The following is a 55,818-nucleotide window of genomic DNA, read 5'->3' as shown; positions in this document are numbered from 1 at the left end:
ATTCGTTCTGGAAAGCCGGCTTCGTGCTCAATAGCCACGCCGACCTACAGCGCCTGCGCCAGTCCAATGTCAGCAGCCTGTGGATCGACTCGGACAAGGGCCTGGACCTGCCGGCGAACCCGCAGCCCAGCGCGCCGGCCGCCCAGCCGCCGCTCAAGGGCGAAGCCCCGCTGCGGGTCGAGCGGGCCGAGGAAATCCAGCGTGCGCTGAAGATCTGCGCCCACTCCAAGAAGGCGGTGATGCAGATGTTCCAGGAGGTGCGCATGGGCCAGGCCATCGAGCTGGTCCAGGTGGACGAGCTGGTGCACAACATCTCCAGCTCGCTGCTGCGCCACCCCGACGTGCTGATCAGCCTGGCCCGGCTCAAGACCGCCGACGACTACACCTACATGCACTCGGTGGCGGTCTGCGCGCTGATGGTGGCGGTGGCCCGGCAACTGGAGCTGCCGGTGGAGCAGGTGCACCAGGCCGGAGTCGCCGGGCTGCTGCACGACATCGGCAAGCTGACCATCCCCGACAGCATCCTCAACAAACCGGAAAAACTCTCCGCCGACGAGTTCGAGCGGGTCAAGCTGCACCCTGCCGCCGGTGGTGCCATCCTGCGCCAGAACCCGCAGCTGGACGCGCTGGTGCTGGATGTGTGCCTGCACCATCACGAAAAGATCGACGGCAGCGGCTACCCGCACCATCTGGCGGGGGAGCAGATCAGTCTGTTCGCACAGATGGGCGCGGTCTGCGACGTGTATGACGCCGTGACCTCGACCCGCCCCTACAACCGTGGCTGGGACCCGGCCGAAGCCTTGCAGCGCATGTCCGGCTGGACCGGGCATTTCGGCCCGCGGGTGTTGCAGGCCCTGGTCAAGTGCGTGGGCATCTACCCGGTGGGTTCCCTGGTGCGCCTGAACAGCGGCAAGCTGGCTGTGGTCCTGGAGCAGAACAGCGAGTCGCTGCTGCTGCCCAAGGTCAAGGTGTTCTTTTCCACACGCTCGAAGATGCCCCTGCCGCAACGGGTCCTGGACCTTTCACGGCTGCAGGGCGAGGAACACATCGTCGCCCGGGAAGCGCAAGAGGCCTGGGACTTCAAGCAACTGCAACAGCTGTGGAGCGAAGTCCCGGCCTGAACCTCAGGTGCCCAGGGTCAGGCCGTTGGCCGGCAAGGGCAGCGCGGTCTTGTAGCGCACCTGCTTGAGGGCAAAGCTGGAACGGATATTGGCCACCCCGGGGACCTTGGTCAGGAAATCCATCATGAAGCGTTCCAGGGACTGGATGCTGGGCACCAGCACCCGGATCAGATAGTCCGGATCACCGGCCATCAGGTAGCACTCCATCACCTCCGGGCGGTCGGCGATGGCCTCCTCGAAGTGCTGCAGGGCCTCTTCCACCTGCTTCTCCAGGCTGACGTGGATGAACACATTGACGTGCAACCCCAACAGGTCGGCATCCAGCAGGGTCACCTGCTCGCGGATCAGCCCCAGCTCCTCCATGGCCTTGACCCGGTTGAAGCACGGGGTGGGAGAAAGATTCACCGAGCGGGCGAGGTCAGCGTTGGTGATGCGGGCATTCTCCTGAAGACTGTTGAGAATGCCGATATCGGTACGGTCCAGTTTGCGCATGAGACAAAACAACCTGTTTTTTATGTTTATGCAGATTTTTTATCTGCAAATACCGTCCAGCGCAATGAAACAGAGATAAATATTCTTCTACGCCCGGCCTATGATGTTTGTAGGACAAGATTTCTCTTACCCAGGGAATGACTGTCAGCTAGCGCGCCCAATTACAAGAAATCCACAAGATCGAGCGTAGAAAGCCATGACCCCAGCGTATGCACCGCTACGCCTGCACGTTCCCGAGCCCTCGGGGCGTCCCGGCTGCAAGACCGACTTCACCTACCTGCGTCTGAACGATGCCGGCCTGGCCCGCAAACCTCCTATCGATATCGAACCTGCCGACTGCGCCGACCTGGCCCGTGGCCTGATCCGCGTGCTCGACGATCAGGGCAACGCCCTGGGCGACTGGGCCGCGGACGTGCCTGTGGAGATCCTCCGCCAGGGCATGCGCGCCATGCTCAAGACGCGGATCTTCGACAACCGCATGGTGGTCGCCCAACGGCAGAAGAAGATGTCCTTCTATATGCAGAGCCTGGGCGAGGAAGCCATCGGCAGTGCCCAGGCCCTGGCGTTGAACATCGACGACATGTGCTTCCCCACCTACCGCCAGCAAAGCATCCTGATGGCCCGGGAAGTGCCGCTGGTGGAGATGATCTGCCAACTGCTGTCCAACGAGCGCGATCCGCTCAAGGGGCGCCAGCTGCCGATCATGTACTCGGTGAAGGAATCCGGGTTCTTTACTATCTCCGGCAACCTGGCGACCCAGTTCGTGCAGGGCGTGGGCTGGGGCATGGCCTCGGCGATCAAGGGCGATACCAAGATCGCCTCGGCCTGGATCGGCGACGGCGCCACCGCCGAGTCGGACTTCCACACCGCCCTGACCTTCGCCCACGTGTATCGCGCACCGGTGATCCTCAACGTGGTCAACAACCAGTGGGCGATCTCCACCTTCCAGGCCATCGCCGGCGGTGAAGCCACCACCTTCGCCGGACGCGGCGTGGGCTGCGGCATCGCCTCCCTGCGGGTCGACGGCAACGATTTCATCGCCGTCTACACCGCCTCGCGCTGGGCCGCCGAACGTGCCCGCCGCAACCTTGGCCCGACCCTGATCGAGTGGGTCACCTACCGCGCCGGCCCCCACTCCACCTCCGACGACCCGTCCAAGTACCGCCCGGCCGACGACTGGAGCCACTTCCCCCTGGGCGATCCGATTGCCCGCCTCAAGCAGCACCTGATCAAGATCGGCCAGTGGTCCGAAGAGGAACACGCCGCGGTCAGTGCCGAGCTGGAAGCCCAGGTCATCGCCGCCCAGAAGGAAGCCGAGCAGTACGGCACCCTCGCCGGCGGCCAGATCCCCAGCGCCGCGACCATGTTCGAGGATGTCTACAAGGACATGCCCGAGCACCTGAAACGCCAACGCCAGGAACTGGGGATCTGAAATGAACGATCACAACAACAATATCCAGCTGGACACCGCCATGACCACCACCACCATGACCATGATCCAGGCCCTGCGCTCGGCCATGGATGTGATGCTCGAGCGTGACGACAACGTCGTGGTGTTCGGCCAGGACGTGGGCTACTTCGGCGGCGTGTTCCGCTGCACCGAAGGCCTGCAGGCCAAGTACGGCACCTCGCGGGTGTTCGACGCGCCGATCTCGGAAAGCGGCATCGTCGGCGCGGCCATCGGCATGGGCGCCTACGGCCTGCGCCCGGTGGCGGAAATCCAGTTCGCCGACTACGTCTACCCGGCCTCGGACCAGATCATTTCCGAAGCCGCGCGCCTGCGCTATCGCTCCGCCGGCCAGTTCACCGCGCCCATGACCCTGCGCATGCCTTGCGGCGGCGGGATCTACGGCGGGCAGACCCATAGCCAGAGCATCGAGGCGATGTTCACCCAGGTCTGCGGCCTGCGCACCGTGATGCCGTCCAACCCCTACGACGCCAAGGGCCTGTTGATCGCCTCCATCGAGAACGATGACCCGGTGATCTTCCTCGAACCCAAGCGCCTGTATAACGGCCCCTTCGACGGCCACCACGATCGCCCGGTAACCCCCTGGTCGAAACACCCGGCGGCCCAGGTACCGGACGGCTACTACAAGGTCCCCCTGGACGTGGCGGCCATCGCCCGCCCGGGCAAGGACGTGACCATCCTCACCTACGGCACCACCGTCTATGTGTCGCAAGTGGCGGCCGAGGAAACCGGCATCGACGCCGAGGTCATCGACCTGCGCAGCCTGTGGCCCCTGGACCTGGACACCATCGTCAAGTCGGTGAAGAAGACCGGCCGTTGCGTGGTGGTGCATGAAGCCACCCGTACCTGCGGTTTCGGCGCCGAACTGGTGTCGCTGGTGCAGGAACACTGCTTCCACCACCTGGAAGCCCCGATCGAGCGCGTCACCGGTTGGGATACGCCGTATCCCCACGCGCAGGAGTGGGCATATTTCCCAGGGCCGTCCCGAGTGGGCGCGGCGCTGCAACGGGTCATGGAGGTCTGAATGGGCACGCACGTAATCAAGATGCCGGACATCGGCGAAGGCATCGCGGAAGTTGAACTGGCGCAGTGGCACGTCAAGGTCGGCGATCAGGTAGTGGAAGATCAGGTTCTGGCAGACGTGATGACCGACAAGGCGATGGTCGACATCCCCTCCCCGGTGCACGGCAAGGTCATTTCCCTGGGCGGCGAGCCCGGTGAAGTGATGGCGGTGGGCAGCATCCTCATCAGCATCGAGGTCGAAGGCGCGGGCAACCTCAAGGAATCCGCCCAGGCAGCCGCACCGGCGGCAAAAGAGCCGGCAGCTATTAATAAGCCCGTGGCCACCGCGCCAGTGGCCCAAGCCCCCAAAGCGGAAAAACCCGTCGCCAGTCCAGCAGCAGCCTGCCGCCCAGCGCCCCAGGCACCGGTGGCCCGGGAAGCCGACGAGCGTCCGCTGGCCTCGCCGGCGGTGCGCAAGCATGCCCTGGACCTGGGTATCCAGCTGCGCCTGGTGCAAGGCAGCGGCCCGGCCGGGCGCATCCTGCACGAAGACCTGGACGCCTACCTGGCCCAGGACAGCCAGCCGCTCAAGGGTTACTCGGCGCCAGGGGCCGGCTATGCCGAGCGCCATGATGAAGAGCAGATCCAGGTCATTGGCATGCGCCGCAAGATCGCCCAGCGCATGCAGGAGTCCAAGCATCGCGCCGCGCACTTCAGCTATGTCGAGGAAGTGGACGTCACCGCCCTGGAAGAGCTGCGCATCCACCTCAATGAAAAGCACGGCGCCACCCGCGGCAAGCTGACCCTGCTGCCGTTCCTGGTGCGGGCCATGGTCGTCGCCCTGCGCGACTTCCCGCAGATCAACGCCCGCTATGACGACGAAGCCCAGGTCATCACCCGCCACGGCGCGGTGCATGTCGGGGTCGCCACCCAGAGCGACGTCGGCCTGATGGTACCGGTGGTGCGCCACGCCGAAGCCCGCAGCCTGTGGGGCAACGCCGAGGAAATCGCGCGCCTGGCCCAGGCCGCTCGCAGCGGCAAGGCCGCCCGGGATGAACTCTCCGGTTCCACCATCACCCTCACCAGCCTCGGCGCGCTGGGCGGGATCGTCAGCACGCCGGTGCTGAACCTGCCGGAAGTGGCGATTGTCGGGGTCAACCGCATCGTCGAGCGGCCCATGGTGATCAAGGGCCAGATCGTGATTCGCAAGATGATGAACCTCTCCAGCTCCTTCGATCATCGGGTGGTCGACGGCATGGACGCTGCGCAATTCATCCAGGCCATTCGCGGCCTGCTCGAACAACCCGCCACGCTGTTTGTGGAGTAAGACATGCAACAGACTCTCAATACCCAACTGTTGATCATCGGCGGCGGCCCTGGCGGTTATGTGGCGGCCATCCGCGCCGGCCAGCTGGGCATCTCCACCATTCTGGTGGAGGGCCAGTCCCTGGGCGGCACCTGCCTGAACATCGGTTGCATCCCGTCCAAGGCGCTGATCCATGTCGCCGAGCAGTTCCACCAGACCCGCCACCACAGCCAGGGCTCGGCCCTGGGCATCGAAGTGGCGGCGCCAACCCTGAACATCGGCAAGAGCGTGGAATGGAAGGACGGCATCGTCGACCGCCTGACCACCGGGGTCGCCGCGCTGCTGAAGAAAAACAAGGTCCAGGTGATCCAGGGCTGGGCCAGGGTCATCGACGGCAAGACCGTGGAGATCGAAGGCGCCGATACCCGCATCCAGTGCGAGCACCTGCTGCTGGCCACCGGTTCGAAAAGCGTCAACCTGCCGATGCTGCCCATCGGCGGGCCGATCATTTCCTCCACCGAGGCCCTGGCACCCAAGACCCTGCCCAAGCGCCTGACCGTGGTCGGCGGCGGCTACATCGGCCTGGAACTGGGCATCGCCTACCGCAAGCTCGGGGTCGAGGTCAGCGTGGTGGAGGCCCAGGAACGCATCCTGCCCGCCTACGACGGCGAACTGACCCAGCCGGTGCTGGACTCGGTGAAGCAGTTGGGGATCAAGCTCTACCTCAAGCACAGCGTGCTGGGCTTCGATGCCGCCAGCAGCAGCCTGCAGGTACGCGAGCCCAATGGCGACACCCTGAACCTGGCCACCGACCAGGTGCTGGTGGCGGTGGGCCGCAAGCCCAACACCCAGGGCTGGAACCTGGAAAGCCTGAACCTGGACATGAACGGCGCGGCCATCAAGATCGACCACCGGTGCCAGACCAGCATGCGCAACGTCTGGGCCATCGGCGACCTGAGCGGTGAGCCGATGCTCGCGCACCGGGCCATGGCCCAGGGCGAGATGGTCGCCGAGCTGATCGCCGGCAAGCACCGGGAATTCAACCCGGCAGCGATCCCCGCGGTGTGCTTCACCGACCCGGAACTGGTGGTGGTGGGCAAGACCCCGGACGAGGCCCGCGCTGCCGGCCTGGATTGCATCGTCAGCAGCTTCCCGTTCGCGGCCAATGGCCGGGCCATGACCCTGGAATCGAAAAGCGGTTTCGTGCGGGTGGTGGCCCGAAGTGACAATCACCTGATTGTCGGCTGGCAGGCAGTGGGAGTCGGAGTCTCCGAGTTGTCCACGGCGTTCGGCCAATCCCTGGAAATGGGCGCGCGCCTGGAAGACATCGGCGGCACCATCCACGCCCACCCGACCCTGGGTGAAGCGGTCCAGGAAGCAGCGCTGCGGGCACTGGGCCACGCCCTGCATCTGTAACCATTCAAGGGGCACACAGGACAGTGCCCAGGTAGGAGCGAGCTTGCTCGCGAAAGAGCTGGCGGGGATAGCCAAGCGTTCGCGCCGGGGCCTTCGCGAGCAAGCTCGCTCCTACAGGGGTATGGGGCTGTTAGGGGGGAAGCTTCATAAGCAGGCTAAGTTTTTTTTGCGCCCCCTCCCATCGTCCGGGATGCGGCACGCCCCCGGAATGCAGTATTGTTGTGCCCATCCAAAAAAACGTCAGAAGCCTTGAGCCGTTCCGACGGTTGTTAAGCGATAGAGGGTGTCATGGGTAACGAAAGCATCAATTGGGACAAGCTGGGTTTTGACTACATCAAGACAGACAAGCGCTATCTGTCGCACTGGCGTAACGGCGAGTGGGACGCAGGCACCCTGACTGAAGACAATGTGCTGCACATCAGCGAGGGCTCCACCGCCCTGCACTATGGCCAGCAATGTTTCGAAGGCCTCAAGGCCTACCGCTGCAAGGACGGTTCGATCAACCTGTTCCGTCCGGACCAGAACGCCGCACGCATGCAGCGCAGCTGCGCCCGCCTGTTGATGCCGCAGGTCTCCACCGAACAGTTCATCGAAGCCTGCAAGGCCGTGGTCAAGGCCAACGAACGCTTCATCCCGCCCTACGGCACCGGCGGCGCGCTGTACCTGCGCCCGTTCGTGATCGGCGTCGGCGACAACATCGGCGTGCGCACCGCGCCGGAGTTCATCTTCTCGATCTTCGCCATCCCGGTCGGCGCCTACTTCAAGGGCGGCCTGACCCCGCACAACTTCCTGATCTCCAGCTACGACCGCGCGGCGCCTCAGGGCACCGGCGCGGCCAAGGTCGGTGGCAACTACGCCGCCAGCCTGATGCCCGGCGCCCAGGCCAAGAAGGCCAGCTTCGCCGACTGCATCTACCTCGACCCGCTGACCCACAGCAAGATCGAGGAAGTGGGTTCGGCCAACTTCTTCGGCATCACCCATGACGACAAATTCGTCACCCCCAACTCGCCATCGGTACTGCCGGGCATCACCCGCCTGTCGCTGATCGAGCTGGCCAAGACCCGCCTGGGCCTGGAAGTGGTCGAAGGCGACGTGTTCATCGACAAGCTGGCGGACTTCAAGGAAGCCGGTGCCTGCGGTACTGCCGCGGTGATCACGCCGATCGGCGGCATCGAGTACCAGAACAAGCTGCACGTGTTCTACAGCGAAAAAGAAGTCGGCCCGATCACCCAGAAGCTCTATAAAGAGCTGACCGGTGTGCAGACCGGCGACGTCGAAGCGCCAGCGGGCTGGATCGTCAAGGTCTGATTCCCCCCCTGCTTCAGCCGAGCCCGCCCCTGGTTGCCAGGGGCGGGCTTTTTCATGCCTGGAATCTGCCTCTTCGTTCCGGGCAGACCGGCGTCAGACTTTTCTTGCGGAGCTCTGGCAACGGTCTATATGATAAGCGTTATCATTCGCAACCTCCCGACCCCGGTAATTTTCCGCCATGCCTGCTCCCGCCCAAGCCAGCGATCTGACCCAGCTGTATCGCCAGCAACATCAGTGGCTGAAGAACTGGCTGCGCCTGCGACTGAATTGTTCCCACAGCGCTGCCGACCTGGCCCAGGACACCTTCCTGCGGCTACTGGCCAAGCCTGAGCCGGTGCAGATCCAGGCGCCCCGCAGCTTCCTGGCGAAGGTGGCGCAGAGCGTGCTGAGCAACCACTACCGGCGCCAGAAGCTGGAGCGGGCCTATCTGGAGGCCTTGCAGTACGTCCCCGCGCACGTGGTGCCGGACCTGGAAACCCAGGCCATCCTCCTGGAAACCCTGATGCAGTTGGACGCCGTGCTTGAACGCCAGGAACCTGCGGTGCGCCAGGCATTCCTCTGGTGGCAACTCGAGGGCCTGGGCCATGAGCAGATCGCCGAGCGCCTGCAAGTCTCGGTGACCACGGTCAAGCGCTACATCATCAAGGCCGGTGCCCAGTGCATCCTTCTCGACGACAGCCTGGGCTCGCTGTGAATCATCCGCTGAGCAGCAACGCAAATGCAGAACCCCAGTCCATCGACATCGCCATGGCCGAACAGGCCATGCAATGGCAACTGGACCTGCAGGAACCCCAGGTCAGTGCCGCCACCCTCGCCGCCTGGCACCGCTGGCGGCAGGCCCACCCTTTGCACGAAAAAGCCTGGCAGCGGGCCGAAACCCTAGCTCAACGCCTGCAGCAGGTGCGCAGCCAGGGCCACAGCGAGCTGGCCCGGGCCACCCTGGTGCCGAACCTCGGCCGCCGTCGTGCCCTCAAGCAACTGGGGCTGCTGCTGGTCACCGGCGCCGGTGCCTGGGCCGCGCGGGACACAGCCCTGGTACAGGACTGGAGTGCCGACTACAGCACCCGGGTCGGCCAACAGCGGCGTATCACCCTGGCGGACCAGACCCGGGTCCAGCTCAACACCGATACCGCCATTGCCCTGCGTTTCGACCGCCAGCAACGGCGCATCAAGCTGCTGCGTGGCGAACTGCTCCTGACCCTGGCACGCCAGGATTCGCTCCCGGCCCTCCAGGTGGAAACCGCCGAAGGCTGGATTGAAACCAGCACAGCACGCTTCAGTGTGCGCCAGCTGGCCGGGCGCACCGAACTGGCGGTGTACCAGGGCAACCTGACCCTGCGCCCCCGGGATGGCGGGCAGCCAGCACTGTCCCTGGGAGCCGGTGAACAGGCACGCTTCAACCGCCAGGGCTTGCTGCTGCGCCAGGCACAGAACGCCACGCAACCAGCCTGGAGCCAAGGCATGCTGGTGGCCCAGGGCCAAGCCCTGGCGCAGTTCCTGGAAGAACTGGGCCGCTACCGTCACGGGCACCTGGGCTGCGATCCAAGCCTCGCCCAGTTGAAGGTTTCCGGCACCTTCCCCCTGGCCGACACCGACCGCGTGCTGTTCGCCGTGGCCCGGACCCTGCAACTGGAGGTGCGCCAGTTCACTCGCTACTGGGTCACCCTCAAGCCCCGTACCGCCCTGAGCTGAAAATAATGTTGCAACAAGGTGGTCTGTTTTTCGTGCTGGCGAGACTTACCCCCCAGAACATTCATTTGCATGGGGAGCAACACATGTCATCTGCAGTAACGCAGCGCCGCCACCGAACCTTTTCACTCAAGCAGAATCTGGCCGGCGCCGTGGCCCAGGGCCTGGTCTGCCTTGGCGCAAGCACCGCGACCGTGCTGTTGCCCACCTGGGCGCTGGCAGCAGAACAGGCCCAGGTCGAGTTCGATATCGCCCCCGGCAACCTGGCCAGCGCCCTCACCCGCTTCGGCCAGAGCGCGCACATTTTGCTGTCCTACCCGGCGAGCCTGACCGAGGGCCGCAGCAGCCCCGGGCTGCGCGGCCGACATGATGTCGACAGCGGCCTGGCCCTGCTGCTCAGCGGCACCGGGCTGCAAGCGGTGCGCGGCGCCAACGGCGACTACTCCCTGCAACCCCGCGGCAACGGTGCCAGCCTGGAGTTGAGCCCGGTATCGATCTCCGGCAAGGCGCCGGGCTCCACCACCGAAGGCACCGGCGAATACACCACCTATTCCTCCAGCAGTTCCACACGCTTGAACCTGACGCCCCGGGAGACCCCGCAGTCGATCACCGTGATGACCCGCCAGCGCCTGGACGACCAGAACCTCAGCACCCTCACCGACACCCTGGAAGCCACCCCGGGGATCATCGTCACCCGCGACGGCCTGGGGGCGGAAACCGACAGCTACTGGTCCCGTGGCTTCGCCATCCAGAACTACGAGATCGACGGCGTCCCCACCAACACCCGCCTGGACAACTACTCCCAGAGCATGGCCATGTACGACCGGGTGGAAGTGGTGCGCGGCGCCACAGGCCTGATCAGTGGCATGGGCAACCCGTCGGCGACCATCAACCTGATCCGCAAGCGCCCTACCAGCGAGGCCCAGGCCAGTATCACCGGCCAGGCCGGCACCTGGGACCGCTATGGCGGCGGGGTCGACGTCTCCGGCCCGCTGACCGACAGCGGCAATGTGCGCGGGCGCCTGGTGGCCGACTACAAGACCGAAAGCGCCTGGGTCGACCGTTTCAAGCAACAGACCCAACTGCTGTACGGCATCAGTGAGTTCGACCTCAGCGAGGACACCCTGCTGACCCTGGGCTTGAGCTACCAGCGCACCGACGTCGACTCGCCGCTGCGCACCGGCCTGCCGACACGTTTCAGCAGCGGTGAGCGTACCAACTTCAAGCGTTCCACCAACACCTCCCCGGACTGGTCCTACAACGACCACCAGCAGACCAGTTACTTCGCCTCCATCGAACAGCAGTTGGGCAACGGCTGGAGCGGCAAGATGGAGTTCACCCACGCCGAGAATCAGTTCGACGAGCTGTTCAATTTCGCCATGGGCTCGGTCAACAAGGACGGCAGCGGCCTTACCCAACTGCCGGTGCGTTTCTCCGGTACCCCGCGCCAGGACAACCTCGACCTCTACCTCACCGGCCCCTTCAGCCTGTTCGGCCGCGAGCATGAGCTGATCGGCGGCATGACCCTGTCCCAGTACAAGGAGCGCACCCCGAGCTGGGGCGGCTGGCGCTATGACTACGCCGGCTCCCCTGCCGGCCCCATCGACAACCTGTTCGACTGGGACGGCCACTCGCCCAAGCCCAGCCAGAACGTGAGCGGCAAGGCGTCAATCGATGAAAACCAGTACGCCGCCTACCTGACCTCGCGCCTGAGCCTGACCGACGACTTGAGCCTGATCCTCGGTAGCCGGGTCATCAACTGGAGCAGCGACAGCTCCGACCGCCCCTACGGCGGCGACGAAACCAAGGTCAAGCGTGAAGAAAACGGCGTGTTCATTCCTTACGCCGGGGTGGTCTACGACCTCGACGACACCTGGTCGGTGTACGCCAGCTACACCAGCATCTTCAACCCCCAGGCGTCCTGGGTGCGCAGCGAAGACAACAAGCCCCTGGACCCGATGGAAGGCAAGGGCTACGAAGTCGGGATCAAGGGCAGCCACTTCGACGGCCGCCTGAACTCCAGCCTGGCGCTGTACAAGCTGCAACAGGACAACCTGGCGATCTGGCAGCACGACAACGTCTACAGCTCCGAGCAGGACACCACCTCCAAGGGCGTGGAACTGGAGTTCAACGGTGAGCTGGCCGAAGGCTGGCAAGCCTCCGCCGGCTACACCTACTCGGTCACCACTGACGCTGATGACCAGAGGATCACCACCGGTGTACCGCGCAACAGCTTCAAGACCTTCACCAGCTATCGCCTGCAAGGTCCGCTGGACAAGCTGACCGTGGGCGCAGGAGTCAACTGGCAGAGCAAGATCGGCGGCGACCTGCACACCTTCACCCAGGGCAGCTACGCGGTAACCAACCTGATGACCCGCTATGACATCAGCCGCAACCTCAGTGCCTCCCTCAACCTGAACAACCTGTTCGATCGCACCTACTACAGCAACGCGGGTTCCTACGGTAACTACGGTGCACCGCGCAACCTGATGACCAGCTTCAAGTACAGCTTCTGATGACCGCCGAACCGCGCCGGGGCTGAGCCCGACGCGGCCTGCGCAACCTGCCTTCGTCATGACGAAGGCAGGTTCGGTGCTAGAGGCCGATACCGAGCAGCGCCAGTACCCGTCGCGACCCATCCACCACCAGCAGCGCGGCCTGGGATGCCATCAAGGTGTAGAAAAAGCTCGCGATCAACACGCAGAGCTCGAACCAGACGAACATCGGCCAGTTGCTGGCGCGCAGCGGCCGCTCCTGCATGAGTTGCCTCACGCCGTTGCGTGGCAGGTGATAGACGATCTCGAACACCTTGGTCTCGCGAAAATTCTTGAACACTGCATACATCACGGCAAAGCCGGTGACAGCCGCCATCCACCAGAAACCGACCAGTTCCACCCCGCTCTGCCCCTGGGACTGGAGGCTGGCGCTCTGTTGAAAAAAATGCATGCCCACCGCTGAAACCAAAGGCATCACGACCCCGAAGTAGACCACCAGCCCCAGGCTGGCCATGGCCACACCGCTGGCAAAGACACTGATGCGGATCACCCAGGCGAGAAACCCGGGGGAAAACTTCGAATAGGCCCTCTGGGTCTCGATCACCAGCAAGGGGATCAGCATGGTCAGCACTCCAACCGCGATGTCCACGACCTTGAACCCGGTCTTGGGCAGCAGCAGCGCCGCCAGGAAGGTCACGCCGCGGCTGCCCACCCGCCACATCATCTTCGCGTCGTCAGTCACTCCCTTCGACCAGAATTCCTCGGTAATGCCCTTGCCGTCATCCACGCCGTCATCCATTGGCTGCCTGCCTCATTGTTCAAAGCCGCCCATTGTCAGGGAAGGCCCTGGGGCCTGCCCAGCGCTATCGCCGCGCGGCTGGCCGATCCGCTTGCCTGGCCGTGCTGCCACCTGGCTGGCCTGGCCGTCGCGCTGCTTGCCGTGGCGAGCCTGGTTGATCAGTGCCGGAATCAACGGCCCCTCAGGCAGGTGCTTCCAGAAGCGCGCCGGCAAATGCCCCTGCATCACCCGGGGGTTGAGCCGCGCCGGATTGAAGATATGGCTGTAGTAGGCCAGCCACAGCTCGCCCCCGGGGTCTTCACCGGCCTGGGCCAGTTGCCGCCAGGCGCTGGGGCAGCGCCTGTGGTGGTGCAGTTGCGTACCGTCGAAATACACCCCGTCCCGGGGCGTGGCGATCATCCAGCGGTGGCGCCCCATGCGCCCGATGAAATGCCGGCTGGCCTGGGCCAGGATGTCGTGGGCCGGCTCGTGCCAGGCCACGTATTCAGGCTGCTCGGCCAGCTGTGAGCGGCCCGCGGGCAAGCTGACGAAGCGCACGAAGGCATGCAGGTGATGGGCCTCGCGGTCGACTTGCTTGATTCGCCGCTGCAACTCGCTGCCCAGTTGATCGCCGCTGAGCATGGCCGTGCGGTCGCCATGGCTGACCCGCCACAGCACCTCGTACAACAGGCTCCAGCGCTGCTCGCCGCGATAGCAGGCGGCCCGTTCCAGCAGCTCCAGCAGGGCCAGGGGAATCCGCGCACGAAACGGACCGGGCTGCTCAGGGCAAGCCTCATCGCTGGCGAACAGATCGGCCTCCTGCGTCCCGGACCAACTGACCCGGCTCGGGTCGATGGAATGGCTGAGCAGCCAGCGCGCCTGCTGGCGCCAGGTGTCGAACAGGTCGTCACAGTCCAGGCTGATCATCCCCAAAGCCCCATCTGCTGCGGTTGCGGGCGTTCCCGCAGTTGCTGGTAGAGCAGCGCGCTGCTGGTCTCCGCCTGCTGCGGGTGATAGTCGCTGGTGATAAAGAACGGCCTGGCCTTGCTCAGCACACAGCGCATGCGCGCCAGGTCCTCGTAGCGGATACGCCGCTCGCGGCGCAGTTCCACCAGGCGCTGGGTAGTGCGCAGGCCGATCCCCGGAATGCGCGAGATCAGCGCCGGTTCGGCACGGTTCAGGTCCAGGGGAAACACGCTGCGGTTGTCCAGGGCCCAGGCCAGCTTGGGGTCCATGTCCAGGGCCAGGTGCCCCGGCCCCTGGAACAGTTCGTTGGCGCTGAAGCCATAGCCGCGCAGCAGGAAGTCGGCCTGGTACAGGCGGTGCTCGCGCATCAGCGGTGGCGCGGCCAGGGGTACGCTTTTCGGGCTGTTGGGAATCGGGCTGAAGGCCGAGTAATAGACCCGGCGCAGGCGGAAGTTGCCGTACAGCGCCTCGGCGCTGTGGAGGATGGTGCTGTCGTCGGTGTCATCGGCGCCGACGATCATCTGGGTGCTCTGCCCGGCCGGGGCGAAGCGCGGCGCCCGGGGCTCGTTGAGCACCGTCTGCTCGCCGGTATAGATGGTGCCCATGGCCTGCTTGATCGAACCCAGGTGCTTTTCCGGGGCCAGGGCCTTGAGGCCCTGGTCGGTGGGCAGCTCGACGTTGACGCTGAGGCGGTCGGCGTAGCGCCCGGCCTGCTCGATCAGCAACGGGTCGGCGTCGGGGATGGTCTTGAGGTGGATGTAGCCACGGAACTCGTGCTCTTCGCGCAGCAGCCTGGCCACCTGCACCAGTTGCTCCATGGTGTAGTCCGCCGAGCGGATGATCCCCGAGCTGAGGAACAGCCCGCTGACGCAATTGCGCCGGTAGAAATCCAGGGTCAGGCGCACGACTTCCTCGGGGCTGAAGCGTGCCCGGGGTACGTCGCTGGAACGGCGATTGACGCAGTACTGGCAGTCGTAGAGGCAGAAATTGGTCAGCAGCACCTTGAGCAGCGAGACGCAGCGCCCGTCCGGCGTATAGCTGTGGCAGATGCCCATGCCATTGCTCGAACCCAGCCCGCTCTTGCCTTCGGAACTGCGCTTGGGCGCGCCGCTGCTGGCGCAGGAAGCGTCGTACTTGGCGGCATCGGCGAGGATGCTCAGCTTGTCGATCAGTTGCATGGTCGGGCCCGGATACTGTTTTTATATACAGTACAGAGTAAAACCCCGGGACCACAAGAGAGCTGCCGGGGGCAAATTGAAAAAAAACGTCTCGCCACCCCGTCGGCAGCCTGGAGCTATTGGCGAAAATCCTTAAGATACCCCCCGCGCCCACGCCCCCTGGAAAGGACTCTGCCCCATGCATCGCCTCTACCGTTTCTGCCTGTTCGGCATGGCCTTGCTGTCGAGCATTGCCGCCAGCGCCGCGCCCACCGACCAGGAACTGATCGCTGCCCTGTACGCCAAAGTCCAGGCCCGGCAGGACTGGCAGGCCCAGGCCAGGCAATGCCCCGGCGACAACATGCCGGCCAGGGCCGCGATACGGGCCACGCAGGCCAACCGCTGCGAAACCCCGGAGCAGCTGGGGGCCTGCCTGCAGCGCTGCGAGACCGGCGACGGCAACGATTGCTACTGGCTGGCAACCACCCTGCAACAGGCCAAAGGGCCGGCCGAAGGCTATGAACCGCTGTACCAGCGCGCTTGCAGCCTGGGCCTGGTCTCCGGCTGCACCAACCGCGCCGCCGGCATGCTCACGGCCGACGCCGACAGCCAGGGCACCCGGCACTGTGCAGTGCAGACCTTCAACAAGGCCTGTGAGCTGGATGACCCCTGGGCCTGCACCATGTACGGCTTCCACCTGAGCCGGGGCATAGGCGTAGCGCCCGACGCCGATCTGGCGCTGAAGGTGCTGGATAAATCCTGCAAGCACGGCCCCGCCGACCCTGCCTGCAGCGGTGCCCGCCAGTTGCAGGAAGACATTCGCAACGCCCTTGAGGCGGCGAAACGCTGAATCGTCCCGGGAACGGTTTCGCTGGCAGGAGCCGACTTGCCAGCGCCCGGGCTTTCAAGAACTGCGCGGCGCCACCGGGCTTTCGCGATTGCGCTTGAAACGCTGGCGCAGCCACTCGTAGCCGCTGACCATGACAATCCCCGCCAGCACCAGCAACGCGCCGAAAATGAAGTTCGGCTCCAGCGGCTCATGCAGCAGCCAGACCCCGAAACCGATGCCGAACAGCGGGGTCATGAACGACAGCACGCCCAACCGCGAGGCCGGGTAGCGGCGCAGCAGGGTGAACCAGATCAGGAAGCTGGCGAACGACACCACCAACACCTGGAAGCCCAGGCTGGCGACCACCAACGGAGTGAAACGGATGCTGGTCTGATCGGTCAGCAGCGCCGCCAGCCCGAGCCAGACAAAGGCCCCCAGCAGTTGATACTGCAGGGTCCGGGTGGTGGGGCTGGAGGCTAGCCGCGAACAGCGCACCACCACGGTGGTCGCGCCCCAGGCGACCCCGCCCAGCACCCCGAGAAAATCCCCCAGCAGCACATGGCTGCCACCGCCGTGCCCGGCCGCGGCGGGGCCGCTAAAGGCCACGACTATGCCGCCAAAGGCCACGCTGATACCCAGCCACTGCGCGGGTTTCAACCGCTCGGCCGGCATCAGCCAGTGCAGCCCCAGGGCGGCGAAGATCGGCGCGGTATAGAGAAAGATCGCCATGTGCGACGCCGTGGTGTAGCGCAGCCCTTCACCCACCAGCAAAAACTCCAGGGCGAACAGCCCGCCCACCAGCAGGCCCGGGCGCCAATGGCCGTCGCCCAGCCCCAGGCGCTCGCCGCGCCAGCACATCAGCAGCCCCACCAGCAGCGCCGCGCCGCCGGAGCGCAGGGCAATCTGCAGCACCGGGGCGATGTCCGATGCAGTGGCCTTGAGCGCCACCTGCTGCAGGCCCCAGATCGCGCACAGGCCGACCATCAGGCTGCAGGCGGTGGCATCCAGGGGTTGGCGAGTGGCCATGGCAGATCCTTCATCGAGAAAAAGTGATGAAGGATTGTCCGCCTGACAGTTTTCCTAGATATAGTTTTAATCCGCCAGCCCATAGCACTTATCCGCCAACCGGTGCCCGCCGTGAACAAAGCCGCGCAACAGTTGCACCTGCCGCCTTTCAGCGAAGCCCTGCCGGCGCCGATCTTCTTTCGCGCGGCCAACCTGCCGGCCCACGCCACCTACCCGCGCCACCGCCATCCGTGGGGCGAGTTCGTCTATGCCTACAGCGGGGTGATGGAAATCGAGCTGGGCGACCACCATTACCTGGCGCCGCCGCAGTACGGCATCTGGCTGCCGCCGAATGTCGAGCACATGGGCTTCAACCGCCACGAAGCCTGCCACTGCTCGCTGTACCTGGCGCCCGAGCTGTGCACCGCCCTGCCCGCCCGGCACTGCGCCCTGAGCCTCAGCCCGCTGGTCCTGGCGCTCCTGGACGACTTGCGCCAGGCGCCACCGGGCCTGCCCCAGAGCGACGAGCAACAGCGCCTGCTGCAGGTGCTGGTGGACAAGCTGGGGCATGCCTCCTGCGCCGGCAGCTACCTGCCCTCTTCCGACGACCCGCTGTTGGGCCCGGTGCTGCGCACCCTCAAGGCCAACCCAGGCGACCCGCGCTCGCTGCCGCAACTGGCCCATGCCGCCAACACCAGCGAACGCACGCTGATGCGGCGCAGCCAGCGCGAGCTGGGCATGTCACTGGTGGAATGGCGCCAGCGCCTGAAGGTGGTGCAGGCCCTGGCCCTGCTGGAACAGGGACGGACCGTGGAAAGCATCGGCCTGGACCTGGGCTACAGCAGCGCCTCGGCCTTTATCAGCATGTTCCGGCGGATGATGGGCACCACCCCGGATGAATACCGCCGCCAAGCCATGGGCCGCGACTGAGGACCCGGTCAACTGCCAATCAGCTTCACACAAGGCTCAAGGTCGGATTTCAAACTGATGAAGGCCGCTTGCTCCACCGCCTGGTCACGAGCTTTTATGGCGTTGTCCAGATCGGTTTGGGCATTCTTCAATTCGTTGTCGGCTGCCAATTGCCTCTTTTGGAGATCACTCTCGGATTCCTCCTTCAGAGGCTGAATATTGGAAAGACTCTTCTTCTGTTCATAATGTCTCTGTGCAGCCAGGAGCTCTTCCTCTTGTCCGGCAATGTTGCTCCTCTTGAGTTCGCTGTCCTTGTTGTATTGCTCGGCATACCTTTTGAAATCGGCCTGGCTCGGCGCCATGGGCCTCTGGCCCCGTATCAGGCTGCGATAGCGGTCAAAAATATCGTTGATCCGCGAAATGCTGTCGGGCACGGCTGCCTGGGCCGCGCCCTTGATGTCATCCAACGCAGAACTAGCGGCCTGTACACGGGCCGCTTCAGTCAAGGGATCCAGCACGTCTGCAACACACCTGAGTGAGGTCAACGCCGTCTCATGAGTGTCGAGCGTGGTTACAGGGGCATAGAAACTGTCCAGAGCCAACGCCCCCAGAGCCAACCCCAGGCCGGTGTTTAGCAACCCTGTCTTGGAAGCAAGTTGGCCAACTGTTGCCGACGCACCGCCCACCAACGCCGTTTCCTGATAGGCCGTTCTCTGGCCGCTTTTCTGATCCGCGGCCTGCGAGACTTTGAGCTTCACCGCTACCAACTCTTGCTTGACCTCATCCAGCGTAATGGGATCTTGCCTGGCAGCTGTCGCTCTTGCCGAACGGATCATTTCACTGAACGTCTGGTCAGCGGAAATAGCCGAGCCGGGCCCCCAGGAGCCGCACTTTTTTTGCTGAAAACACGGAGAACTGCACCCGCCCATTGCAAGAATCAGCAGCCCACCCAGGATTTTGATAAGCATCGACGGCATAACGTGGAACTCCCTTTCAGCACTTAAAGCCCGGACGATTTCAGACATTGGCGCATCTCTGCCACCGACATGCCCGTATGACGCTGGTCCACCGCACGCTGGAGATTTTCCTGGCTCACAGCCTCCAACAAGGCACCGTAAGGAGGCTGTTCCTGCTTGAGCCGGGCGTCACTCAAGATAATGACCTCGACCTTCTCTTCGATGGCGGCGCGGATCCTGATATCAGCGGCGCCCCGGGGTCTGTTCCGGGTCTGCTCACAGCTGTCCTGTTTAAGGTCAGGCCTGGACAGAAAAGGCGGCAATAGGCCGGTTTCGATGGCCGTACAGCGTTGAGCCAGAGAGATCGGCCCAGGCAGTTGCTGTTTCAGCGCGCCGTAACGCAGCAGTTGATGAGCGGCAATAGAGGCTTCGCCAAACCTCGGACCGATATCCCCCACCACAGCTAGAACCTCTCGGCCGTTGAACTGCAGGGAGGCGACCTGCCCCAGGCGATTTCTTGCAACACGTGGCGCGACGATGAAAGGCACAATCGCTGCGTCCAGGGAGCGCGCCCTCTGCTGATCGTCCCGAAGCATCAATGACGTCAGAGAAATATAGGGCACCAGGGAAATGCCCTCTACGGTCGCCAGAGTGGGACCCTGGCGGGGAGCCCCCAGCCCTCCACCTACAATGTAACCCTCGATACCTCCGGACTTACAGGCTACGGGCTCGGCGCCATGGAGCCCGTCAACAGCAAAGGCAAAGACACAGAACTGCTTTGACGCGCGGCCAAAATGCAGCCTGTCAGCTTCGGCAAAGTGCTCTGAACAACGATTGCCGGCAGCTGTGCAGGACTCAGAGGCTCCATTGCCTTTCCAGAGCACCATGCCGTCGCCAAGATAGGAGAAACCGTGATTGCCTTGTGCGTAGGAAGCCTGTGCACCATCGGAGTTGACCTCCAGTGGGATTCGCATGGCGATACTGCCGTCCTTGAACTCAAGCAGTCGCAGATGCCCACCGGAATGGTTGACAGTACTCGGTGCAGGGCAGGAAGCAGTTGCAAAGGTTGGCGCAACAACAATCAGGCTGAACAGGCTCAGAATCCACCGAGACAACATACCGCCATCCTTGACCGCTTGGGTGCAGAGAGAAGTAAGGGCAGTGAAGCATAGGATCCGAGTAATAGCCTTAAGCCATAAAAGAAAATTTGCTGCCTGGAATCAGAGCCCTTTCTCAAGCTGGAACTGTCACAAAGGTCCCGAACACCAGGACCTCTGTCCCCTCCATGGGCCGCTGACAGGACTACTGCGTCTGCACCTGAAGCTGCGAGTTAACCCGCACCTGCACCTGAGCGTGCATCTGCTCCGCCCCGCCACCGCGACGCATGCCGCGTACCGGGCAGGCGTCCAGATAATCCAGGCCCACCGCCAGTTTCAGGTGGCGCTCGGGGCGGTCCAGGCGGTTGGTCACGTCGAAGCTGTACCAGCCGTCATCCAGCCAGGCTTCGGCCCAGGCATGGCTGGCCAGGTGGCTCTGGTCCTCGGTGCACAGGTAGCCGGACACGTAGCGCGCCGGTATGCCCAGGCTGCGGGCGCAGGCCAGGAACGCATGGGTGTGGTCCTGGCAGACGCCGGCACCGCCGGCAAAGGCTTGCGCGCCGGTGCTGCCGACCCCGGTGGCGCCAGGGCTGTAGGGCATGTGCTCGGCCAGGGCCTGCATCAGCTCGATCAGCGCGGCGCGATCGCGGCGCTCGCCACAATGCTGTCGGGCAAAGTCGCTCAGGGCCGGGTCGGCCTTGCTCAGGTGGCTGCTGCGCAGGAACGGCAGCGGCGACTGGCTGTCGCCCTCCACTTCGCGCAGCGGGTCGATCTGCACTTCGCCGAAAGCGCTGAGGACGATCGCGCCGTGGGGCTCGTCCAGGGTCATGACGTGGAGGATGTTGCCGTAGGGATCGCGCTGGGCACGCACCCGCCGCGGCAGCTCCAGGTGCCATTGGAGGATCTGCTGGCGCAAGCTGTTCTGGGGCGTCAGGCGCAGAAACTGGATGCTGGTGCAGACTTCATCGGTGTAGCTGTAGGTCGTGTCGTGACGAATGGACAGTTTCATACCACCTCCAGATAGGACTCGTGCACGGTTTGCCCCAGGTGGCGGATCTGAGCGATGCAGTCGGTCAGCCACTGGTGCAGCCCGGAGTCGAGAATCTCGTTGATCCCGGTGTAGCGCAGCCGCGCATTCAGCTCGGCGGCCAGGCGCTGTGCCGGGCGGCCGTTGTCCCCCGGCAGGGCGGCGAGGATCTGGTCCAGCTCCTCGACGCAGGCGTGCAGCGAGCGCGGCACATCGGCGCGCAGCAGCAGCATTTCGGACACCTGCTCGGCCCCCGGGGCGTTGCGGTAGATCTCGTTGAACGCCTCGAAGGAGGACAAGGCGCGAAGCAAGGCGCTCCACTGGTAGTAGCCGCGGGCCGAGTCGTCGCTGACCTCTTCGGACTCCTCGCCGAACATTTCATAGCGCGCATCCAGCAGGCGCAGGGTGTTGTCGGCGCGTTCGATAAAGGTCCCCAGGCGGATGAAGCGATAGGCATCGTTGCGCATGATGGTGCCGGCGGTAGCGCCGCGGAACAGGTGCGAACGCTCCTTGACCCACTCGCAGAACTGGCTGATGCCATAGCGCCCCAGGCCGTTGCGGGCGATGTTGCGCATCTCCAGCCAGGTGGCGTTGATGTTTTCCCACATGTCGGCGGTGATCCGCCCGCGCACCGCGTGGGCGTTGCTGCGTGCCGCGCGCAGGCAGCAGTAGATGCTGCCCGGGTTGCTCTCGTCGAGGGCGAAGAAATGCAGCATGCGCTCGCTGTTGAGTTCGCCGTGGCGCTGGTGGTAATCGTCCAGGGTGCCGGCGGCCAGCAGCGACATGGCCAGTTCGGCCTGGCCGTCGCCGCGCCCGGCCTGGGGCATCAGCGACAGCGAATAACTGACTTCGAGCATGCGTGCCAGGTTCTCGGCACGCTCCAGGTAGCGGGACATCCAGTACAGATCGGCTGCGGTTCTTGAAAGCATGGTTCAGTCCTCCACCACCCAGGTGTCTTTGGTCCCGCCGCCCTGGGACGAGTTGACCACCAGCGAGCCCTCGCGCAACGCGACCCGGGTCAGGCCGCCGGGCACCAGGCGGGTTTCCCGCCCCGAAAGCACGAACGGCCGCAGGTCGATATGCCGCGGCGCGATGCCGCTTTCGACAAAGGTCGGGCAGGTGGACAGCGACAGGGTCGGCTGGGCGATATAGGCCTCGGGCCGGGCCTTGATCCGCACGCGGAATTCCTCGATCTGCGCCGCCGTCGCCGCCGGCCCCACCAGCATGCCGTAGCCGCCGGAACCCTGGGTTTCCTTGACCACCAACTGCGCCAGGTTGGCCAGCACGTGGGACAGTTCGGCGGGCTTGCGGCACTGCCAGGTGGGCACGTTCTTGAGGATCGGCTCCTCGCTCAGGTAGAAGCGGATCATCTCGTCCACATAGGGGTAGATCGACTTGTCGTCAGCCACCCCGGTGCCCACGGCATTGGCCAGCACCACGTTGCCGCAGCGGTAGGCGGCGATCAGCCCGGGCACCCCGAGCATGGAATCGGGGTTGAACGACAGCGGGTCCAGGTAGGCGTCATCCAGGCGTCGGTAGATCACGTCCACCGCCTGGGCACCGGCGGTGGTGCGCATGTACACCCGGTCGTCACGCACGAACAGGTCGGCGCCTTCCACCAGTTCCACGCCCATCTCCCGGGCCAGGAACGCATGTTCGAAATAGGCACTGTTGAAGCGCCCCGGGGTCAGCACCACCACGGTCGGGTTGTCCAGGGGGCTGGAGCTTTTCAGGGTGTCCAGCAGCAGGTTCGGGTAATGGTCGATGGGCGCGATGCGCTGGGCGGCGAACAGTTCGGGGAACAGGCGCATCATCATCTTGCGGTCTTCGAGCATGTAGCTGACACCGCTGGGGGTGCGCAGGTTGTCTTCGAGCACGTAGTAGCTGCCGTCGCCGTCGCGCACCAGGTCGACCCCGGCGATATGGGCATAGATGCCGCGGTGCAGGTCCAGTCCCTGCATCGCCACCTGGTAGCCCTCGTTGGCCAGCACCTGTTCGGCGGGGATGATGCCTTCCTTGAGAATCCGCTGGCCGTGATAGAGGTCGGCGAGGAACAGGTTCAGCGCCTGCACCCGCTGGATGCAGCCGCGCTCCACGGTGCGCCATTCGCTGGCCTTGATGCTGCGGGGAATGATGTCGAAGGGAATCAGGCGCTCGGTGCCCTGCTCGTCGCCGTACAGGGTGAAGGTGATACCGGCGCGGTGGAACAGCAGGTCGGCTTCGCGCCGGCGCTGGTCCAACAGTTCCAGAGGAGTGTCCGCCAGCCAGCGGGCAAACCCCTGGTAGTGAGGCCGGCAGACGCCATCGGCAGCATACATTTCATCAAAGAAAGCGCGGGACATAGCCAACTCCTTGCCGTGACGTGAACGGCTTTTTATTTGAACCCTGTGTGTGCGTGACCCGGCTTCGAGCGTGAGGGGCCCAGCCCCCCTGAAAGAGTGATAGCAATCGCTATGCCGCAAATGCACGGTGCGCCGCCCCGGAGGTGGCCCGTGGCAAAAATGACCGCCTGGCGACAAATAGATTCAAAAAAGAGACATAAAGAAAGCTGGAGAACACCCAGCAGCAAAGCCCCAGCAGCGTAGCCGGCGCCGCTCGCGGCCCTGCGCGAACAGAATCGGTGCACAAAGCCCCCGCGCCGAATGTTTTGCCCCGTTATCGGGAGTTTTCCGGCCAATGCCGCCCCACAGCGCGGCCTTGAGGCGCCATCGCGGGGCCCTGAGCACTGACCATCAGCGCACCATCAAGGTTCAAAGACTTGGCGCCGCTGCCCCCGGCAACCTCAGGCGCCCGGCAGGCACGCCAGAATCACGGCCAGCGCCTGCTGCGGTGAGAGCTGCGCGGTGTCCAGGCGCAGCGGCGAGCTCGCCCAGGGCTGATAGTCATGCTCGAGCACCGATTGCCAGCTGGGCGGGCGCAGGCCCGGCACGTCCAACTGGCGGGTCTCGACCCGGCGCCGATGCTCCGCAAGATCGGAGCACACCACCTCGATCTCCAGCAGCCTCACCCCCTGTCTGCTGGCCAGGGCCTGCCAGGCCTGGCGGCTTTCCTGCACCGGATTGACGCAGTCGGCCAGTACCCGATTGCCCAGGGCCAGGTTGGCCTCCGCCAGTTGCAGGGCAATCTGGTAGCCGGCCTTGCCCACCTGCGCCAGGCCAGCGTCACGCAGGCCCTGTTCGATGCTGTCGATGCGCAGGTAGGTGGCCGCCAGGTGTGGCGCCAGGGTACGGGCGATGGTGGTCTTGCCGGTGCCCGGCAAGCCGCTGAAAACGATGAGCATGCAAGGCCCTGCCTACGTTGAAGGACGCACAGCTTTACCACTATTGCCACACGCGTCCAGCCCCGGGCTTGAGGACGGGCCGCCACTAGCCCTGATCCAGGGACGCCCGACCACCGCCCGGCAGCGCACTTGCCCAAGCCCCGGCAACCCAGGAAAATGGGCCGATTTTCTGCGCCCTCCCGTGATCTATATTGACTTCCAGCATTGACGGTAGGCTCTTGTATGGTGGCCGCTCAGCCTGCCACTCCTTCTCGACTCATCCTTGCGCCGTTATTCGTTCAGGAGCCCCAATGCCTCGCTTCATCCTGCCCATGCTGATGTGGCTGACATGCCTCCCGGCGATGGCCGACCCCGCGCGCGCCTTGCAACTGCTCAACTATGAATCTCCCCACCACCAGCAACTGCCATTGAGCGGCGACGATTGGCAATGGCTGCGCAACAAGCGTGAACTGGTTCTGGGCACCTCGCAGCAAAACCTGCCACCGCTGGAAATGGTCAACGAAGCCAAGGAATACGAAGGCATCACCGCCGACTATGCCGGCCTGCTGGGCGATGCCCTGGGCGTGAAGATCAGCGTTCGCGCCTATGACACCCGCGAGCAGGTGTTCAGTGCCCTGGCCAAGGGTGAGATCGACTTCATGGGCAGCGTCACTCAAGGCGAGGCCGAGCGACGTCAACTGTTGCGCAGCCAGACCTATCTGGCCACTCGCCCGACACTGGTCGCTCGCCTGGGGGATTCACCGTCGCTGAAAAACGGTTTGCAGGGGTACAGGCTGGCCATTTCCCTAGACACCATCAGCCTGCCCGTGGCCCAGGCCATGTACCCCAAGGCCCGGATCGAAAGCTATACCAGTGCCGATGCGGCCATGGCCGCGGTAGCCTTCGGCGATGCCGACATGCTGCTTGGCGACGCGGTGCTGGCGCAGTTTCTGATCTCGCGCAACTACAGCGACTACCTGCGGATCATCTACAGCGGCCCGGCCAGCACCAGCGGCTTTAGCTTCGCGATGGCCCCGGACAACCAACGCTTGCAGCACCTGCTCGACAACGCGCTGCAAGCAGTCCACAAGGAGCAAGGCACCAGCATCCGCAATCGCTGGGGCGACCGTCTGCTGCTGAGCATGGAGAAAACCAGCCTGACGGCCGAGGAACAGCGCTGGATCGAAAACAACCCGGTGGTGCGCATTGGCATTCACCGCTACCTGCCGCCGATGTCCTACTTCGACGCCGACAACAATTACCTGGGCATTACCGCCGACCTGCTGACCATGCTGGAGGCCAAGACCGGGCTGAGCTTCGACATCACTGCGCTGCCCAGCTTCAAGGACCTCAACGAGGCCGTGCGCAACGGCCGGGTGCAGATGGTTGCCGACCGGGCGCGCACCCCAGAGCGCGAAACCTACCTGCAATTCACCCGGCCCTACCTGGTCGGGCCCTACATGCTGGTCACCCGCGACGCCGCCGATGCGCCGAAAAGCCTCGAAGACATGGCCGGCAAGACCCTGTTGATCGGCAGCGGGCATGCCCTGGTATCGCAGCTGCACCAGCGCTATCCACAGATCCGCATCAAAGAGGTGCAGACCAACTTCGAAGCCCTGTCGCTACTGCGCGACCACAAGGCAGACGGCACGGTGCAGGCGGAAATCGCCGTCAGCTTCAACCTGCCGCGCATCAAGGAGGATCAGCTCAAGGTCAGGCCAGCCCTCGACCTGCCGTTGCTCAATGAATCCTTTGCCGTGCGCCGTGACCAGCTGGAGCTGTTCAGCATCATCGACAAGTCCTTGCGCAGCATCTCGCCCGACGCCATTACCGAGCTTAACAATCGCTGGCGCTCCAAGGCCGCCGTCGCCCCGCCCTCCTGGCGCGACTACCGCACCACCCTCTACCTGGCCGGGGCCGGTTCGATACTCCTGTTACTGATCTCCCTGGCCTGGGGCTACGCCATGCGACGCCAGGTCCGCCAGCGCGAACAGGCCGAACACGCCCTCAACGATCAGTTGCGCTTCATGGACGCACTGATCAACGGCACGCCCAACCCGATCTACGTGCGCGACCTGAAGCGGCGCCTGGTGATCTGCAACGACAGTTACCTGAAGAGCATGGGCAGCGATCGCCAGAGCATGCTGGGGACCGATCTGGAACAACTGACGGTGCCCGAAGCCGAGCAGTTCGCCAAGGACCTCCAAAGCATCTTCGACGGTGGCCCGCCCTTGCTGATCGACCGTACGGTGCATATCCGCGGCCAGGAGATGCGGATCTACCACTGGATGCTGCCCTATCGAAATGCCGAGGGCGAAATCCAGGGCATCATCGGCGGCTGGCTGGACATCAGCGAGCGCCAGCAACTGCTGCAAGAGCTGACCCAGGCCAAGGATGAGGCAGACAAGGCCAACCGGGCCAAGACCACCTTCCTGGCCACCATGAGCCATGAGATCCGCACGCCCATGAGCGCGGTGCTGGGCATGCTCGAACTGGCGCTCAAGCGTGCCGACCAGGGCCAGCTCGACCGGCCTTCGATCGAGGTGGCCTACGGTTCGGCGCAAACCCTGCTGGAACTGATCGGCGATATCCTCGACATTGCCCGGATCGAGAGCGGCCACCTGAGCCTGAGCCCTGCGCGAGCCAACCTGCGGGGGCTGGTGGAGCCGGTGTTCCGGGTCTTCGACGGCCTGGCCCGGCAAAAAGGCCTGCGCCTGGAGTTGGAGCTGGACAGCCACGCCGGTGACGATGTGCTGGTGGATCCACTGCGCTTCAAGCAGATCCTCTCCAACCTGATCAGCAATGCCATCAAGTTCACCCAGCAAGGCGGTGTACAGGTGCGCCTGGCGACCGGGCCCAGCGAACCGGAGTACCTGGCGTTGCTGCTGACGGTCAAGGACAGCGGCATCGGCATCGCCGCCGACGACCTGCAACAGTTGTTCAAGCCGTTCAGCCAGGTGCTCGGGCAGCATCAGGATGCCCGTTCCGGCACCGGCCTGGGGCTGGTGATCTGTCGCACCCTGTGCGAAATGATGGGGGGCACCCTGACCCTGCACAGCCAGCCCGGGCAGGGCACCGAGGTGCAGGTGCAACTGCGCCTGAGCCGCCTGCCCGCCCTGCCGCAGGCCCCCACCGTGCTCCCGCCGGCAGCGCCAGCGGTCGCCGCGCGGCAGGCGCTGCACATCCTGGTGGTGGATGACAGCCAGGCCAACCGGCAGTTGCTCTGCGAGCAGTTGAAGTACCTCGGCTACTCGTTGAGCCAGGCATGCAATGGCGCCGAGGCGTTCGAGATCTGGCACCAGGAGCCCTTCGACCTGGTCATCACCGACTGCAACATGCCGGTCATGAGTGGCTATCAACTGGCCCGGCATATTCGCGCGAGCGAACGCGAACAGCGGCGCACGCCCGTGCACATCCTCGGCTTTACCGCCAATGTCCAGCCCGAAGAGGAACAGCGCTGCCGCGATGCCGGAATGAACGGTTGCCTGTTCAAGCCCATCGCCCTGCCCGACCTCGACCTGCGCCTGCGCCACCTGGCCGCGCTGCCCCGCGTGCAATCGCAGGCCCCCCACGAGCGCTATGACATCCAGCAGCTCGACTACCTCACCGATGGCGACCCCAAGGTCATCCAGCGAGTACTGCGCAGCTTGCACCAGAGCAACCAGCAAGACCTCATGCACATCCGCGAACTGCTGGCCAGCGAGACCCACCAGGGGGTTACCGACCTGGCCCATCGGATTCGCGGCGCGGCACGAATCATCAAGGCGCAGGCGCTGATCCAGGAATGCGAATACCTGGAGCAAGCCTGCCTGCAGGGCGCCGCCAGCACCGAGATCAAGGCCGCACTGGCTCGCCTGGAGCAGGCCATGCTGGGGCTCGATCGCGACCTGCTCGATGCCCTGCAGCCCGAATGAAGCACGGCCCGGGCTTTCGAACTGGAGCTTGCAGGCTTCAGCCGCCGAGGCGTTGCAATTCAATGACGGCCGAGGACGACAGCGGCCGGGCCGGCTGGATCAGGGCCATGCCAAAGCGCTTGCTGATGTAGCGACCGCCGGTGCCGGTCAGGCTCAGGGCGCGGCTGTCCAGGTCCTGGATCAGCCATTTGCGCTCCAGCAAGGCCTGCAACAGCGCCGCCCCCAGGGCGCCCCCCAGGTGCGGACGGCGCATGCTCCAGTCCAGGCACGGGCAGGCAAAGCGTCGACGCAAGGCCTTGAGCCCGGCCACCTCGATCCCCAGGCTGCGGAAAAATTCTTCGCCGCTGTCGCTGACCCGGTAGGCCTCGCCCTCCCCGCCCTCCTCGGCCGCCTGCAGCCAGCCGGCCTCGAACATCCGGTCGTGCAACTGCACCCCCAGGGTGCCCGCCAGGTGGTCGTAGCAGGTACGGGCGAACTGCAGGCGGTCCGGGGTGCGCGGGGTGAAGCTGGGTGCGCGGCCCTGGCCGATCACCATCAGCGCCTCCAGGGCCTGGGCCACCAGCGGGTCGCCGAGGCAGTAGTAACGGTGCCGGCCCTGGACCTGCACCCGCAATAGCCCCGCCTCCTTGAGCTTGGCCAGATGGGCGCTGGCGGTAGAGGTGCTGACCTCGGCAATCGCCGCCAGCTCGGTGCTGGTGCGTGCGTGGCCGTCCATCAGCGCACAGAGCATGCGGGTGCGCGCCGGCTCGGCGATGGCCGCCGCCACTTGGGATACCCCTACGTCGTTCTGCACTACATTCATATTTCGCTCCCTGACGAATCGTGTCTTCGAAAGGGTCAGGATAGTAGCAGCCTGGATATCTGCAGAACAAAGAGATAAATCATGGACGCGATCAGCGCTGCTACTCACTCAGACCCGTACTTCTACTACACCCGCCTCCGCGCCCGGGGCGGCCTGACCTACGATTGCGCCCTCAGGCTATGGGTCGCCAGCAGCGCCGCGGCGGTGGCAGCGGTGCTCGACCACCCGGCCTGCCAGGTGCGCCCCAGTACCGAGCCGGTACCCCAGGCAATTGCCGGAAGGCCGGCCGGGCAGTTGTTCGGCCGCCTGATGCGGATGAACGATGGCCCGCGCCAGCGTTGCCCGCGTGCGGCCATCGAGCCGGCCTTGCAGGGTCTCTGTACCGCCGAGTTGGAGGCCCATCTGGCCCGGTGGCAACCGGCCCTTGTGGCTCCGGCCCGCGCCGCCGACCTGCAACGCTGGCAGTTCGTGCTGCCGGTGGCGCTGCTGGCCAGCCTGCTTGGCGTCCCCGCCGAACAGTGCGAAACACTCGCCCGGCGCACTGGGGAATTCGTCGCCTGCTTCTCGCCCCTGAGCGATCAGCCCCGATTGCAGGCCGCCGACCGGGCAGCACTGGAGCTGGACGCGCAAATGCAGGCCCTGGTGCAGGCCCCGCAACACAGCCCGCTGCTGCGGCAAATTCTCGACCGCAGTGGTGAGCTTGCTCCAGCGGACCTGCGGGCCAATCTGGCGGGCCTGCTGGCGCAGACCCATGACGCCTGCGCCGGCCTGGTCGGCAACAGCCTGGTCGCCCTGCTGGCTGCACCGGCCATGCAGCAACGCCTGCGCCAGGAACCGGGCCTGCTGGGCGACTGGCTGCTGGAGCGCCAGCGCCTGGACCCGCCGGTGCAGAACACCCGGCGCTTCGTCACCGCGCCCTGCACCGTGCACGGCGTGGAACTGCAAGCCGGCGAAATCATTCTGGTGCTGCTGGCCGCGGCCAACCAGGACCCGGCGCTAGCCGCCATTACCGGCAGCAACCCGGCGCATCAGGGCTTCAGCTTCGGCGCCGGAGCCCACCGCTGCCCTGGCCGGGAGCTGGCCCTGGGCATAGTCCAATGCCTGTTGCGCGCCCTGTTGCAGGGCCCCGGCCTGGATGCACTGGCCCTGGACTGGCAGTACCTGGCCTCGGTCAACGGGCGTATTCCGCTGTTCAGCGACCGCGGGGAGGCCGAACAATGATCGCGGTGATCTTCGAAGTACTGCCAGCTTCGGGCCAGCGCGACGCCTACCTGGAGCTGGCGGCCGGGCTGAAAAAGCAGCTGGGGGAGATCGACGGTTTCATCTCCATCGAACGTTTCCAGAGCCTGGCCCAGCCGGAAAAACTGCTGTCCCTGTCGTTCTGGCGTGACGAGCAGGCCGTGGCCCAGTGGCGCAACCTGGAATGCCACCGCCAGGCGCAGGCCCGGGGCCGCGGTGAGGTATTTGCCGACTACCGGCTGCGGGTGGCGACGGTGCTGCGCGACTATGGACTGCAAGAGCGTTGCCAGGCCCCTGCGGACAGCCGCCGGTTGCATGGCCGCTGAAACCGTCGGCCTTGGCCCGGCGCCCGGCTTGAGGTAAAACGTGCGCCCGCGGTGGCGGCACGCGCCACCACCTAGCCCGGAACAAGGAGCCTGCATGCTGTTTGTGGTGATGCTGGGGGGCAAGCACCCCAGAGCGAAAATTGAAGTCCATGATGTGCAGTTCGTGGTCGCCGACAGCCTCGAAGCGGCCTACCCGCAACTGCGCGAAGGCTGGTTCGGCAGCCCGGCGGGGCTGCACATCGACTCATGGATGCGGGTGGACGGTATCGAAGACTACAGGCTCGAACTCAGCGCCCTGGCCCCGGCGGCGGATGCGCCGCGCCTGTACTTCATCAACCTGGGCGGCTATGAAGCAGCGACCTTCGGCGAAGCCCACCGTTACCTGTTGGTGGTGGCCCGGGACAAGGCGCAGGCCAAGGCCAAAGGCAAGCAGCAGATGCTTGCCCACTGGCACAAATCCCACACCGATGCCCTGCTGGACGTCGACGACTGCCTGCCCATCGACCTGGCGGACGGCCGCTACGTGCACCTGGTGAAGGGCCCTCACCAGGGCATCGTGCAGCACAACGACTACATCATCCTGTAGCAGCCGGCTGGCCGGCGAAGGCGGTCTTGCGGGCCCTTTCGCTGGCAAGCCAGCTCCTACAGGGGCGGTGTGATCCTGTGGCAACCGGCTGGCAGGCCAGTGAAGCGCGCGCAGGCCGGCTATGCTGGCGTTTTTCTTCAGGGAGCAGAGCCATGCCGCTATGTTTGCGCAACGCACAGCAAGCCGACACCCAGTGCCTGAGCCAGATCGCCCGCCAGACCTTTGCCCTCGCCTGCCCGCCGGACACCCCGGCAACGGAGATCGAGGCCTTTATCCAGGAAAACCTGCTGCCCGAACATTTCAGCGCACTGCTGGAAGCCCCCGGCAAACAGTTGCGGGTGCTGCTCGATGACAACCGGGTCATCGGCTACAGCCTGGTCAACCTGCACCCGCAGGACCTCGGGGTGGCCGGTGCCGACGGCATCGCCGAGCTGACCCGTTGCTACCTGGATGCCGCCCACCATGGCAGTGGCGCCGCCCAGTTCCTGCTGGCACAGACCCTGGCACAACAGCCCGGCCCCCTGCGCCTGACCGTCAACGAACACAATGCCCGGGCGATCCGTTTCTACCAGCGCAACGGCTTTGTGAGGGTCGGCGAAACCCTGTTCCCCTGCGGCGCCGACCTGCACCGCGACTGGGTCATGCTGCGCCGTTGAAGCGGCCCCGCCATCAGCCCGCGCCAGGCGTCAGGTCAGCCAGTTCAAGGTCATCGATGGATACCACTTGCTCCAGCAGAAAGGCGCGCAGGCCGTCGATCTGTTCCCGGCGCGGGCTGTCCCGCAGCCACACCAGGTAATAGCCGTCCCCCGACGCCAGCGCACGGGGAAACGGCAGGCTGACCAGGCCCTGGCGGATGTCCTCGGCCACCAGGTACAGGTCGGCGATGGACAGCCCGTGGCCACGCATGGCCGCGCAGATCGCCTGGTCCAGGGTGTCGAAGACGTTGCCCCGGTCCAGCCGTACCTGCCCCAGCAGGCCCTGGGCCTGCAGCCAGCGCCGCCAGTCGCGGCGGTCCGCCGAAGGGTGGATCAGTGGTGCCTCCCTGAGCCGTTCCAGGGTCCAGGGCGGCGCATCCACAGCCTCCGGAGGGCCGATGGGAATCAGCCACTCATCGAACAGCTTGCAGGACTCGACCCCGGCGCCGAACTGCCCGTTGCCCAGCAGAATCGCGCAGTCATAAGGCTCGGCATGAAAATCCACATGATCGAAATCCATCCATACGCTGGCCAGTTGCACCGCCAGCGACGGCTGCTGGTGCTTGAGCTGGTCCAGGGCCCGCAGCAGCCAACGCATGGTCAGTGTCGAAGGGGCCTTGAGGCGTAATTGGCCACTGCCGCTGCGCAGCGGCAGACAGGCGTCCTCGATGATCCGGAACCCCGCCTTGAGCTCCCGGGCCAGGCGCTGCCCGACGTCAGTGAGTACCAACCTGGGGCCGTGGCGCTCGAACAGGCGGCAGCCGAACTGGCTTTCCAGGGTGCGGATATGCCGGCTGATGGCGCTTTGGGTCAGGGACAGCTCCTCTGCGGCCCGGGTGAAGGAGCTGGAACGGGCCGCCACTTCAAAGGCGCGCAAGGCATAGAGCGGCGGCAGGGACTCGACCATCGGCAAGCACTCAGCATGATTAAAAATCATAGTAGGTCACAGCTTTTTGCGTTTTTCAACGCAGGCTCAAGCCTTCAGGCTAGGGCCTTTGCCGATGATCGAGGAGTTGCCGGGTGGATGTGAACATGTCGTTATTGCTGGCCTATACCCTGAGCGTGCTGATGCTGGTGGCGACCCCGGGGCCGGTGGTGGCGCTGATCGTCAGCACCAGCATGAACGCCGGCCCGCGCCAGGCGCTGCTGACCGCCCTGGGCACCAACGCGGCGTCGTTGCTGCTGGCCCTGCTGGCGGTGCTGATGCTCTCCGGCGGGCTGGCCCTGGACCCACGGCTGATCCACTGGATCAGCGTGCTGGGCTGCTGCTTCATTGCCTGGCTGGCCGTGCAGGGGTTGCGCGAGGCGGCCACCCAACCCGCTGCGCAAGCACCGGCCAAGCCCCTGGCCGGGCGCGGCAGGGGCCTGGCCACCGGCTTTGTGGTGGGCATCGGCAACCCCAAGGACATCATCTTCTTTGTCTCGTTCTTCCCCCAGTTCATCCAGGTCGGCCGCACCTTCGAACACAGCGCCCTGCTGCTGACCCTGGTCTGGGTACTGATCGACCTGGCGGTGCTGGGGGCCTATATCCTGGTGGCGCGCCAGGGCTTCTCGCTGAAGTACAAGCGCCTGGTGACGGGGGTGTCGAGCTTGGTGCTGCTGGCAGTGGCCGTGGTGGGGCTGGCCTATTCGCTGCTGGAACTGTACCGCCCGGGCGCCACCTGAGGCGCCCGGCTTCAGACGCTGCGCAATTCCAGGGTCAGGTGCGACAGCCCGGGCAGCGCGGCCAGGCGCGCACGCACGGTCTCGGCACTGAGCGAGGCCCGGGCCACCACACTGACAATCGCCGCCCGGGCCCCGGGGCCCACCTGCCACACGTGCAGGTCGACGATACTGGCATCCCCCGGCCCTTCCACCGATGCGCGGATCTGTCCGGCCACCTGCTCATCGCTGGCATCGAGCAGCACCGCGGCGCTGGACTTGATCAGGGCATAGGACCAGCGGGCAATCACCAGCGCGCCGACAATGCCCATCGCCGGGTCGAGCCAGACCCAACCCAGGTAGCGCCCGGCCAGCAGCGCGGCAATGGCCAGCACCGACGTCAGGGCATCGGCCAAAACATGCACATAGGCCGAACGCAGGTTGTTGTCGCCCCCGGCCCGGTGCGACTGGTGATGCTCGTGATGCTCGTGATGCTCGTGATGCTCGTGATGCTCGTGATCATGAGAGTGGCCGTGGGAATGGCCATGATGGTCGTGCCCCCCGCCCAGCAGCCAGGCGCTGAGAATGTTCACCAGCAACCCCGCCACGGCGATCAGCGTGGCTTCGCCAAAGGCCACGCGAGTGGGCTGGAACAGCCGCACCAGGGATTCGCCGGCAATGCCCAGCGCCACCAGGCCGAGAATGATGGCCGAGGCAAAGCCCGCCAGGTCGCCGACCTTGCCGGTGCCGAAACTGAAACGCCGGTTGCCGGCATTGCGCCGGGCAAAACCTTAGGCCGCCGCCGCGATGCCCAGGGCCCCGGCGTGGGTGGCCATGTGCAGCCCATCAGCCAGCAGGGCCATGGAACCGGTGAGGTAACCGGCGACGATCTCCCCCGCCATCATCACCACCGTCAACAGCACCACCCACAGCGTACGGCGGGCGTTGTCGTCGTGATCAGCACCGAGAAACCGATGATCGTGGGCCAGGTGTGCAGCCTGCTGAGACAGGTTCATGAGCGGCTCCTACTTGGAATAACGGCGGATGGCTTCAAGCAGTTCATCCACGCCCCGGGCCCGCTCGGCATCGCTGAGCTCGGGGTTGGCCACGTGCTCCAGGGCATGGGCTTCGATGATCTCGCCCATCAGGCCGCTGATGGCGCCCCGAGTGGCGGCCACCAGGTGCAGGGTCTTGCCGCAGTCGGCCCCGCTTTCCAGGGCTCGCTCCACAGCCTGGACCTGGCCGAGAATGCGCCGGACCCGCTTGAGCAGCTCATCTTTCTGCGCGTGAGTGTGCGACATACCTATACCCCCTATACCTATATAGAGCGCATCTTGCTCCCCTGCCCTCGACGACGCAAGCCGGCCCGACGATGCCGAACGGTTCAAGCGCAGCCAATATTTTGCGCGGATCGACACCTGGGACTGGGAGGTCGATACCCAGCGCCTGTACTGGTCGGAGGCGATCTACGGCATGTTCGGCTTCCAGGCGATGTACGAGGCCCGGCGCAGCGGCAACAACCACTACCGTCTCGGGCAATAAGCCGCTGCCTAGGCCTCGGCGCCTTCGCCCAGCAGGCGTTGGCGCAGGAATCCCAGGGCGCCCTGGAACAGCGGGTGCCATTGCTCCGACGGCAAGCTGGCCAGGGGCTGCCAGAAAAACTCGAACCGATGGCCGCCGTCATCCGCGGTGAAATGGCTCCAGCTTTCCGGCAACGGCGCTGGCACCCGGCATTCATGGAAGGCCCACACCTGGCCGCAGAAACCCGAATGCCAGAGCCCCAGGAAACCGCTTTCCCCGGCCTGGACACCGGCCTCTTCCGCCAGCTCGCGAACAGCTGCAGTAGCCGTGGACTCCCCCGCCTCCACCGTACCCTTGACCAGTTGCAGGCCGGCCAGCGGATGGCGGAAAGCCAGGATCTCTAGCTCGGTGGAATGGCGCAGCACCACCGGGCAGGCTTTATTGGCACGCATCGGCCCCTCGCTCCTCAAGCCTTCAATCGTCCCGGGTCAGCACTTCCAGCAACTCGATCTCGAAGATCAGGTTGGAATTGGGCGGGATGGCGCCCATGGAACGCTCGCCATAACCCAGGTGCGCCGGCACCAGCAGCTTGCGCTTGCCGCCCACCTGCATGCCCATCAGGCCCTGGTCCCAGCCCTTGATCACCCGGCCGGTGCCGATCACGCACTGGAACGGCTTGCCACGATCATAGGAGGAGTCGAAGCTGCTGCCGTCCTCCAGAAAGCCCCGGTACTGGGTGGTGATCAAGGCGCCCTTGACCACAGCCTTGCCGTCGCCCGGCTGGATATCGATGACCTGCAATTCGTCGCTCATGGTTCACTCCCGTTCAAGCATTGCCCCGTCACGGGACTGCGGCGCGCTTTTTCGCAGAATTGCCCCGGCTTGGCAATCACTGTGGCGCCACCTCGATCAGGGTATCGGTATCGAGAAAGATCGCCCCCAGCGCCATCGCGACCTCCTCGACGCTGGCGAGCCCCGGCTTCCAACTGATCTCAAGGCTGGGCAAGCCCCGGCACCAGGCCTGGGAATCGCCAAAATGCAGGGTCAGGCGGCCCGGGGCCAGCAGCACCTGGCGGATGCCGCCATAGCCGGACACTGCCTGGCCGCCCAGTTCCACATGGTAAGTGTCCATGCCCAACTGCCGGTCCTGCTCGTCAAAGCATTCGGCGCGCTGCAACAGCAGGTAGTGCCCGGGCTGCTGCCCGTCGTCGGCAAAGCCCAGGATCTGCACCTCGTCTTCAGTGCAGGCACTGTAGCCAGTGGCATGAAATTTCAAACTCATCGCTCCTTGCTCCTTATTCGCGGTCACTGGCGCAACAGCCCGCTTTCATAATCCAGCCAATCCTGCTCAAAGCACTCCTGCAGGTACTCCAGCACGCTGTCCAGCGACACCGAGGCAGGCACATTGACAGCAAGGAACGCCTTGCTCATGCCTTCCCAGCTGCAGCCCAGAGCGTTGATCCGCGCCAGCACCTCGGGGGTCCGGGCCCTGCCGGCGTCAAAGAACACCAGGCGCAACGTGCTGTTGCCACTGCTGCGCCCGACCCGCCTGAACCACTTCAGGCCATCGGCCTCCACCTGGACTTCGACGTCGTCCTCGTAACAGGCATCCTGGGAGTAGAACGGAAGGTTGGCGATACGGTACAGGCCATCGGGCTGGCGTTCGGCCCAGACCCCTTCGCTGGCCACCGGCGGATAGTCGTCCACCACCGTCAACCTGAGCATGATCTTGTCCATCACCTGTCCCTGGTTCATTGAATAAAAGGCAGCGGTGCCTTTCGGCCCCCGCGCAAGCCGAGCGCTTTTTCGCAGAATTGCCGGCCCTTGGCAATCATTGACGGGTCGCCGGCGAAGGTGTGTCACCGAACAGGAAGATTCCGTTACCATTGCCGCCCCCACGCCTCACTCGATAAGGACATCCCATGGCCACCGCCGATATCGTCGCCCTGGTGCTGCTCGCCGCTCTGGCGCTGTACCTGGTCAGCCTCTACAACCGCCTGACCACCCGGCGTACCCGTCTGCGCAATGCCTTCGCCCAGATCGAGGTGCAACTCAAGCGCCGCTACGACCTGATCCCCAACCTGCTGGAAACCGTCAAGGGCTACCTGCAGCACGAGCGCCAGACCCTGACCGCCCTGGCCGAGGCCCGCAACAGTGCCCGGGATAGCCTGCAAGCCGCCGCCGCGCAACCCGGCGACAGCGCACGCATCGCCCGCCTGGGCCAGGACCAGGGTGCCCTGGACCAGGTCCTCGACCGCCTGCACCTGAGCCTGGAGGCCTACCCGGAACTCAAGGCCTCGCAGAACATGGCGCAACTCAGCGAAGAACTGACCAGCACCGAGAACAAGGTCGCCTACGCGCGCCAGGCCTTCAACGATGCAGTGACCGACTACAACCTGTGCAAGCAGCGGGTGCCGGCACTGTTTTTCGCCGGACTGTTCGGCCACCGGGCCGATGCCGCCCTGCTGCAATTCGCCGACAGCGCGCGCATTCAAGACGCCAGCAAAGTCTCCTTCCAGTAACTGCACCTGCCCCCGGAAACCTGCATGAAGTTCTTTCAACACCAGGCCCGAGCCCGGCGCCACACCCTCAAGCTGGTGCTGTTGATGATCCTGGCGGTAGCCACCCTGGTCAGCCTCAGCAGCCTGGGGCTGGGCCTTGCATGGCGCGAGCTGAGCCAGGAATACAAGCAGCCCAAGGTCTTGAGCTGGACCGCAGTGGCCGTGGTGGCGCTGCTGATGCTGCTGGTGGTGCTGCTGGGCAGTTGGTACAAGAGCTGGCGCCTGCGGGCCGGCGGCAAGGTGATCGCCGAGCATCTGGGGGGGCGCTTGATCAACGACTCTCCACGAGGCAGCGAGGAACAGCGCCTGCTCAATATCGTCGAGGAAATGGCCCTGGCCTCGGGCGCCACCATGCCTGCGGTGTATGTGCTGCCGGAAGACGGGATCAACGCCTTCGCCGCCGGACTGACCCCGCAGCAGGCCGTGCTCGGCATCACCCGCGGAGCCCTGGTCCACCTCGACCGCGACGAGTTGCAGGGCATGGTGGCTCATGAGTTCAGCCACATTCACAACGGCGACATGCGCCTCAACACCCGCCTGCTGGCCGTGATCCACGGCCTGCTGGTGTTCAGCCTGGCGGGCATCGCGGTGCTGCGCCAGGCTGAAAAGCAGCACCTGGGCAGCGACCGCCACCGCTTCTTCTGGCAGATCATCTTCGCCGTGCTGGGCCTGGCCCTGCTGGTCTTCGGTTCCCTGGGCAGCCTGCTGGGCAACCTGATCAAGGCCGCCATCTGCCGTCAGCGCGAGTTTCTCGCCGATGCCTCGGCGGTGCAGTTCACCCGCAACCCCCAGGGCATTGCCGGCGCCCTGAAAAAGATCGGCGGCAGCAGCGCCGGTTCGCGCCTGCGCGCCTTCGCCGCCGCGCAGTACAGCCACCTGTATTTTCACCAGGGGGTGAAACTGCGCCTGGGCCGCCTGATGGCCACCCACCCACCGCTGGCTGCGCGCATCCAGCGCCTGGACCCGCAGTGGGATGGGCGCTTTGCCCCCCTGTAGGAATCCCACGTGCCTGACGATCCACGCCTGAATCCCGCCGCACAACCCGAGCACCTCCAGGCCGCCGCCAGTCTGCTGGGCCGGCGCCTGCAGGCACTGACCCACGCCCAGTATCTGTACAACGGGCAGGTGCTGACCGATGGCTGTGGCGCCCTGCAACTGGATGGCCAGGACGGCAGCCAGGTCAGCCTGTTCCTGCTCGCTGACGGGGAAAGCGTCGGCGCCGCACAAAGGCCCATGCGCCTGCCTGAGGGCTTTGAACTCGAGGCCGGCGTGCGCTGTGCGTGGGAGGCCCGCGACCTCTTGCCCAGGCTGGCGGCCAGCCACCTGCAGGGCGCATTGATCGTCCGGGTGCAGGGGCTGTTCGACAACTGGCCAGAACTGGGACGCACCTTTCTCTGCGGTTTCCGGATCGACTTCGACAGCGGCGACTTTGTGGTTTTCTACAACCAGGGCGATGACGCCACTGCCCTGCTCAACCAATTGCCATCTGACACCCAGGGGGCCCACAGCCTTTGGCGCGACCTGCTCTGAAGGACCGCAAACCCGGCCACGGCCTTTGTCCTGCATTCATTTTTTTGCGCCGATCATCGCGGCGACCAACCGCCGCTGAAAGCGTCACCGATGGCTGTCTATCATCAGCCATGGAACCTTCCGCGCAGCGTTTTACCTGGAGTCCTGCCCATGCCCCATGAAGGCAACCTGCTACAAGCCGCCGTCGTGTTCCTCTGCGCCGCCGTGCTCATCGTGCCCCTGGCCAAGCGCCTGCAACTGGGGGCCGTGCTCGGCTACCTGCTGGCCGGGGTGCTGATCGGCCCCTCGGTGCTGGGCCTGGTGGGCAACCCCCAGAGCGTCAGCCATATCTCCGAACTGGGGGTGGTGCTGCTGTTGTTCATCATCGGCCTGGAGCTGTCGCCCAAGCGCCTGTGGGTGATGCGCAAGGCGGTGTTCGGCGTCGGCCTGGCCCAGGTGCTGCTGACCGGGATGCTGATCGGCGTGGTGGCGCTGTTTCTGTTCGGCCAGTCGCTCAACAGTGCCATTGTCCTGGGCCTGGGCCTGGCCCTGTCGTCCACCGCCCTGGGCCTGCAAAGCCTGGCCGAACGCAAGGAGCTGAACAGCCCTCATGGGCGCATGGCCTTCGCCATCCTGCTGTTCCAGGACATCGCCGCCATTCCGCTGATCGCCATGGTCCCGGTGCTGGCCGGTGGCGATCACCACACCAGCAGCGCCGAGGACCTGCGCCACGGCCTGCAAGTGCTGGGCAGCATCGCCGTGGTGGTGGTGGGCGGGCGCTACCTGCTGCGCCCGGTGTTTCGCATCGTGGCCAAGACCCGCTTGCCGGAAGTCTCCACCGCCACTGCCTTGCTGGTGGTGATCGGCACCGCCTGGCTGATGGACCTGGTGGGCGTGTCCATGGCCCTGGGCGCCTTCCTCGCCGGCCTGCTGCTGGCGGACTCGGAATACCGCCACGAGCTGGAAGCGCAGATCGAACCCTTCAAGGGCCTGCTGCTGGGGCTGTTCTTCATCAGCGTCGGCATGGGCGCCAATATCAGCCTGCTGCTCAGTGCGCCCATCGCGGTGCTGGGCCTGACCCTCCTGCTGATCGCCCTCAAGCTGCCGCTGCTGTTCGTGGTCGGGCGCCTGGCCGGTGGCCTGGGACGCGAGAGTGCGGTGCGCCTCGGGGTGGTGCTGGCGGCGGGCGGCGAGTTCGCTTTCGTGGTGTTCAAGATCGGTCGCGACCAGGGCCTGTTCGAGCCCCGCCTGTATGACCTGCTGGTGCTGACCATCACCCTGTCCATGGCCCTCACCCCACTGCTGTTGCTGGCCTGCACCCGCTGGCTGAAACCCAAGGCCAAGCCGCTGGAAATGCCCGCCGAGTACCGCCGGATCGATTCCGACGGGCCGCGGGTGGTGATTGCCGGCATGGGCCGCATGGGGCAGATCGTGGCGCGGATCCTGCGGGCGCAGAAAGTGCCCTTCGTGGCCCTGGACACTTCGGTGGAAACCATCGAACTGATCCGCAGTTTCGGCGGCATGCCGGTGTTCTACGGCGACCCGTTGCGCCCGGAGATCCTCAGCGCGGCCAAGGTCGGCGAAGCGGAGTACTTCGTCATTGCCACCGACGACCCGGAAACCAATATCAAGACTGCCGAGCAGGTCAGCCGGCTCTACCCGCACCTGAAGATCATCGCCCGGGCGCGCAACCGCCAGCACGTGCACCGGCTGGTGGACCTGGGGGCCCAGGCGGTGCGGGAGACCTACTATTCCAGCCTGGAAATGAGCCGCCGCACCCTGGTGGGGCTGGGCTTGAGCCAGGCCCAGGCCGATTCGCGGATCCAGCGTTTCACCCAGCACGACGAACAACTGCTGGCGGCCCAGCATGCCGTCTACGACGACGCCGCCAAGGTCCTGCAAAGCGCCCAGGAAGCCCGCGCCGAACTGGCCCGGCTGTTCGAAGCCGACGAACAGGACGAACAGATCGAAAGCCCGCTGCCGCCGATGCGCTGAAGCGCCAGGCCCTGCGCCACCTCGCAGGAGTCGGCTTGCCGGTGAAGGTGGTCTCAAGGACGCCGGGGAATGATCTGAGGGCCGTGGTGTACCCTTCGCTGGCAAGCCAGCTCCTACAGGCCCGGCACGACACACCGTAGGAGCCGGCTTGCCGACGAAGGCGGCCTCAGCAACACCGGAAAACGATCTGCATGACGCAACACGCCCTCCGGCGGCTACCGACAGATTCTGTCAGCAGAGGGCGTGTAGAGTGGACGCCGCCCCGGCTTTGAATGGATACGCCCCATGAGTTCTACCCAAGAGCAGGCCCCCGCCCTCAAGGAAATCTTCAACCAGCAGCGCCTGATGCATATCGCCGACGCCATGCACGCGGTGCACCCGGCCTTCGACCGCCAGGGGTTCCTGCAACGGGCCGGCCACGGCCTCGCCGAGCTGTCGCTGATGCAGCGCCTGGCCCGGGTCAGCGAGAGCCTGCACCAGGTACTGGGCCTGGACTACCCCAGCAGCCTGGAGCTGCTGAAAGCCCTGGCGCCGCGCCTGAACAGCCGCTTCGTGTGCATCTTCCTGCCCCACTACGTGGCCAGCTACGGCCTGCATGACTTCGAGCTGTCCATGGCGGCGCTGAAGTATTTCACCGGCTTCGGCTCATCGGAGTTCGCCGTGCGCCACTTCTTGCGCCAGGACTGCCAGCGCACGCTGGCCGTGATGCACGAGTGGGCCACGGACAGCGATGAACACGTACGCCGCCTGGCCAGCGAAGGCAGCCGCCCGCGCCTGCCCTGGTCGTTCCGCCTGGAGCAGTTGCAGGCCGACCCGCAACTGGCGGCGCCGATCCTCGAACGCCTGCGCAATGACCCCAGCCTGTACGTGCGCAAGTCGGTGGCCAACCACCTCAACGACATCACCAAAGAGCACCCGCAGTGGGTCCTGGAACGTCTTGAAGGCTGGCCCCTGGAGCAGCCGCACAGTGCCTGGATCGCCCGTCATGCCTTGCGCAGCCTGATCAAGCAGGGCGACCGCCGGGCCCTGGCGCTGATCGGCGCCGGGGCCCGGGCCGAGGTCCAGGTTTGCCGCTTCCAGGTGGCCCCCGGGCAATTGCGCCTGGGGGACAGCCTCAACCTGTCCCTGACCCTGGCCTCCACCTGCTCGCACGAACAGCGCCTGGTGGTGGATTACGCCATCGACTACGTCAAGGCCTCCGGCGCCACCGCGAGCAAGGTGTTCAAGCTCAAGACCTTCACCCTGCAAGGCCTGGCCCAGGTGGAGCTTGGCCGCAGCCAGCAGATCCGCGAACTGACCACCCGCCGCCACTATCCGGGGCACCACGGCGTGCGATTGCTGGTCAACGGCGAACCCCTGGCCACAGGCCATTTCGACTTGCTCGTCCCCTGATCCCCAAGGAAGCCCCATGGCAATCATCAGCAAATGGGCGAAATCCATCGCCCGGGTCCTGGAAAGCAGCTTCAGCGTCAGCAGCACCATCGCCAGCCACTCCGGCGTCCTCGGTGACGCCCGGGAGAGTTTCATCCGTGACGTCCTCAAGCGCTTTCTGCCGAGCAACATCAGCATCGGTGCCGGGCAGATCATCGACTCCGAAGGGAGCATCTCCAAGCAGATCGACCTGATCATCTACCGCAACGATTTCCCCACGCTGCGTACCTTCGGCTCGGCGGACGTGTACCTGATCGAAGGGGTGATCGCCACCGTGGAGGTCAAGTCCCAACTCAACGAGAAGAGCCTGTTCGAGGCGCTGGAGAACGGCAAGTCGGTGCGCAACCTCAAGCCCTCGGTGCTGCGCCACTCCCTGGACGAGTACAGCGCCCGCATCTATGGACGCGACTATCAGAACCTGACGGTGTCGCAGATGAATTCGGTCATGGGCCTGGTGCTGCCGCCAGCCTATGTGTACGGGTATCGAGGTTACCCCGGCAGCAGCCTGGAGCTTTTGCGCAACAGCCTGAACGCCTGGCACAACATCCCCGACCGTGCCGGTGAACTGGACGTGACCCTGATGCCCGAGGTCATTGCCACCCAGGGCTGTGTGACCCTGAAGAACCTCAACAACCACCTGGCCCTGCCCCGGCCCGGCGCCGCCGACCTGGAGGCCTGTCGCCAGAGCTACAACACGGCCATGTCCAGCAGCATGAGCAAGCAGGAATTCTTCGGTTGCTTTCGCGAAAGCAACGCTGAGAGCTTCGACTACGGCATCGCCATCAAGGCCTACGAAACGCCGCTGCAATACCTGATTTCCAGCTTGCTGGAGGCGGTGACCTCACGCATCGGCTACCAGCAACTGGGGGGGACGGCGATCCAGTACAACCTGTTGAAATACCACCTGAGTGAAGAGATGGAGGGCGGCTGGTCCGGCGCCGCGATCAACCTGACCCGGGTGCGTGATCCCAAGCTGGATCTGGCGGGCAAGTTCGGCTTGTGGAAGGCCGGGGCCTGAAGCGATCGGCAGGGCCCGCAAACCGCGACTGGGCGCTCAGCCCGCCGTGGCCTTCGTGGGCAGCGCGATCAAGTGCTCGCTGCAGCCGAAGCCACCCACTGCGTCGTCGTACCAGAACACTTCCACCACCGCGATGCAGCCGTCATAGGACTGCCCTACCAGCGTGCCGTCGGCCTTGAACACCCGCAGGTAGCCGCCAACGCTGTAGCGCGAGCTGTCGCCATCGCCGGGCATGGTCATGGTGGGAATCCAGGTGCGCCAGCTGAACAAGCGGTACTTCTGGTAGTAGAAGGCCTGGTCGGCGCTGTAGTCGCGGCCCTGATACGGCGTGCCGTAGTAGAACGAGCCATAGGCCTGGTACGCCAGGTACAGCGCCAGCGCGGCGCCGAGAATGAGGTTGATCTTTTTCATTGCAGGGTCGTTCCTTTTACCCGTGGAAACATCAAGAAGGAGGCAGGCCCAGCATGCGCAGGCACGCCTGGACAATGGCCTCGGCCAGGGCCCGGCCATCGTCCTCGCCGGCGGCGATCACATCGTCGGTGGCGCCATGCACCCCGGCGTAGATCAGCGAAGCAATCACCCCTGGCTGGGCCAGGGACCAGCAGCCGGCGCGCTGGCCGCCTTCGAGAAGGCCCAGCAACTGCTCGAGGATCGCGTTCTTTTCCGGGTTGCCGCGGTCGTGATGATGGTGGTTGGGGTAGACGATGTCGTGCAGGCGGTAGGTGTCGAGGTAGGCCTGCACGCTGGTGCGGATCCAGCTGCTGAGCTGCGCCACCCAGTCGTCCTCGGGGCAGGCCGCCACCGCCTGCTCCAGGCGCTGCAGGTAGTGCTGGGTATAGCGTTGCCCCAGGGCCACCAGCATGTCGTTCTTGGATTGGAAGTAGTGATAGAAGGTGCCCTTGGCCACCTCGGCGCGCTCGACGATCTCGCTGATGGTGGTGGCTTCCACGCCCTGGCTGAGGAACAGGTCTTGGGCGGCGGCCATCAGCTCTTCCAGGCGTACTTCGGCCGGTTTGGTGCGCGGCCGCGGCTGGGCAGCGCGCTTGGCAACCGGGGAGGTTTTGACACTCATGAACGAATCCGGGCTGTTCGACAAAGGTCGCCATTCTAGGGGATTTGTGGGGGAAAAGAGAGTTGAGAATCTTTTTCATTCTCCATTGACCGACGGTCAGTCGAAATACTATGCTCGCCCTGCAAGCCCATTCCAGACCTTGCGGGAGATACATCATGCAGCGCTATCGTCGCCCGGCCCTGGTCGCCGCCGCCTACCTCGGGACCTTCCTGGCGTCCCTCGACATCAGCATCGTCAACGTGGCCCTGCCAACCTTGCAGCAGGCCCTGGCCACCGACCTGGGCGGTCTGCAATGGGTGGTCAATGCCTACGCCATCTGCCTCTCGGCGTTCATGCTCTCGGCAGGCCCCCTGGGGGATCGCTTTGGTCACAAACGCTGCTAGCTGATCGGTGTGCTGCTGTTCTGCCTCGGCTCGGCGCTGTGCGCGCTGGCCCAGGAGCTTTCGCTGCTGCTGGCCGGGCGCGCAGTGCAGGGGCTGGCCGGGGCCCTGCTGATTCCCGGGGCGATGCCGATCCTCAGCCACGCCTTTCCCGAGCCTCGGCAACGGGCCCACGTGATCGGCGGCTGGTCGGCCTTCAGCGCCCTGGCCCTGATTCTCGGCCCGCTGCTGGGTGGCCTGTTGCTGGAGCACCTGGGCTGGCAGAGCATTTTCCTGATCAACCTGCCCATCGGCCTGCTGGCCCTGGCCCTGGGCGGCTGGGGCATCAGCGAGCGCAAGTACCCCCAGCACGCCGCGCTCGACCCCCTGGGCCAGATCCTCAGCGTGCTCTGCCTGGGGGCCCTGACCTACGGCCTGATCGTCGCTGGCGAGGACGGTTTCGGCAGCCGCGAGGCGCTCACCTCATTGCTGCTGGCGACGCTGGCGCTGCTGGCCCTGATCCAGGTCGAGCGTCGAGTGCAGCGGCCCCTGGTGCCCGTCACCCTGTTTCGCCAGCGGCCCTTTGCGGTGGCCAACCTGGCCTCGTTCATCCTCGGGTTTTCCTGCTACAGCAGCCTGTTCTTCTTCTCGATCTTCCTGCAGCAGATCCAGGGCTGGTCCGCCGCCGACACCGGCCTGCGCATGCTTCCGCAGTTCGTGGTCACAGGCGTTGTATCGATGCTCTTTGGCCGCTTGCACCGGCGCATCCCCCTGCCCTGGCTGATGGTTGGCGGCTATGGCCTGGTAGGCCTGGCCATGAGCGCCATGGCCGGCTTCGATGCCCACACGCCCTACTGGCTGGTGGGTTCGCTGTTCGGTCTGCTGGGGCTGGGCATGGGCCTGGCGGTGCCGGCCACCGGGCTGGTGGTGATGGCCTGCGCACCGGCAGAGCGCGCCGGCATCGCCTCGGCCAGCATGAACGCCCTGCGCCAGACCGGCATGAGCGTCGGCATCGCCCTGCTCGGCAGCCTGATGAGCGCCCGGGCAGTGCGAGTGCTCAGCGAATCCGGCGCTGCGGCCGGGTTCGACGGCGCCGCCGAACTGGCCCGGCAAGCGGTGACCGAACACCGCCTGCCGCTGCACGACCCGCTGTTCGCCGACCTCTATGGCGCCGCCATGACCAGCGGTTTTCGCCTGGCCATGGCCCTGGCCGGTTGCGCCAGCCTGCTGGCCATGGGGCTGTTGCTGGGAACTCGCCAGCAAGCGGTCCGCGAGCCTGCCGGCAGCCCCGGCACCAGGCCGGCTCGTTGACAAGCGCCGTGGTGGCACCGACCCTCCAGGCCCGGGACCGCTACATCCGGCCTGACGACTAAGGCGCCGTCCTCCCTGCCCGATGTCGCAAAGGCGTTGCTCAAGGTCGAATCCAGCCTGCCGCCCCAGCGCGCACTGTCCATACTCAAGGGCCTTGTCCCCTGGTAATGGAATACCCCCGTGAACCTGCCACCGGTCCTGCCTGACACCGCCCCTGCCCTGGTCAACCCGCTACGCCTGGACCAGGACGATCTACGGCATTTCAAGGAGCGTGGCTTCATCAAGCTGCGGGGGTTGTTGACGCCTGCGGCCATCCTGCAACTGCGCGAGCTGGCCAACAGCCAACTGCGCCCGACCTCCTCGGGCACCTCGGCCCATGGCGACGGTTTCAGTCGCCTGACCCACCGGGTGACCCAGGTCGGCATCCTCGAACGCCTCTACCGGCAACCGGCCTTCGCCCAGGTGCTGACCCGCCTCAGCGGCTGCCGCCTGATCATGAGCGAGGCCCAGAGTTTCGAGCTGGGGGTGGGACGCTCGGGCTTTGCCTGGCACTACGACTCGCTGAACTTTCGCTACATCCGCCCCCAGGACCCGGCCTTCAGCCTGTGGATGCCGCTGCAGCCGATCCGCCCCGAAGTGCAAGGTGGCGGCATGGCCTGGGTGCCCCTGTCGCAATTCTCGGCCCAGGAGAATTTTCAGTTCTCGCGCCTGCTGGCAGGCAAACTGGCACGGGGCGAGTCGGTGGCCGAATTTTCCGCGCACCTGCACCAGACCTACTGCACGCCCGGGATGCTCACCGACAGCTTCGAAGCACAGCGCATCGAAGACTCGTTCGAACCCGGCGACGCCCTGCTGTTCAGCAAGTACCTGTGGCACCGCTCCAGCCCCTTGCTGGCCGGCGACCTGGAACGCCGCCAGGCTGTGACCCTGCGCCTGCTGGACTGGCGCGCATGCCTTGATCCACTGATGCAGGAAGGCGAAACCCGCAGCGCCGGTGGCCTGGGCATGGGCCGCGAAGGCGGCCCGCTGAACCCGCAATCCTATGGCTCGCGTTTTGTCGACATTGCGCCCGGCGCACCGATCCGCAGCTCGGCCCATTGCGGGCCGATTCTCTGATCCAGGCTAGATCTCAGGCCCCAGCAGCACCTGCTGCTGCGCCGCACACTGCTCCACCAGGTAATCCCAGACCACCCGCAGCCGCACCGATTTGTGCAGCTCGCGGCGGGTGCTGATCCAGTAGGCGCGCTGGATGCTTTCCGCCGGCAGCAGCGGCACCAGTTGCGGATCGGCGGCGGCCATGTAGCACGGCAGCACGGCGATCCCCAGGCCGGAACGGGCCGCTTCCTGCTGGGCAATGACACTGGTGCTGTGGAACACCACCTGGGGGTTGCGGCAGAAGCTGTTGAGGAACATCAGCTCCTGGCTGAACAAGAGATCATCGACATAGCCGATCCAGGCATGCCGGCCCAGGTCCTCGCGGCTGCGCAAGGGCGGCGCGCGGTCCAGGTAGGCCTGGCTGGCGTACAGCGCCAGGCGGTAGTCGGTGAGCTTGCGGGTCACCAGCATGTCGGCGCTGGGGCGCTCCAGGTGGATGCTGATCTCCGCCTCACGGTTGAGAATGCTGACAAAGCGCGGCACCGCCACCAGTTCCACTTCCAGCCCCGGATACCGTTCGAACAGCCCAACCATGCGGCTGGCGAGAAACTTCACCCCCAGGCCCTCGGTGACCCCCACACGGATCTTGCCCAAAGGCGCGCTGGACTGGGTGATCTCTTCCTGCACCAGCAAGGCGACGTTTTCCATGGCCTCGGCGTGCTTGAGCAGCGCTTCGCCGGCCGGGGTCAGTTCGTAGCCCTGGGCGTGCTGGACGAACAGTGCGGTGCCCAGGGCCTTCTCCACCGCCTCGATGTGCCGGGCCACCGTGGCGTGGGTGGTGTTCAGCCGTCGCGCGGCGGTCAGCAAGCGGCCGCTGCGTTGCAGCTCAAGAAAGAAGCGCAGGTCATTCCAGTCGAACATGGGGTTTCCTTGCCGGAGTCGAAGGCCAACGCTGTTAGAAAACGCACAGCAGGTGGGTAAAAACTAACATTCTTTTAACGAAAGCTAACAACTAGGATGGCTCCCAATAAGAACGAAAAACGAGGTTAAGGATGCTCCCTGCCTTTGACGCCTACGACTACATCGTGGTCGGCGCCGGCCCCGCCGGCTGTCTTCTGGCCAATCGCCTGTCGGCCAACCCCCAGCACCGTGTGCTGCTGCTGGAAGCCGGTGGCCGCGACAACTATCCCTGGATCCACATCCCCGTGGGCTACCTGTTCTGCATCGGCAACCCGCGCACCGACTGGTGCTTCAAGACCGAGGCCGAGCCCGGCCTGCAGGGCCGCAGCCTGAGCTACCCGCGGGGCAAGGTGCTGGGAGGCTGCTCGTCGATCAACGGCATGATCTACATGCGTGGCCAGGCTGCCGACTACGACAGCTGGGCCGCTGAAGGCAACCCGGGCTGGGGCTGGGACCAGGTGCTGCCGCTGTTCAAGAAAAGCGAGAACCACTTTGCCGGCGGCAGCGAACTGCACGGCGCCGCCGGTGAATGGCGGGTCGAGCGCCAGCGCCTGTCGTGGCCGATCCTCGATGCCTTTCGCAGCGCTGCCGAGCAGAGCGGCATTCGCAACATCGACGACTTCAACGGCGGCGACAACGAAGGCTGCGGCTACTTCCAGGTCAACCAGAAGGCCGGGGTGCGCTGGAACGCCGCCAAGGCCTTTCTCAAACCCATCGCCCAGCGCCCGAACCTGGTGGTGCTGACCGGCATCGAGGTGCAGCGGCTGCTCCTCGAGGACGGCCGCGCCACAGCGGTGCGGGCCAGTTGCCAGGGGCGCCTGGAGAACTTCAAGGCGCGCCGCGAGATCATCCTCTGCGCCGGCTCCGTCGGCTCGCCGAGCATCCTGCAGCGCTCGGGGATCGGCCCGGCGCCACTCCTGCAACGCTTGGGGATCGGCGTCAGCCATGCCCTGCCCGGGGTGGGCGGCAACCTGCAGGACCACCTGCAACTGCGCCTGATCTACAAGCTGGAGAACGCCCGCACCCTGAACCAGATCGCGGGCAGCCTGTGGGGCAAGATGGGCATGGGCCTGCGCTACCTGTATGACCGCAGCGGCCCGCTGTCCATGGCCCCCAGCCAGCTTGGCGCCTTTGCCCGCTCGGGCCCGGAACAGACCCGGGCCAACCTGGAGTACCACGTGCAGCCGCTGTCCCTGGAGCGTTTCGGCGAACCGCTGCACGCCTTCCCGGCCTTTACCGCCTCGGTCTGCGACCTGCGCCCGCAGAGCCGTGGCCGGGTCGAGATCCGTTCCGTGGAGGCCGGCGATGCGCCGCTGATCCAGCCCAACTACCTGAGCCACCCCGAGGACCTGCGGGTCGCCGCCGACGCCATCCGCCTGACCCGACGCATCGTCGGCGCCCCGGCCCTGCAACCCTTCAAGCCCAGCGAATACCTGCCCGGCCCCGAGCTGCAAAGCACCGAGCAACTGCACGAGGCCGCGGCCCGCATCGGCACCACCATCTTCCATCCGGTGGGCACCTGCCGCATGGGCAGCGATGCCCAGGCGGTGGTGGACGCACAACTGCGGGTGCACGGCATTGCGGGGCTGCGCATCGCCGATGCCTCGATCATGCCGCGCATCACCTCGGGCAATACCTGCTCACCGACCTTGATGATCGCTGAAAAGGCCGCTGAACTGATCCTTGCCAGCGTCCCCAGGAGCACCGTCCAGCACAAGGAGCCCGCCACCCCGGCATGAGCGCAGGAGCCGGCTTGCCGGCGAAGGCGTCCCCAAGGCCGGCGCCCGGCTCACGGGCCTCTTCGCTGGCAAGCCAGCTCCTACGGGACAGCAGGAACAGATGCATCTGATGTAGGAGCCGGCTTGCCGGCGAAGGCGCCTCCAAGGCCGGCACCTGGCTCACGGGCCTCTTCGCTGGCAAGCCAGCTCCTACGGATGAGGGAAACAAGGGTTCATCGTGCGGTCGCGGTGAATCTGCAACAGCGGCGCCGGAAACGGCGTCGGCAGTGGAACAACAACAATAATCACTGTAAGGAAGCCCCCTATGTCAGAACACGCACAGCCCCTGAACGCGCCCCTGCAGGACTCCACTGCCAAGGGCAGCCAGAAGGTCATCTTCGCGTCGTCCCTCGGCACGGTGTTCGAGTGGTACGACTTTTTCCTCTACGGCGCCCTGGCGGCGGTGATCAGCAAGCAGTTCTTCGCCGGGGTCAACGACACCACGGCCTTCATCTTCGCCCTGATGGCCTTTGCCGCCGGCTTCGTGGTGCGCCCCTTCGGCGCCCTGGTGTTCGGCCGCCTGGGGGACATGATCGGGCGCAAGTACACCTTCCTTGCCACCATCATCCTCATGGGCGTTGCGACCTTCGCCGTGGGCCTGTTGCCCAACTACGCCAGCATCGGCATCGCCGCGCCGATCATCCTGGTGGCCCTGCGCATGCTCCAGGGCCTGGCCCTGGGCGGCGAGTACGGCGGCGCCGCCACCTACGTGGCCGAGCACGCGCCCCAGGGCAAGCGCGGCTTGCACACCAGCTGGATCCAGTCCACCGCGACCCTGGGCCTGCTGCTGTCGCTGCTGGTGGTGCTGGCCTGCCGTTACTTCACCGGCGACCAGTTCGAGGTCTGGGGCTGGCGCCTGCCGTTCCTGCTGTCCATCGTGCTGCTGGGCATCTCCACCTGGATCCGCATGAGCCTGCACGAGTCGCCGGCCTTCCTGAAAATGAAAGAGGAAGGCCGCGCCAGCAAGGCGCCGATCCGCGAATCCTTCGGCAAGTGGGAAAACCTCAAGGTGGTGCTGATCGCCCTGTTCAGCATCAATGCCGGGCAGGCGGTGACCTTCTATGCCGCGCAGTTCTACGTTTTGTTCTTTCTCACCCAGTTCCTCAAGATGGACCCGGCCCTGGCCAACAGCCTGCTGATCATCAGCGTGGTGATCGGCGCGCCGATGTTCATCTTCTTTGGCTGGCTCTCGGACAAGATCGGCCGCAAGCCGGTGCTGATGCTCGGCCTGCTGCTGGCCACGCTGCTGTACTTCCCGATCTTCAAGGCCCTGGCCCACTACGCCAACCCGGCCATCGACCAGGCCAGCCGCCAGGCGCCCATCAGCGTCACCGCCGACCCGGCCACCTGCACCTTCCAGTTCGACCCGGTGGGCAAGGCGCGCTTCGACAGCCCCTGCGACAAGGTCAAGACCTTCCTGGTGAAGCAGGGCCTGCCCTACAGCAGCATCGCCGCCCCCGCCGGCAGCCCGGTGCAGGTCAGCGTCGGTGATGTGAAGATCAACGGCTTCGACGAGGCCGCCCTGCGCGGCGCAGTGACCCTGGCCGGTTATCCGCAGCAGGCCGACAGCCAGAACGTCAACAAGACCATGGTGGTGGTGCTGATCGTCGCGCTGATCCTGATTGCCGCCATGTGCTACGGCCCGCTGGCGGCGCTGATGGTGGAGCTGTTCCCGACCCGTATCCGCTACACCTCCATGTCCCTGCCCTACCACATCGGCAACGGCTGGTTCGGCGGTTTCCTGCCGACCGTGTCCTTTGCCCTGGTGGTCTACACCGGCGATATCTTCTATGGCCTGTGGTACCCGGTGCTGATTACCGGGGTCAGCCTGGTGGTGGGGTTGTTGTGCCTGCGGGAAACCCGGGACGTCGACATCAACCACAACTGAGCAGCGTGCTCGGGCTTGCCGACGGGGGCGGTCTTGCGGGCCTCTTCGCTGGCAAGCCAGCTCCTACGGTGGCCGGTGATAGTGCGGGGAGCCCGTAGGAGCCGGCTTGCCGGCGAAGGCGGTCTGGCGGGCCTCAGGTGTTGTTGCAGCCCTTGGCGATGGAGTCTTCGTTGGAGGTGTAGGGCCGTGAAGGCTCCAGGTTCCACTCCGGCTTGTTGCGGGCGATGTTGAAGTGGCAGACCAGTTGCCGGCGCATGCTGCCCACGCTGCTGTCGCGGTTGTCCGGGTTGTTCTTCCACTGGGCGTCCAGGTAGTGGTCGCTGGCCAGTTCGTTGAAGAAGTTGTTGGTCTGGTTGTCCTTGACGTTGCGCCCGCAATCGGTGGGCGTGACTTCCAGGGTCATGACTTTCTTGCCGAAGCCCGGGTCATCACGTTCGATCCACACCGCACTCTGCACATAGCGATCGCAGCTGTTCTTCTCGGTGATCGGGTAGATCACCTGCTTCTTGTTGTCGTAGACGAAACTCGCGTCCTGCGCCGGCGTCTGCGGCAGCTTCATGTTGATCACCGGCAGGTACTGCTGCACGGCCTTGTACCACTGGATCTGGTTCAGCCGCGCACCTTCCAGGCCGCCATCCTCGGTGTAGAACAGGGCCAGGATCGAGGGCGATTGCGGCGGTTTTTCCTCCCACTTGGCCAGGCGCAGCTCATTCTGAGTGCCGAAGGATTCTGCGGCGATCTGCGCCATGGAACGGATGCTCTGGTAGAACGCCGGGCCGGCGGCGCTGTTGCGTTCGTCACGTACATCGAAGGAACACTGGCGCGAGTGGTCGCCACGGTTCTGTCGGTAGTTGGCGCCCCATTGCTCGGCGGTGGTCACACCGATCTCGTGGCAGTACTTCTCGACATTGCCCGGGGTGCGCCGCGAGTCGGTGCAGCCCTGCTGCCCGCGGTCGTCGGTGGCGGCGTCGATGGGGAAGGAACAGAGCACCGCATAGTCCTGGTGATCCTTGGGGTTGCCGAAGATGGTGTCGAAGATGAAGCCGCTCTGCAGTCCGTAGGCCAGCTTGCGGAACTTCGAATCCTTGCGCAGGTAGGACGCCGATACGCCGCCGCTGGCCTGGCTTTTCGGGCTGATGCTGTAGAACTGGTAGTCGGTGGACGGCCAGGTGGCGCGAAACAGCACCCCGGAACACAGGAATGCCGGTTTCGACGGGCCGCCGCAATCCTGGCGGGTGTCGTTGTACAACTGGTTGAGGCGGGCCACCGTGTCGCTGCCCTGGTCGGCCTGCACCGTGGGCAACAGGCACAGGCCGGCGAGGCCGATGGCAACGGCAATGGGGGTTCTGCGTGCTTTCATGGGGTGACTTCCGTGTGGTGTGTAAACCCTGGCCAGCCAAGTCGTGGTCCGGCAATAAGCAGAAGATAGAAGTGCTGGTTGGCCCTGATGGACTTTTCCCGGCCTGTGTCCCCGATCCCCACCACCGGCAGCAGGCGCACGGCGATGGCTTGAATAAAACGCCGCATTGCGCCACTGTCTCGGCACTTTTTCCGGCGGAGACCGAACATGCTGTTGATCTTGCCCGCAGTGGTGGCCCTGGCCCTGATCCTGGTGTTCTGGCGCCGTCAGAAAGCCCTCACGGCCTTGCGTCGGGAAGCCCACATCCGCAATTTCACCCTGCCGCCGCGCTTGTTCGAGCCCCTGCGCACCCAGCACCCGCACCTGAACCTCAAGGACTGCCAGCTGGTGGCCCAGGGCTTGCGCCAGTTCTTTCTCGCCTACCTCAAGAGCGGCCAGCGCTACGTGTCGATGCCGTCCCAGGTGGTGGACGACCTGTGGCACGAATTCATCTTGCATACCCGGGACTACCAGCAGTTCTGCAACCAGGCCTTCGGCCAGTTCCTCCACCACACCCCGGCGGCGGTGCTCGGCCAGAACGCCGCGCAACAAAGCGACAACGGCCTGCGCCGGGTCTGGCGCCAGGCCTGCCTGGAAGAAAACATCAACCCGGCCCAGCCCAGCCGCCTGCCACTGCTGTTCGCCCTGGATGCCAAGCTGAAGATCGCCCGGGGCTTTCACTACGTCGCCGACTGCCAGTCCCTGCGGCGCCTGACGGACAACGCCACTACGGCTGCCGTGGTGCACTGCGGCAGCGAGCTGTACAGCAGTTCCTTCGACAGCGACTCCTCCAGCGGCAGCAGCGACGGCGACAGCTCGCGTTTCGGCGGCGATGGTGACAGTGGCGGCAGTGATGGCGGTGGAGGCGACAGCGGCGGTTGCGGTGGGGGCGGTTGTGGCGGCGGGGGTGGCGATTGATCGCCTAGGGCCGCGCCACCGACAGCCCTCAGAATGGATTGCAGCCTGCGGCCTTCGCGGCTTCAGGCGATACCGTCGGACGGAACGGTCCAGGTTCCACAGAGTCTTGCCGCGGGCCTTCGGCGTGACGCTGAGGGTCCATTCGTTGTTCTTCGTACCCGGGTCGAAACGCGCGGCCCAGGTGGCCTAGGCAATGTACTGGAGCGGTGATTTGCCAGGCGCAGGCGCAGTGCCTGTCGTACCCGCGAAGTCCACCGCCTGATCTGCCACTACGTAGCGAAAACGCTGTTGCGGCGGCTGGGCGCGATGCCCAGCCCCCACATCAGAGCGCGCGGGCGCGGAAAAAATCGGGCGTTAGAACACGCGGATCGCCAGCTCGAAAACGCTCTCCCCACACCATGACGTCCTCCTGCGATGGCAACAGCATGGGGTGTGATCGATACCCTTTGAGCAGGGCCTCGATGCCTTGGGCAAAATCATGCCCAACAAAAAGCATCATGGACGCGACCAATCCGTTCAAGAACAAACGGCCTTGGCTGTCCAGCCAGAGCTGTCCATGACCATGATGTACATCACCCAAGCAAACAAAGTCGGTGCGCAGCGCTTCTTGCCAGCCATCTACTTGTTCATCGGGGCACGCCGGAGAGCCAAACTCGATGTCACTAGAGGCACACTCCTCCCCCGTGCCGATATGCCCTACGGTCAATTCGCCAAATGCTTGCAGGATGCGAAATGCCGGATGTGCGCGGGGTACGTGACGATCAACCACAACGGCCCTGCCAGGGACCCATCCGGCAGCTCTGAAAAACGGTTCTATGTTCGGAGTCAGGAGATTCATGCGGCGAAGATAATCAAAGTGCAGGAGAAACGCAAAAGCCCTGGATACGGCCCCTGCCGGAACGCTATCCGTTGCTCTGCGCAACAGCTCGACATCCACGGCTATCGACGGCAACGCCATGGCCAGCCCATCCCCTGCCTCGGTCAAACCTGCCCGGGACCGGGGAGAACAAGGGGGGATAGGGGAAGAGTGATGTGGAAGCGGCGCATCGCGCGCCGCTCCACTGTTTCCGATCGATCAGGCGATGATGTCGGTAACGGCCGCCTGGCCCACGGTACCCACGGCGAAGTCCACCGCGCCATGGCCGGTGAGGTCGATCATCAGGCTGGTCTGGTTGGTTTCGGCGTAGTAGGTGAGGATCGCGTCGCCGGCGTGCCCGGTGAAGCCGCTGACGAAGTTCAGGGTGGCGCCACCGGAGGCGAATTGCGGGATCCCGGTGAGGTCGATCTTGTCCTCGCCGCTGACGAAATCCATGATCCAGTCCGGGGCGTCGAAGGTCGAATCCGCGGCCGCGCCGTAGACGAAGGTATCAGCCCCTGCCCCGCCCCACAGGGTGTCGCCACCGCCACCGCCATAGATGATGTCGTTGCCGGCACCGCCTTCGAGGATGTTCGCCGCAGCGTTGCCGATCAGCAGGTCATTGCCCGAGCCGCCGATGGCGTTTTCCACAGTCACGCCATGG

General features: G+C 65.2%; 51 protein-coding genes and 3 pseudogenes (2 of these 54 cut by a window edge). 29 read left to right on the top strand and 25 right to left on the bottom strand.

The window, feature by feature from the left end; genetic code table 11:
- On the top strand, positions 1–1,121 hold the 3' portion of the coding sequence (locus AC1RMG_RS02955) for a cyclic di-GMP phosphodiesterase (protein ID WP_342403576.1). It extends 76 nt beyond the left edge of the window; the window shows 1,121 of its 1,197 coding nt (coding positions 77–1,197); its start codon lies off the left edge, out of view; the stop codon is at positions 1,119–1,121.
- A gap of 3 nt (positions 1,122–1,124) precedes the next feature.
- Here AC1RMG_RS02955 and bkdR read toward each other — a convergent pair whose 3' ends face one another.
- A complete protein-coding gene (gene bkdR / locus AC1RMG_RS02950) occupies positions 1,125–1,613 on the bottom strand; it encodes a Bkd operon transcriptional regulator BkdR (protein ID WP_011060831.1) in 489 nt (162 codons plus the stop codon).
- A gap of 196 nt (positions 1,614–1,809) precedes the next feature.
- Here bkdR and AC1RMG_RS02945 point away from each other — a divergent pair, with 196 nt between their 5' ends.
- The 8 genes from AC1RMG_RS02945 (at position 1,810) to AC1RMG_RS02910 (ending at position 12,318) form a co-directional block, all read left to right on the top strand.
- Positions 1,810–3,045: a 3-methyl-2-oxobutanoate dehydrogenase (2-methylpropanoyl-transferring) subunit alpha gene (locus tag AC1RMG_RS02945; RefSeq protein ID WP_065363800.1), complete on the top strand. Its 1,236-nt coding sequence runs from the start codon at positions 1,810–1,812 to the stop codon at positions 3,043–3,045.
- Position 3,046: 1 nt separating this feature from the next.
- Positions 3,047–4,105, top strand: coding sequence for an alpha-ketoacid dehydrogenase subunit beta (locus AC1RMG_RS02940; RefSeq protein ID WP_011060829.1), 1,059 nt, complete (start codon positions 3,047–3,049; stop codon positions 4,103–4,105).
- Positions 4,106–5,410 carry a dihydrolipoamide acetyltransferase family protein gene (locus AC1RMG_RS02935; protein ID WP_125063593.1) on the top strand — a complete coding sequence of 435 codons (1,305 nt, stop codon included), beginning with the start codon at positions 4,106–4,108 and terminating at the stop codon, positions 5,408–5,410. It abuts the gene before it with no gap.
- Between the two features lie 3 nt (positions 5,411–5,413).
- Positions 5,414–6,805 carry a dihydrolipoyl dehydrogenase gene (gene lpdA / locus AC1RMG_RS02930; RefSeq protein ID WP_041117646.1) on the top strand — a complete coding sequence of 464 codons (1,392 nt, stop codon included), beginning with the start codon at positions 5,414–5,416 and terminating at the stop codon, positions 6,803–6,805.
- 288 nt (positions 6,806–7,093) lie between these two features.
- The gene (locus AC1RMG_RS02925) at positions 7,094–8,113 is read left to right on the top strand and encodes a branched-chain amino acid aminotransferase (protein ID WP_011060826.1); all 1,020 of its coding nucleotides are present in this window, start codon (positions 7,094–7,096) and stop codon (positions 8,111–8,113) included.
- A 178-nt stretch (positions 8,114–8,291) separates the two neighbouring features.
- Positions 8,292–8,807: a sigma-70 family RNA polymerase sigma factor gene (locus AC1RMG_RS02920; protein WP_041117642.1), complete on the top strand. Its 516-nt coding sequence runs from the start codon at positions 8,292–8,294 to the stop codon at positions 8,805–8,807.
- Positions 8,804–9,805, top strand: coding sequence for a FecR domain-containing protein (locus AC1RMG_RS02915; RefSeq protein WP_236203567.1), 1,002 nt, complete (start codon positions 8,804–8,806; stop codon positions 9,803–9,805). The genes AC1RMG_RS02920 and AC1RMG_RS02915 overlap by 4 nt, the downstream gene beginning before the upstream one ends.
- A gap of 83 nt (positions 9,806–9,888) precedes the next feature.
- Positions 9,889–12,318, top strand: a complete 2,430-nt coding sequence (locus AC1RMG_RS02910; protein WP_125063591.1) for a TonB-dependent siderophore receptor — start codon at positions 9,889–9,891, stop codon at positions 12,316–12,318.
- 79 nt (positions 12,319–12,397) lie between these two features.
- Here AC1RMG_RS02910 and AC1RMG_RS02905 read toward each other — a convergent pair whose 3' ends face one another.
- From AC1RMG_RS02905 to AC1RMG_RS02895, 3 genes are read right to left on the bottom strand one after another with little or no spacing between them, the layout of a single operon-like run.
- Entirely contained in the window at positions 12,398–13,096 is a 699-nt protein-coding gene (locus AC1RMG_RS02905; protein WP_125063590.1) for a hypothetical protein, read from the bottom strand.
- A 12-nt stretch (positions 13,097–13,108) separates the two neighbouring features.
- Entirely contained in the window at positions 13,109–14,002 is an 894-nt protein-coding gene (locus AC1RMG_RS02900) for a TIGR03915 family putative DNA repair protein (protein WP_065363797.1), read from the bottom strand.
- Complete coding sequence (locus AC1RMG_RS02895; protein ID WP_015635263.1) at positions 13,999–15,219, bottom strand: putative DNA modification/repair radical SAM protein; 1,221 nt, start codon at positions 15,217–15,219, stop codon at positions 13,999–14,001. The genes AC1RMG_RS02900 and AC1RMG_RS02895 overlap by 4 nt, the downstream gene beginning before the upstream one ends.
- A 178-nt stretch (positions 15,220–15,397) precedes the next feature.
- On the opposite strand from AC1RMG_RS02895, the gene AC1RMG_RS02890 reads away from it, so the two are divergent.
- The gene (locus tag AC1RMG_RS02890; RefSeq protein WP_210456845.1) at positions 15,398–16,048 is read left to right on the top strand and encodes an SEL1-like repeat protein; all 651 of its coding nucleotides are present in this window, start codon (positions 15,398–15,400) and stop codon (positions 16,046–16,048) included.
- Positions 16,049–16,102: 54 nt separating this feature from the next.
- On the opposite strand, the gene AC1RMG_RS02885 is transcribed toward AC1RMG_RS02890, so the two are convergent.
- On the bottom strand, positions 16,103–17,053 hold the full coding sequence (locus AC1RMG_RS02885; protein WP_072442253.1) for a DMT family transporter: 951 nt from the start codon (positions 17,051–17,053) through the stop codon (positions 16,103–16,105).
- Positions 17,054–17,164: 111 nt separating this feature from the next.
- On the opposite strand from AC1RMG_RS02885, the gene AC1RMG_RS02880 reads away from it, so the two are divergent.
- Positions 17,165–17,962, top strand: a complete 798-nt coding sequence (locus AC1RMG_RS02880; protein ID WP_019094321.1) for an AraC family transcriptional regulator — start codon at positions 17,165–17,167, stop codon at positions 17,960–17,962.
- An 8-nt stretch (positions 17,963–17,970) separates the two neighbouring features.
- On the opposite strand, the gene AC1RMG_RS02875 is transcribed toward AC1RMG_RS02880, so the two are convergent.
- The 6 genes from AC1RMG_RS02875 to AC1RMG_RS02850 form a co-directional block, all read right to left on the bottom strand.
- Complete coding sequence (locus AC1RMG_RS02875) at positions 17,971–18,966, bottom strand: hypothetical protein (protein ID WP_125063586.1); 996 nt, start codon at positions 18,964–18,966, stop codon at positions 17,971–17,973.
- Positions 18,942–20,015 (bottom strand): hypothetical protein, encoded by a 1,074-nt coding sequence (locus AC1RMG_RS02870; protein ID WP_125063585.1) that lies wholly within the window; start codon positions 20,013–20,015, stop codon positions 18,942–18,944. Before AC1RMG_RS02870 ends, AC1RMG_RS02875 begins: the two co-directional genes overlap by 25 nt.
- Before the next feature lie 184 nt (positions 20,016–20,199).
- Positions 20,200–21,003 carry a transglutaminase family protein gene (locus AC1RMG_RS02865; RefSeq protein ID WP_125063584.1) on the bottom strand — a complete coding sequence of 268 codons (804 nt, stop codon included), beginning with the start codon at positions 21,001–21,003 and terminating at the stop codon, positions 20,200–20,202.
- Positions 21,000–21,950, bottom strand: coding sequence for an alpha-E domain-containing protein (locus AC1RMG_RS02860; RefSeq protein WP_011060816.1), 951 nt, complete (start codon positions 21,948–21,950; stop codon positions 21,000–21,002). Before AC1RMG_RS02860 ends, AC1RMG_RS02865 begins: the two co-directional genes overlap by 4 nt.
- A 3-nt stretch (positions 21,951–21,953) precedes the next feature.
- Positions 21,954–23,363, bottom strand: a complete 1,410-nt coding sequence (locus tag AC1RMG_RS02855; protein ID WP_011060815.1) for a circularly permuted type 2 ATP-grasp protein — start codon at positions 23,361–23,363, stop codon at positions 21,954–21,956.
- Between the two features lie 440 nt (positions 23,364–23,803).
- On the bottom strand, positions 23,804–24,301 hold the full coding sequence (locus tag AC1RMG_RS02850) for a P-loop nucleotide/nucleoside kinase family protein (protein WP_011060814.1): 498 nt from the start codon (positions 24,299–24,301) through the stop codon (positions 23,804–23,806).
- 290 nt (positions 24,302–24,591) lie between these two features.
- Here AC1RMG_RS02850 and AC1RMG_RS02845 point away from each other — a divergent pair, with 290 nt between their 5' ends.
- Positions 24,592–28,194 carry a transporter substrate-binding domain-containing protein gene (locus tag AC1RMG_RS02845; protein ID WP_493168267.1) on the top strand — a complete coding sequence of 1,201 codons (3,603 nt, stop codon included), beginning with the start codon at positions 24,592–24,594 and terminating at the stop codon, positions 28,192–28,194.
- A gap of 37 nt (positions 28,195–28,231) precedes the next feature.
- Here the strand turns inward: AC1RMG_RS02845 and AC1RMG_RS02840 are convergent, their stop codons facing one another.
- Positions 28,232–28,996 (bottom strand): ArsR/SmtB family transcription factor, encoded by a 765-nt coding sequence (locus AC1RMG_RS02840; protein WP_493168266.1) that lies wholly within the window; start codon positions 28,994–28,996, stop codon positions 28,232–28,234.
- An 81-nt stretch (positions 28,997–29,077) separates the two neighbouring features.
- Between AC1RMG_RS02840 and AC1RMG_RS02835 the strand changes: the two genes are divergently transcribed.
- The 4 genes from AC1RMG_RS02835 to AC1RMG_RS02820 all read left to right on the top strand — a co-directional run bounded on the left by AC1RMG_RS02835 (position 29,078) and on the right by AC1RMG_RS02820 (position 31,803).
- Positions 29,078–30,217 carry a cytochrome P450 gene (locus AC1RMG_RS02835; RefSeq protein WP_493168263.1) on the top strand — a complete coding sequence of 380 codons (1,140 nt, stop codon included), beginning with the start codon at positions 29,078–29,080 and terminating at the stop codon, positions 30,215–30,217.
- Positions 30,214–30,561 carry an antibiotic biosynthesis monooxygenase family protein gene (locus tag AC1RMG_RS02830; protein WP_125063580.1) on the top strand — a complete coding sequence of 116 codons (348 nt, stop codon included), beginning with the start codon at positions 30,214–30,216 and terminating at the stop codon, positions 30,559–30,561. The genes AC1RMG_RS02835 and AC1RMG_RS02830 overlap by 4 nt, the downstream gene beginning before the upstream one ends.
- Positions 30,562–30,655: 94 nt before the next feature.
- Positions 30,656–31,147 (top strand): DUF1543 domain-containing protein, encoded by a 492-nt coding sequence (locus tag AC1RMG_RS02825; protein WP_015635251.1) that lies wholly within the window; start codon positions 30,656–30,658, stop codon positions 31,145–31,147.
- Positions 31,148–31,299: 152 nt separating this feature from the next.
- Complete coding sequence (locus AC1RMG_RS02820) at positions 31,300–31,803, top strand: GNAT family N-acetyltransferase (protein WP_401334411.1); 504 nt, start codon at positions 31,300–31,302, stop codon at positions 31,801–31,803.
- 13 nt (positions 31,804–31,816) lie between these two features.
- On the opposite strand, the gene AC1RMG_RS02815 is transcribed toward AC1RMG_RS02820, so the two are convergent.
- Positions 31,817–32,749, bottom strand: coding sequence for a LysR substrate-binding domain-containing protein (locus tag AC1RMG_RS02815; protein WP_493168257.1), 933 nt, complete (start codon positions 32,747–32,749; stop codon positions 31,817–31,819).
- 119 nt (positions 32,750–32,868) lie between these two features.
- Between AC1RMG_RS02815 and AC1RMG_RS02810 the strand changes: the two genes are divergently transcribed.
- Positions 32,869–33,507, top strand: a complete 639-nt coding sequence (locus AC1RMG_RS02810; RefSeq protein ID WP_210458814.1) for a LysE family translocator — start codon at positions 32,869–32,871, stop codon at positions 33,505–33,507.
- A gap of 11 nt (positions 33,508–33,518) precedes the next feature.
- Here AC1RMG_RS02810 and dmeF read toward each other — a convergent pair.
- Together dmeF and AC1RMG_RS02800 are read right to left on the bottom strand one after the other, a co-directional pair.
- Positions 33,519–34,499: pseudogene (gene dmeF / locus AC1RMG_RS02805) on the bottom strand (CDF family Co(II)/Ni(II) efflux transporter DmeF).
- A 9-nt stretch (positions 34,500–34,508) separates the two neighbouring features.
- The gene (locus tag AC1RMG_RS02800) at positions 34,509–34,784 is read right to left on the bottom strand and encodes a metal/formaldehyde-sensitive transcriptional repressor (protein WP_011060804.1); all 276 of its coding nucleotides are present in this window, start codon (positions 34,782–34,784) and stop codon (positions 34,509–34,511) included.
- 70 nt (positions 34,785–34,854) lie between these two features.
- Between AC1RMG_RS02800 and AC1RMG_RS02795 the strand changes: the two are divergent.
- A pseudogene (locus tag AC1RMG_RS02795) lies at positions 34,855–34,971 on the top strand (sensor domain-containing diguanylate cyclase); the annotation flags it as partial.
- A gap of 62 nt (positions 34,972–35,033) precedes the next feature.
- Here AC1RMG_RS02795 and AC1RMG_RS02790 read toward each other — a convergent pair.
- The 4 genes from AC1RMG_RS02790 to AC1RMG_RS02775 all read right to left on the bottom strand — a co-directional run bounded on the left by AC1RMG_RS02790 (position 35,034) and on the right by AC1RMG_RS02775 (position 36,741).
- Positions 35,034–35,456, bottom strand: coding sequence for an NUDIX hydrolase (locus tag AC1RMG_RS02790; RefSeq protein WP_019094389.1), 423 nt, complete (start codon positions 35,454–35,456; stop codon positions 35,034–35,036).
- Positions 35,457–35,478: 22 nt separating this feature from the next.
- Entirely contained in the window at positions 35,479–35,817 is a 339-nt protein-coding gene (locus AC1RMG_RS02785; RefSeq protein WP_011060802.1) for an FKBP-type peptidyl-prolyl cis-trans isomerase, read from the bottom strand.
- 76 nt (positions 35,818–35,893) lie between these two features.
- Positions 35,894–36,286, bottom strand: coding sequence for an Imm10 family immunity protein (locus tag AC1RMG_RS02780; protein ID WP_015635243.1), 393 nt, complete (start codon positions 36,284–36,286; stop codon positions 35,894–35,896).
- Positions 36,287–36,309: 23 nt separating this feature from the next.
- Complete coding sequence (locus tag AC1RMG_RS02775) at positions 36,310–36,741, bottom strand: DUF4265 domain-containing protein (RefSeq protein WP_019094391.1); 432 nt, start codon at positions 36,739–36,741, stop codon at positions 36,310–36,312.
- Between the two features lie 185 nt (positions 36,742–36,926).
- Here AC1RMG_RS02775 and AC1RMG_RS02770 point away from each other — a divergent pair, with 185 nt between their 5' ends.
- From AC1RMG_RS02770 to AC1RMG_RS02745, 6 genes are all read left to right on the top strand, one after another.
- Positions 36,927–37,526 carry a LemA family protein gene (locus tag AC1RMG_RS02770; RefSeq protein WP_072452305.1) on the top strand — a complete coding sequence of 200 codons (600 nt, stop codon included), beginning with the start codon at positions 36,927–36,929 and terminating at the stop codon, positions 37,524–37,526.
- Between the two features lie 24 nt (positions 37,527–37,550).
- The gene (locus AC1RMG_RS02765) at positions 37,551–38,561 is read left to right on the top strand and encodes a M48 family metallopeptidase (protein WP_262214809.1); all 1,011 of its coding nucleotides are present in this window, start codon (positions 37,551–37,553) and stop codon (positions 38,559–38,561) included.
- Between the two features lie 9 nt (positions 38,562–38,570).
- Positions 38,571–39,095, top strand: a complete 525-nt coding sequence (locus AC1RMG_RS02760) for a hypothetical protein (RefSeq protein ID WP_125063575.1) — start codon at positions 38,571–38,573, stop codon at positions 39,093–39,095.
- A 150-nt stretch (positions 39,096–39,245) separates the two neighbouring features.
- A complete protein-coding gene (locus AC1RMG_RS02755; protein ID WP_368995053.1) occupies positions 39,246–41,069 on the top strand; it encodes a monovalent cation:proton antiporter-2 (CPA2) family protein in 1,824 nt (607 codons plus the stop codon).
- A 285-nt stretch (positions 41,070–41,354) separates the two neighbouring features.
- Entirely contained in the window at positions 41,355–42,461 is a 1,107-nt protein-coding gene (locus AC1RMG_RS02750) for a DNA alkylation repair protein (protein WP_401334418.1), read from the top strand.
- Positions 42,462–42,477: 16 nt separating this feature from the next.
- Complete coding sequence (locus AC1RMG_RS02745; protein ID WP_019094397.1) at positions 42,478–43,518, top strand: DUF6602 domain-containing protein; 1,041 nt, start codon at positions 42,478–42,480, stop codon at positions 43,516–43,518.
- 36 nt (positions 43,519–43,554) lie between these two features.
- On the opposite strand, the gene AC1RMG_RS02740 is transcribed toward AC1RMG_RS02745, so the two are convergent.
- Complete coding sequence (locus AC1RMG_RS02740) at positions 43,555–43,929, bottom strand: hypothetical protein (RefSeq protein WP_011060789.1); 375 nt, start codon at positions 43,927–43,929, stop codon at positions 43,555–43,557.
- A 31-nt stretch (positions 43,930–43,960) separates the two neighbouring features.
- Complete coding sequence (locus AC1RMG_RS02735) at positions 43,961–44,590, bottom strand: TetR/AcrR family transcriptional regulator (protein ID WP_015635232.1); 630 nt, start codon at positions 44,588–44,590, stop codon at positions 43,961–43,963.
- Positions 44,591–44,745: 155 nt separating this feature from the next.
- On the opposite strand from AC1RMG_RS02735, the pseudogene AC1RMG_RS02730 reads away from it, so the two are divergent.
- Both AC1RMG_RS02730 and AC1RMG_RS02725 read left to right on the top strand, forming a co-directional pair.
- Positions 44,746–46,260: pseudogene (locus AC1RMG_RS02730) on the top strand (MFS transporter).
- Between the two features lie 180 nt (positions 46,261–46,440).
- A complete protein-coding gene (locus AC1RMG_RS02725) occupies positions 46,441–47,376 on the top strand; it encodes a phytanoyl-CoA dioxygenase family protein (protein ID WP_370058975.1) in 936 nt (311 codons plus the stop codon).
- A 6-nt stretch (positions 47,377–47,382) separates the two neighbouring features.
- On the opposite strand, the gene AC1RMG_RS02720 is transcribed toward AC1RMG_RS02725, so the two are convergent.
- Positions 47,383–48,276 carry a LysR family transcriptional regulator gene (locus AC1RMG_RS02720; protein WP_011060785.1) on the bottom strand — a complete coding sequence of 298 codons (894 nt, stop codon included), beginning with the start codon at positions 48,274–48,276 and terminating at the stop codon, positions 47,383–47,385.
- 131 nt (positions 48,277–48,407) lie between these two features.
- Here AC1RMG_RS02720 and AC1RMG_RS02715 point away from each other — a divergent pair, with 131 nt between their 5' ends.
- Together AC1RMG_RS02715 and AC1RMG_RS02710 are read left to right on the top strand one after the other, a co-directional pair.
- On the top strand, positions 48,408–50,054 hold the full coding sequence (locus AC1RMG_RS02715) for a GMC family oxidoreductase (protein ID WP_493168253.1): 1,647 nt from the start codon (positions 48,408–48,410) through the stop codon (positions 50,052–50,054).
- 304 nt (positions 50,055–50,358) lie between these two features.
- The gene (locus tag AC1RMG_RS02710) at positions 50,359–51,981 is read left to right on the top strand and encodes an MFS transporter (protein ID WP_011060783.1); all 1,623 of its coding nucleotides are present in this window, start codon (positions 50,359–50,361) and stop codon (positions 51,979–51,981) included.
- A 133-nt stretch (positions 51,982–52,114) separates the two neighbouring features.
- Here the strand turns inward: AC1RMG_RS02710 and AC1RMG_RS02705 are convergent, their stop codons facing one another.
- Positions 52,115–53,341, bottom strand: a complete 1,227-nt coding sequence (locus tag AC1RMG_RS02705) for a DUF2599 domain-containing protein (RefSeq protein ID WP_011060782.1) — start codon at positions 53,339–53,341, stop codon at positions 52,115–52,117.
- Between the two features lie 207 nt (positions 53,342–53,548).
- Here AC1RMG_RS02705 and AC1RMG_RS02700 point away from each other — a divergent pair, with 207 nt between their 5' ends.
- Positions 53,549–54,298 carry a glycine-rich domain-containing protein gene (locus AC1RMG_RS02700; RefSeq protein WP_493168251.1) on the top strand — a complete coding sequence of 250 codons (750 nt, stop codon included), beginning with the start codon at positions 53,549–53,551 and terminating at the stop codon, positions 54,296–54,298.
- A 322-nt stretch (positions 54,299–54,620) separates the two neighbouring features.
- Here the strand turns inward: AC1RMG_RS02700 and AC1RMG_RS02695 are convergent, their stop codons facing one another.
- Positions 54,621–55,256 carry an SUKH-3 domain-containing protein gene (locus tag AC1RMG_RS02695; RefSeq protein ID WP_080965414.1) on the bottom strand — a complete coding sequence of 212 codons (636 nt, stop codon included), beginning with the start codon at positions 55,254–55,256 and terminating at the stop codon, positions 54,621–54,623.
- 117 nt (positions 55,257–55,373) lie between these two features.
- Positions 55,374–55,818: the 3' end of a serralysin family metalloprotease gene (locus AC1RMG_RS02690; RefSeq protein ID WP_011060780.1), read on the bottom strand. Its footprint extends 1,001 nt past the window's final position; only the last 445 of its 1,446 coding nucleotides appear in the window; the start codon falls outside the window, past its right edge — the gene reads right to left on this strand; its stop codon occupies positions 55,374–55,376.

The sequence above is a fragment of the Pseudomonas sp. GW822-FHT04H02 genome (genome assembly GCF_058800645.1).
The sequence above is the reverse complement of the archived record's forward strand: the minus strand, read 5'-3'. Positions and strand labels throughout refer to the sequence as shown.

Bases quoted from the DNA above. Each gene is read 5' to 3' on its own strand.
- AC1RMG_RS02750 (WP_401334418.1), top strand. From the start codon at position 41,355: ATGAGTTCTACCCAAGAGCAGGCCCCCGCCCTCAAGGAAATCTTCAAC.
- AC1RMG_RS02935 (WP_125063593.1), top strand. From the start codon at position 4,106: ATGGGCACGCACGTAATCAAGATGCCGGACATCGGCGAAGGCATCGCG.
- AC1RMG_RS02860 (WP_011060816.1), bottom strand. From the start codon at position 21,950: ATGCTTTCAAGAACCGCAGCCGATCTGTACTGGATGTCCCGCTACCTG.
- AC1RMG_RS02775 (WP_019094391.1), bottom strand. From the start codon at position 36,741: ATGGACAAGATCATGCTCAGGTTGACGGTGGTGGACGACTATCCGCCG.
- AC1RMG_RS02890 (WP_210456845.1), top strand. From the start codon at position 15,398: ATGCATCGCCTCTACCGTTTCTGCCTGTTCGGCATGGCCTTGCTGTCG.
- AC1RMG_RS02700 (WP_493168251.1), top strand. From the start codon at position 53,549: ATGCTGTTGATCTTGCCCGCAGTGGTGGCCCTGGCCCTGATCCTGGTG.
- AC1RMG_RS02800 (WP_011060804.1), bottom strand. From the start codon at position 34,784: ATGTCGCACACTCACGCGCAGAAAGATGAGCTGCTCAAGCGGGTCCGG.
- AC1RMG_RS02855 (WP_011060815.1), bottom strand. From the start codon at position 23,363: ATGTCCCGCGCTTTCTTTGATGAAATGTATGCTGCCGATGGCGTCTGC.
- AC1RMG_RS02925 (WP_011060826.1), top strand. From the start codon at position 7,094: ATGGGTAACGAAAGCATCAATTGGGACAAGCTGGGTTTTGACTACATC.
- AC1RMG_RS02830 (WP_125063580.1), top strand. From the start codon at position 30,214: ATGATCGCGGTGATCTTCGAAGTACTGCCAGCTTCGGGCCAGCGCGAC.
- AC1RMG_RS02875 (WP_125063586.1), bottom strand. From the start codon at position 18,966: ATGTCTGAAATCGTCCGGGCTTTAAGTGCTGAAAGGGAGTTCCACGTT.
- AC1RMG_RS02755 (WP_368995053.1), top strand. From the start codon at position 39,246: ATGCCCCATGAAGGCAACCTGCTACAAGCCGCCGTCGTGTTCCTCTGC.
- AC1RMG_RS02770 (WP_072452305.1), top strand. From the start codon at position 36,927: ATGGCCACCGCCGATATCGTCGCCCTGGTGCTGCTCGCCGCTCTGGCG.
- AC1RMG_RS02920 (WP_041117642.1), top strand. From the start codon at position 8,292: ATGCCTGCTCCCGCCCAAGCCAGCGATCTGACCCAGCTGTATCGCCAG.
- AC1RMG_RS02785 (WP_011060802.1), bottom strand. From the start codon at position 35,817: ATGAGCGACGAATTGCAGGTCATCGATATCCAGCCGGGCGACGGCAAG.
- AC1RMG_RS02815 (WP_493168257.1), bottom strand. From the start codon at position 32,749: ATGGTCGAGTCCCTGCCGCCGCTCTATGCCTTGCGCGCCTTTGAAGTG.
- AC1RMG_RS02845 (WP_493168267.1), top strand. From the start codon at position 24,592: ATGCCTCGCTTCATCCTGCCCATGCTGATGTGGCTGACATGCCTCCCG.
- AC1RMG_RS02900 (WP_065363797.1), bottom strand. From the start codon at position 14,002: ATGATCAGCCTGGACTGTGACGACCTGTTCGACACCTGGCGCCAGCAG.
- AC1RMG_RS02765 (WP_262214809.1), top strand. From the start codon at position 37,551: ATGAAGTTCTTTCAACACCAGGCCCGAGCCCGGCGCCACACCCTCAAG.
- AC1RMG_RS02820 (WP_401334411.1), top strand. From the start codon at position 31,300: ATGCCGCTATGTTTGCGCAACGCACAGCAAGCCGACACCCAGTGCCTG.
- AC1RMG_RS02780 (WP_015635243.1), bottom strand. From the start codon at position 36,286: ATGAGTTTGAAATTTCATGCCACTGGCTACAGTGCCTGCACTGAAGAC.
- AC1RMG_RS02825 (WP_015635251.1), top strand. From the start codon at position 30,656: ATGCTGTTTGTGGTGATGCTGGGGGGCAAGCACCCCAGAGCGAAAATT.
- AC1RMG_RS02865 (WP_125063584.1), bottom strand. From the start codon at position 21,003: ATGAAACTGTCCATTCGTCACGACACGACCTACAGCTACACCGATGAA.
- AC1RMG_RS02720 (WP_011060785.1), bottom strand. From the start codon at position 48,276: ATGTTCGACTGGAATGACCTGCGCTTCTTTCTTGAGCTGCAACGCAGC.
- bkdR (WP_011060831.1), bottom strand. From the start codon at position 1,613: ATGCGCAAACTGGACCGTACCGATATCGGCATTCTCAACAGTCTTCAG.
- AC1RMG_RS02850 (WP_011060814.1), bottom strand. From the start codon at position 24,301: ATGCTCATCGTTTTCAGCGGCTTGCCGGGCACCGGCAAGACCACCATC.
- AC1RMG_RS02835 (WP_493168263.1), top strand. From the start codon at position 29,078: ATGGACGCGATCAGCGCTGCTACTCACTCAGACCCGTACTTCTACTAC.
- AC1RMG_RS02715 (WP_493168253.1), top strand. From the start codon at position 48,408: ATGCTCCCTGCCTTTGACGCCTACGACTACATCGTGGTCGGCGCCGGC.
- AC1RMG_RS02895 (WP_015635263.1), bottom strand. From the start codon at position 15,219: ATGCAACTGATCGACAAGCTGAGCATCCTCGCCGATGCCGCCAAGTAC.
- AC1RMG_RS02905 (WP_125063590.1), bottom strand. From the start codon at position 13,096: ATGGATGACGGCGTGGATGACGGCAAGGGCATTACCGAGGAATTCTGG.
- AC1RMG_RS02945 (WP_065363800.1), top strand. From the start codon at position 1,810: ATGACCCCAGCGTATGCACCGCTACGCCTGCACGTTCCCGAGCCCTCG.
- AC1RMG_RS02790 (WP_019094389.1), bottom strand. From the start codon at position 35,456: ATGCGTGCCAATAAAGCCTGCCCGGTGGTGCTGCGCCATTCCACCGAG.
- AC1RMG_RS02840 (WP_493168266.1), bottom strand. From the start codon at position 28,996: ATGAATGTAGTGCAGAACGACGTAGGGGTATCCCAAGTGGCGGCGGCC.
- AC1RMG_RS02735 (WP_015635232.1), bottom strand. From the start codon at position 44,590: ATGAGTGTCAAAACCTCCCCGGTTGCCAAGCGCGCTGCCCAGCCGCGG.
- lpdA (WP_041117646.1), top strand. From the start codon at position 5,414: ATGCAACAGACTCTCAATACCCAACTGTTGATCATCGGCGGCGGCCCT.
- AC1RMG_RS02885 (WP_072442253.1), bottom strand. From the start codon at position 17,053: ATGGCCACTCGCCAACCCCTGGATGCCACCGCCTGCAGCCTGATGGTC.
- AC1RMG_RS02745 (WP_019094397.1), top strand. From the start codon at position 42,478: ATGGCAATCATCAGCAAATGGGCGAAATCCATCGCCCGGGTCCTGGAA.
- AC1RMG_RS02710 (WP_011060783.1), top strand. From the start codon at position 50,359: ATGTCAGAACACGCACAGCCCCTGAACGCGCCCCTGCAGGACTCCACT.
- AC1RMG_RS02705 (WP_011060782.1), bottom strand. From the start codon at position 53,341: ATGAAAGCACGCAGAACCCCCATTGCCGTTGCCATCGGCCTCGCCGGC.
- AC1RMG_RS02940 (WP_011060829.1), top strand. From the start codon at position 3,047: ATGAACGATCACAACAACAATATCCAGCTGGACACCGCCATGACCACC.
- AC1RMG_RS02695 (WP_080965414.1), bottom strand. From the start codon at position 55,256: ATGGCGTTGCCGTCGATAGCCGTGGATGTCGAGCTGTTGCGCAGAGCA.
- AC1RMG_RS02870 (WP_125063585.1), bottom strand. From the start codon at position 20,015: ATGTTGTCTCGGTGGATTCTGAGCCTGTTCAGCCTGATTGTTGTTGCG.
- AC1RMG_RS02910 (WP_125063591.1), top strand. From the start codon at position 9,889: ATGTCATCTGCAGTAACGCAGCGCCGCCACCGAACCTTTTCACTCAAG.
- AC1RMG_RS02740 (WP_011060789.1), bottom strand. From the start codon at position 43,929: ATGAAAAAGATCAACCTCATTCTCGGCGCCGCGCTGGCGCTGTACCTG.